Origin of the sequence: Pelistega sp. MC2 (assembly GCF_900099475.1) — a bacterium.
Lineage (GTDB): Bacteria > Pseudomonadota > Gammaproteobacteria > Burkholderiales > Burkholderiaceae_B > Taylorella > Taylorella indica.
Genome location: NZ_LT628274.1, coordinates 115,343 through 173,013, shown reverse-complemented (window position 1 = coordinate 173,013; position 57,671 = coordinate 115,343). Strand labels below are relative to the sequence as shown.

Genomic DNA, 57,671 nt, shown 5'->3' with positions numbered 1-57,671 from the left:
TTGAGTATTGAGGATAAAGTACCTAATCCTGCGTCAGAGAATGATCCTGTGAAGCGTAGTGGTATGGAGCGTGCCTTAGAATATATGGGGTTAACGGTAGATACGCCTATCTCAGAGATTAAAATTGAGCGAGTATTTATCGGTTCATGTACAAATTCTCGTATTGAGGATTTACGAGCAGCAGCTGCTGTTATCAAAGGTCGTAAAGTGGCTGCCAATGTTAAACAAGCGATGGTTGTACCTGGTTCTGGCTTAGTTAAGTTACAAGCAGAGGAAGAAGGACTAGATAAAATCTTTAAAGATGCAGGATTTGAGTGGAGAGAGCCAGGCTGTTCTATGTGTTTAGCGATGAATGCGGATAGACTTGAACCAGGTGAGCGTTGTGCTTCTACCTCTAATCGTAATTTTGAGGGGCGCCAAGGACAAGGAGGGCGTACACATTTAGTCAGCCCAGCTATGGCAGCATCAGCAGCTATCGCTGGTCATTTTGTTGATGTACGTTCATTCTAGGGAGAGTTTTTATGCAAGCATTTACTATACACAAAGGGTTAGTTGCTCCATTAGATCGTGAAAATGTAGATACAGACCTTATTATTCCAAAGCAATTTTTGAAGTCAATTAAACGTACAGGCTTTGGACCTAATTTATTTGACGAGTTACGCTATTTGGATCATGGCGAGCCTGGAATGGATAACACAAAACGTCCATTAAATCCTGATTTTGTCTTAAATAAGCCACGTTACCATGGTGCATCAATTTTATTGGCTAGAAAGAATTTTGGCTGTGGCTCTAGTCGAGAACATGCTCCATGGGCACTAGAACAATATGGTTTTAGAGTGATTATTGCCCCATCTTTTGCCGATATTTTCTTTAATAATAGCTTCAAAAATGGCTTGTTACCTATTCGTTTAGATGAAAATACGGTAGCTAATTTATTTGATGAAGTGAATATGACAGAAGGTTATCAATTGACCGTTAATCTAGAAAAACAAGTGATTGAAACGCCTAGTGGACGTCAAATTTCTTTTGATGTTGAGCCTTTCCGTCGCTACTGTTTATTAAATGGATTCGATGATATCGGCCTAACACTTCGACAATCGGATAAAATAAAAGAATTCGAGAAAAAACGTTTGCAAGCTATGCCATGGCTAGTAGGGCAAGCAATGTGATGAAACAATAGGATAGAGTATGTCAAATTTAGTAGCAGTATTACCAGGTGATGGTATTGGTGAAGAAATCGTAGAACAAGCTGTACGTGTCTTAGCTGCACTTAAGCTTGATTTAGAGCTTGAAAAAGCGGATGTGGGCGGGCGAGCATATGATCTTTATGGACACCCATTACCAAAACATACTCTAGATTTGGCTAAAAAATCCCAAGCTGTATTGTTTGGGGCGGTAGGTGATTGGAAATACGATACATTGCCAAGAGAATTCCGTCCCGAGCAAGCTATTCTAGGTCTACGTAAAAACTTAGGCTTATTTGCGAACTTAAGACCAGCTGTGCTGTACCCTCAATTAGCGGATGTATCTACCTTGAAGCCTGAGGTGGTATCTGGTCTAAATATTTTAATCGTACGTGAACTGACAGGGGATATTTACTTTGGTACACCTCGTGGTATACGTATTGCTACAGATGGCTTATTTGTAGGTGATAAAGAGGGCTATGATACGATGCGCTACGCTGAAAGTGAGGTGCGTCGTATTGCCCATATCGCTTTCCAAGCCGCACAAAAACGCCAGAAAAAATTATGTTCTGTAGACAAGGCAAATGTACTAGAAACATCACAATTTTGGCGTGACATCATGATTGATGTGAGTAAGGAATACCCAGATGTAGCCTTAACACATATGTATATTGATAATGCTGCTATGCAATTGGTTAGAGCGCCTAAAGAGTTTGATGTCGTCGTGACTGGCAATTTATTTGGTGATATTTTGTCTGATGAAGCATCAATGCTAACAGGATCTATCGGTATGTTACCTTCAGCCTCACTCAATGCGACAAACCAAGGATTGTATGAACCAAGTCATGGCTCTGCACCAGATATTGCTGGTAAAAATCTAGCTAACCCTTTAGCGACGATTCTTTCTGCGGCAATGATGCTACGTTATTCATTTGGTAATGAAATAGCGGCACAGCAAATTGAAGCTGCTGTTGGTAAAGTACTAGAGCAAGGCTATCGTACGGTAGATATTTATAAAGAAGGTACTATAAAAGTAGGCACATCACAGATGGGTGATGCCGTAATTGCCGCTTTATAGAGAGCGCTAGTATTGCAGTAAGTTATAAATTCTCTTTGTTAGACAACATTCATTATTTGGAAAATTCAAAATGACACAATCAGTTGGTATTATCGGTTGGCGCGGAATGGTTGGTTCTGTGCTTATGCAAAGAATGCGTGATGAGGGTGATTTTTCTCTCATTAATCCGGTATTTTTTTCTACAAGTAGCGCAGGTGCTAAAGCTCCTTCATGGGCTGATGGAGCTGGTAATTTACAAGATGCTTATGATATTGACGCATTAAAAAAATTACCCATCATTTTAACGGCTCAAGGTGGTGATTATACGACTGAAGTGTATCCAAAACTACGTGAGGCAGGATGGGATGGTCTTTGGATTGATGCGGCAAGTACGCTACGTATGAAAGATGATGCCATTATTGTTCTTGATCCTGTTAATCGTCATGTAATTGATGCGGGTATTAAGAAAGGAATTAAAAACTTTATTGGTGGTAATTGTACTGTTAGTTGTATGTTAATGGGCTTGGCAGGTTTGTTCCGTGAAGATGCCGTTGAATGGATGACCTCAATGACTTACCAAGCGGCTTCTGGTGGTGGTGCTAAGCATATGCGTGAGTTATTAACGCAATTTGGTATCCTGAATCAGTCAGTTGCATCATTGCTAGACGATCCTGCATCAGCTATTTTGGAAATTGATCGCCAAGTATTAGCTAAACAGAAAGATGCAGATTTACCTCGAGATAACTTCGGTGTTCCTCTAGCAGGAAATTTAATTCCTTGGATTGATAAAGATTTAGGCAATGGTCAATCCCGTGAAGAATGGAAAGCTCAAGCTGAGACTAATAAAATTTTAGGACGTGGCGAAGGTTTTGATTTACCACTAATTCCAATAGATGGCTTATGTGTACGTATCGGTGCTATGCGCTCACACAGCCAAGCATTAACATTGAAATTAAAACGTGATATTCCACTTGATGAAATTGAGGATATGATTAAATCAGGCACAGAATGGGCACGTTTTATCCCTAATACCCGTGAAAATTCTATGAATGAATTAAGTCCTGTGGCTATTTCTGGTACGTTAACAATTCCAGTAGGTCGTGTACGTAAAATGAATATGGGACCAGAGTATGTTAGTGCCTTTACAGTAGGTGACCAGTTACTATGGGGAGCTGCTGAGCCGTTGCGCCGTATGCTACGTATTGCTATTGGCGAACTGTAATTTATTCACTATCTTATAATATGGCAGGTTATTGGTAGTTAACTTGCTTTAGGGGCACTTACATAGGTGAGTGCCCTATAAATTTAATACTAACAAGATAATCTATTATGCAAGAAAATATCCCTCTGCTAAAGCGTATGACGTTGGGTATTGCCTATGACGGTCAAGCATTTAATGGTTGGCAGACACAACCTAATGGTAATACTGTGCAAGATTATCTAGAACGAGCATTAACACAATTCACGGATTCACCCGTCGCTACTATTTGTGCAGGCAGGACCGATACAGGCGTACATGGTATAGGACAGGTTGTTCATTTTGACACTTATGCTAATCGCCGACTATATTCTTGGGTGAGGGGGGTTAATGCTTTATTACCTCCTACTATTCGTGTTCGTTGGGCTCAAGAAGTATCAGATGATTTTCATGCGAGATTCAGTGCGACAGCTCGAACCTATGTATATATTTTACGTAATGAAACTCACATTGCACCAAGTTGGGTCGGTAGAGCAGGCTTAGACTTTAATTCCTTAAATATTGAGGCAATGCGGCAAGCTGGGCAGTATTTAGTAGGGCAGCATGATTTTTCCTCTTTTCGATCGTCAATTTGTCAGGCCAAAAGTCCTGTGCGTACCTTAGAGCTGTTAGATATTCAGCAGCAAGGGGTTTTTATTATTTTCACCCTCAAAGCCAATGCTTTTTTACACCATATGGTCAGAAATATCATTGGTGCTTTAGTCTATGTGGGAAAAGGGCGTTATCAGCCTGAATGGATACAAGACTTATTGGCACAAAAAGATAGGAAGTTTTCTGCGCCAACATTTATGCCGGATGGTTTATATTTGGTCGATGTGGAGTATCCAGAAAATTTTCATTTGCCGGCTAGTGCATTTGATCTTAAGCAGCCATTACAAAGTCTGATTCAAGCTTTGTAAGAGAAAAACACGCAAAAATAAGACTTGCTAAATCTATTAGTGATATTTTTAGGGTTTCCGATAATATTGCGAGGCAATAGATTTTTTATACAATACTCCTTACGTTTTGTAATACGTGACAGGAGTCTCAAGATGCAACGTCGTTCATTTCTTAAGAAAGCTTCCTTAGGTATCGCCGCTACAGGTGGTGCTTCTTTAGCTGCCCCAGTTTTTGCACAAGATGCACCAACACTAAATTGGCGTTTAGCATCTAGTTTCCCTACTAGTGCTGATGCTATTTATAATGGTGGCGCAAATTTCGCTAAATTTTTATCTGAGGCAACAGGTGGTAAATTTAATGTTCGAGTGCATCACGCCGGAGAAATTGTTCCCGCTTTACAAGTATTAGATGCGGTGCAAAATGGTACAGTAGAGTGTGGGCACTCAGCGTCTTACTACTATTATGGTAAGGATCCTGTTATTTGTTTTGACTCAGCCGTACCGTTTGGTATGAATACACGCCAAATGATGGCATGGATGCACGAGGGTGATGGTATGGCATTGACTCGTGAGATTTATGATAAATACAATATTGTCAATTTCCCATGTGGTTACACCGGCACTCAGATGGGTGGTTGGTTCCGCAAAGAAATCAATACAGCTGATGATCTAAAAGGTCTAAAATTCCGTTGTAGTGCTTTTGCTGGTGCTGTGTTATCACGTTTAGGTGTAGTGCCTCAACAAGTGGCTGGTGGTGATATTTATCCTTCACTAGAAAAAGGTACTATTGATGCGGCAGAGTGGATTGGTCCTTATGATGATGAAAAATTAGGTTTCCACAAAGTAGCTCCTAACTATTATTTCCCTGGATGGTGGGAAGGTGCTTTACAAGTGTCTTTATACATTAATAAGGACTCTTATAACGCTTTACCCAAAACTTACCAACATGCTATCAATCAAGCATCTAATATGGCAGCTACGCAAATGTTAGCTACTTATGATCACCGTAATCCTCAAGCTTTACGTCGCTTGATTTCTGAAGGTGCTCAACTAAAACGTTTCTCAAAAGAAATTTTAGATGTGTGCTATGCAGAAAGTCAAAAGCTTTATGCTGAATTATCAGCTAAAGATGCGTTGTTCAAGAAAGTTTATGATAATTACACCGCTTTCCGTGAAGAAGTAACACCATGGTTTGGTGTAGGGGAATTTAACTTTGATTCATACATGATTAATCAGGTTCGCCAAAAGAAAAGCTAAGTCCGTTATAATGTGGTGGATTTTAACCGTGTATTTACCAATTCATTCAAAGAATGGCATACGCGGTTATGTTTTTTAAATTAAATTTGAGAATCTTATGAAATTTTTGCTTTCTATTTCCAAAGCAATTGATGCGATTATGTCTCTAGTAGGGAGATCTGTAACATGGGTTACCTTGATTGTCGTATTAATCAGTGCAGGGAATGCTATTGTACGAAAAACTTTTCATGTAAGTTCTAACGCATGGCTTGAAATTCAATGGTATTTGTTTGGGGTTATTTTTCTATTGGCAGCAGGCTATACTTTCCTAAAAAATGAACATGTCCGAGTGGATATCATTAATCAGCGTTTATCACCTCGCACACAAGTGATAATTGATTTAATCGGGGTAATCTTTTTCATGTTACCTGCATGTTTATTGATTGTTTATTTATCTATTCCATTTTTTGAATTATCTTTTGTAACGGGTGAGGAGTCCTCTAACTCAGGTGGTCTTATTCGCTGGCCAGTAAAATTACTAATTCCTGTAGGATTCACTTTATTGTCACTCGCTGGTATTTCACATGCGATTAAATGCATCGCTTTTCTAACAGATAAAGGACCAAACCCATTAAAACATGACGGTCCTACTGCCGAAGAGTTGTTAGCTCAAGATATCGCGGCTCTTAAGAATTAAGGTGACATAAATGGATTTTATTATTGCTAATATGCCGCCGATTATGTTTTTAACATTAATCTGCTTTTTGTTATTGGGCTTTCCAGTGGCATTTTCTCTAGCGGCTAATGGTATTTTATATACTTTACTAGGAATTTACTTTGATGAATTCTCTTTTGCTTTTTTACAAGCACTGCCAGAGCGTGTATTTGGTATTGTTCAAAACGATTCTTTGCTTGCTGTACCTTTCTTTACCTTGATGGGGTTGATTCTTGAACGATCTGGAATGGCCGAAGACTTGCTAGAGACTATTGGGCAGTTGTTTGGCCCTGTTCGTGGTGGTTTAGCCTATGCGGTTATTTTTGTAGGAGCGATGTTAGCAGCGACGACTGGGGTGGTATCCGCCTCGGTTATTTCAATGGGGTTAATTTCGTTGCCGATTATGCTACGTTATGGCTATGATCGCAAACTGGCTACTGGCGTTATTGCTGCATCAGGTACATTATCGCAAATTATTCCGCCATCGCTAGTGCTAATTATTTTGGCAGACCAATTAGGACGTTCAATTGGTGATATGTACCGTGGCGCAATATTACCCGGACTTATTTTGACTGGGGTATATGTGCTCTACGTGTTGACCATGACTATTATCAAGCCTAACTCAGCACCGTCAATCCCAGAGAAGGATAGAGTGTATCGCCAACCTAATGGATCTTCTGGACTTATTTCTTTACTTGTTCTAACGATTGCGGCTAGTGTTGGGGCTTATTTTGTGTCATCTCAAGTACTAACAGAAAAAGCACCGGTTGATGAGAGAGTAGTGGTTAATCTCTTATTGTGGGGGTTATTTGCTTTTATTGTTGCCGTGCTAAATAAGCTGTTGCGCCTTAATCTATTATCTAAAATTGCTGAGCGTGTTGTATTCGTGATGATACCTCCGCTATTCCTGATTTTCTTGGTGTTAGGTACGATCTTTATCGGTGTGGCAACGCCAACAGAAGGTGGTGCGATGGGTGCAGTTGGTGCTATTTTATTAGCTTTATTAAGAGGTCGCCTATCATTAGATCTATTAAAACAAGCAATGGAAACGACGACAAAATTAACGAGTTTTGTTATTTTCATTCTTGTAGGCTCAACCATCTTTACGCTAACCTTTACTGGCTTTGGTGGTCAGCATTGGGTAGAGGGTCTATTCTCATCACTACCAGGCGGGCAAACAGGCTTCTTGATTGTAGTAAGTATTGCTACATTCTTCTTAGCCTTCTTTTTAGACTTCTTTGAATTAGCCTTTATCATTGTTCCTTTATTGGGGCCAGTAGCTGATAAGATGGGCATTGATTTAATCTGGTTCGGTGTGTTGTTAGCTGTTAATATGCAAACATCCTTTATGCACCCACCATTTGGTTTTGCCTTATTTTATTTACGCTCAGTAGCACCTAAAGAGGACTATAAAGATAAAATTACCGGTGAAATTATCCCTCGTGTTAGTACAGGAGATATTTACCGTGGCTCTATCCCATTTATCGTTATCCAGTTGTTAATGGTAATTCTAGTTATGGTTTTCCCTGGCGTAGTGACGCACTACAAAGATCAGGGTTCGGGTGTTGATCCTAAATCGGTTATTATTGATACGGGCGAATCATCTTATGGAGATGACCCTTATTCAGAAAGTAACTCAACTTTCCAATAACGGCATCACTTAACAAATACAATAGGGGAGGAGTGTTATTACTCTTCCCCTATTGTTTTAGAGGTCATATGAGAACAAGAGTAAAAATTTGTGGTTTACGTCAACCAGAAGAAATACTAATGGCAGCAGAATTAGGTGTAGATGCCATTGGATTTGTTATTTACCCTAAAAGTAAGCGCTATGTCTCCTTGGCACAAGCGATTGAGTTAAAAAAACATATCCCAGCATTTATGAATTTGATTGTACTCATGGTTAATCCAAGTGCACATGAGGTTGAAGAGGTGATTAATCATTTACAACCAGATGCGATTCAGTTTCATGGTGATGAGACAGCTGAGTTTTGTCAGCAATTCGATTTTCCATATTGGCGTGCTGTTAGAGTTGGCTCTCCAGAGTTAGATACCACAGAAAAGCTTTTTACCTACCTAAAACAATTTACTTCTGCTCAAGCTTTTTTATTTGATACGTATACACCCCACTATGGTGGTTCAGGAGTGGGTTTTGATTTATCTATTCTTGAGCCCTTAAAAGAATATCTTTCACCATACAAAATGGTTATTGCTGGTGGAATTAAAAAAGATAACGTTGATCTATATAAGGGTAATTATTATGCCATTGATTTAAGTAGTGGGGTTGAGCAAAGTCCTGGCGTGAAATCATTGGCAATGATGCGTGAGTTTATGGAAAAAATGTATTAAGTTAGGGTGAAAATAATGACAGAATTGCTAAATGTCATCATTATGTCATTAGTAACATTTATGCTATTTCAACCCTTTAAATGTTTTTTTGGGTATAATTAAACATTATTTGAAACAAAGTTTAAATTACCTCATGACTACTGAAAATTCGCTTCAGCCAATTGATCCTCAAGCAGAATTACCACATCGTAAAATTATCCGTAGCTGGCTTATTCCTTTATCAGAAAAAGATACTTTTAAGGCGATTACATTATTAACTGTTGACTTTATTATTCTTGGTGCATTACTCATTGGCACGGTTTACTTCCAAGCATGGTGGGTCAAACTATTATGCTCGCTAACAGCAGGATTCTGGATTGGGCGTATTTTTATCATAGGTCATGATGCATGTCATCAAAGTTTGACGCCACATCGTCTGTTGAATAAATGGTTGGGGAGAATTGCTTTTTTACCAGGGGTTTCTCCATATAGCTTATGGGATGTTGGTCATAATGTTGTACATCATGGATATACCAATTTAAAAGGGGTAGATTTTGTATGGCAACCAGCATCTCTAGAAGAGTATCAGCAAATGACACCAATGCGTCAATTCTTAGAGAGAATTTACCGCAGTGGCTGGGCACCCGGTATTTATTATATTAACGAAATTTGGTGGAAAAAAATGATGTTTCCATCAAAATCTGCTATGGGTACCCAAAGAAAATCATTCTTCTGGGATAGCTTATTGTGTGCAAGTTTTGGAATTTTATGGGCTATTGCTGTTATCGTAGCAGCGATAGCAACAGACCAATCCATTTTAAGCCTATTATTTTTTACTTGGTTATTGCCGCTATTTTTCTGGTTTTCTATGATTGGTTTTGTAGTTTATGTACAGCATACTCATACAAAAGTTGTTTGGCATGACAACAAGGCTGAGTGGGCTAAAGCGCAGCCATTTGTATCGACAACAGTACATCTGTTATTCAAATTTCAGTTTGGGGCTTTGTTGCACCATATTATGGAACATACAGCACACCATGTGGATATGTCTATTCCACTATATAAATTAAAAAATGCACAAGCTCAACTTGAGTATATGTTACCAGAACGTATTGTGGTGCAACCTTTCTCTTGGTCTTGGTATTTCAGAACAGCTAAGTCATGCAAATTATATGACTACAAAGAGAAGCATTGGATTGATTTCAAAGGAAATCCCACCCCTCAAGCACTATAGACATTACTTACTAAACCTTAAAAAGTTTATCTATTTGCATAGATAAACTTTTTATTTTCTTCTTTTGGGCTATATTTATTTGATAGTACTAATCGGTTATGATGTGGGGTATATTTAAAGGCTTTGATTAATTATTTTCCCTGCATTATATGAAATTGATAAGTTCTAAAGATAACCCTCTGTACAAAAATATCTGCAAGGTAGCACAACACAAAGTTAAAAATGAACTGTTGCTTGAGGGGGATCATTTATGCGAGATGTGGTTAAGTCATAAAGGGCTTCCTAAGCTAGTTATTTTGAGAGAAAGTAGTCAAGCATCATATTTTCAGCGCTGGCAAACGTTAAAAGAATGTGCTTGTATCGTACTCCCAGACCATTTGTTTAAACAGTTGAATTCGGTAGAAAGTCCTCAAGGAATCTTATTTTGGGTATGTGTTAACCCCTCTACACCAGAAATAACTTATCCACAAAAAACAGCTGTCTTACTGGATAGAGTACAAGACCCCGGTAATGTAGGTACGATTATTAGGACATGTGCGGCACTCAATATTAAATATATTTATTTAACGGTTGGATGTGCTAATCCGTGGTCAAGTAAGGTGCTGAGGAGTGCGCAAGGAGCGCATTTTTCTATGACTATTTATACACAAGTTGATTCTATTGATTTATTAGAAAAAAGTTCTTTGCCTCTGTACATTACGCACCTTAGTCCACGAGCAAAGCATCTTTACGAGTTAGTAATACCAAAAAATGTGTTGTGGGTATTTGGGCATGAAGGACAGGGAGTGAGTGAAGAAATTTTACAATTTACCCATCAAGCCGTATTTATTCCTCAAAGTCAACAGGTTGAGTCGCTTAATGTAGGTATTGCCAGTGCACTTGCTTTATATGAGCAACAGCGTCAATTAGGCTTTGAACTCTAATCAAAAATACCTCTGCATTGATTTGCAGAGGTATTGTAAGCAAGTCTATTAATCTACTAAGACCACTTAGTATTTATGGGTTTCTAGTTTTAAAATCTGTAAAACCGTGGTAGAGATTTCTTCAATTGATTTTGTTGTTGATGATAACCAAGTGATATTTTGCATACGCATCAAGTGTTCAGCTTCTGCTACTTCGTAACGGCATTGTTCTAGTGACGCATACTTACTATTGGGACGGCGCTCGCCACGAATTTCGGATAATCGTTCAGGTTGGATTGATAAACCAAATAGTTTATGTCTAAATGGCTGAATTGTTTTGGGTAGCTGACCACGTTCAAAGTCTTCTGGAATTAAAGGGAAATTGGCAACTTTTAAGGCATATTGCATGGCCAAATATAGACTTGTCGGTGTTTTACCACTACGAGATACCCCAACTAAAATGACATCAGCCTCTTGTAGTCCATGAACGAATTGTCCATCATCGTGAGCAAGCGTGAAATTAATTGCCTCAATGCGTTTATGGTAGGCTTCAGAACTGGCATCTAAGTGCGAACGCCCTACAGTTGGGTTAGAGCGGACTTGTAAGCTTAATTCTAACGTATTCACACAAGCGCCAAAAATATCAAGAAAAATACCTTTAGAGTGGCGCATATAATCGACTAATTCTTGATCCACCATAGTGCTAAAAATAATAGGTGGGCTATCTGTTTCGGCAATTTCATCAATGCGAGCAATAATTTCTTTAATTTTATCAACAGTGGTGACGAAAGGTTCGCGAATTTGTTTAAAAGAATAGTGCTCAGTAAATTGGCTAAGTACTGAATGACTAAAGGTTTCAGCTGTAATTCCTGTACCGTCAGAAATAATAAACACTGTTTTTTGAGGCAATGACATAAATTTTCCTTAAAAAATACCCAAAATTATCGCTAAGGGGTTACAATAACGTATATTAAAGATATTTTCCTGATATAGGCGTATTTATTGAGAAAATTATTAAGAATTTACTGATTTTTTGAATAAATAAGCTTTCTTTTTTATTGGGAGACATCAATGTCTTATGTAATACCTTTTGAAAATCTTCGCATGACCGATGTAGATATCGTCGGGGGTAAAAATGCTTCACTTGGTGAAATGATTAGTCAATTAGCCAACGCTGGAGTACGTGTTCCTGGTGGTTTTGCTACGACGGCTCAAGCGTTTCGTGATTTTTTGAAAGATTCAGGTCTTGATAAACGTATTTCAGAGCGTTTAACCACATTAAATCCAGAAGATGTAAGAGCATTAGCTAATGCCGGTCAAGAAATTCGTCAATGGATTATCGAAGCACCATTTTCTGCTCAATTCGAACAAGAAATTCGTGATTCATTTGCTAAGTTAGATACAGATGGTAAAGGTACTTTTGCTGTGCGTTCTTCAGCAACAGCCGAGGATTTACCTGATGCTTCTTTTGCAGGACAACAAGAGACTTTCTTGAATGTAGCTGGTATTGATGATGTACTAGATAAAATTCGCCATGTATTTGCATCTCTATACAATGACCGTGCTATTTCTTATCGTGTACACAAAGGCTATGCTCATGCTGATGTGGCTTTATCAGCTGGTATCCAACGCATGGTTCGTTCTGATAAGGGTAGTGCAGGGGTAATGTTCACGATTGATACAGAGTCTGGTTTCCCTGATGTTGTTTTCATTACTTCTTCTTATGGTCTTGGTGAAACAGTTGTTCAAGGTGCTGTTAATCCTGACGAGTTTTATGTATTTAAACCAGCGCTAGCAAATAATAAGTATCCAATTATTAGTCGCCGTATCGGTTCAAAACTCATCAAAATGGAATTTAACGAGGATCGCAAACCTGGTGAAAATGCTGTTAAAACTGTTGATGTGCCAGTGACTGATCGTAATCGTTATTCATTAACTGATGATGAAGTAACTGAGCTTGCTCGTTATGCCGTTATTATTGAAAAACACTATCAACGCCCAATGGATGTAGAGTGGGGACGTGACGGTATTGACGGTAAACTTTATATTCTTCAAGCTCGCCCTGAAACAGTTAAGTCTCAAGAAGTTAGCCATGATATTCAACAACGCTACAAACTAAAAGCAACAGGCACAGTGTTAACAACAGGTCGTGCGATTGGTCAAAAAATTGGTGCAGGTAAAGTACGCATTATTCATGATATTGCTCATATGGATCAAGTTCAAGCCGGCGATATCTTAGTTACTGACATGACTGACCCTAACTGGGAACCAGTGATGAAACGTGCAGCAGCAATTGTTACGAATCGTGGTGGTCGTACATGTCATGCAGCGATTATCGCCCGTGAATTAGGTATCCCTGCCGTGGTGGGTACAGGAGACGGTACTGAGGTATTAATTGAAAATGCAGAAGTAACAGTATCATGTGCAGAAGGTGACGAAGGTCGCATTTATGACGGATTCTTAGAAACAGAAGTTGAAGAAGTTCGTCGCGGCGAAATGCCAGAGATTCCTGTCAAAATTATGATGAACGTAGGTAATCCTCAGCTTGCTTTTGACTTTGCTCAAATTCCAAATAAAGGTGTTGGCTTAGCACGTTTAGAGTTTATCATTAATAACAATATTAACGTTCACCCTAAAGCAGTGTTGGATTATCCAAATGTCGCAAGTGATTTGAAAAAAGCGGTGGAGTCTGCTGCACGTGGTTATGCTAGTCCTAGAGCGTTCTTTGTGGAAAAACTAGCGGAAGGTGTTGCTACGATTGCTGCTGCCTTCTATCCGAAACCAGTTATTGTCCGTATGTCTGACTTTAAGTCAAATGAGTACCGTAAACTAGTTGGTGGTTCTCGCTATGAGCCAGAAGAGGAAAATCCAATGTTAGGCTTCCGCGGAGCTTCTCGCTATATCTCTGAGGATTTTGCTGAATGTTTCCGTATGGAGTGTGAGGCATTACGTTTTGTTCGTGAAGAAATGGGACTAACTAATGTGGAAATCATGATTCCATTTGTTCGTACCTTAAGTCAAGCAGAGCGTGTAGTGAACTTGTTAGCAGAAAATGGTTTAAAACGTGGTGAGAATGGCTTGCGTCTAATCATGATGTGTGAAGTTCCTAGTAATGCTATTTTAGCCGATCAATTCCTAGAATACTTTGATGGTTTCTCTATTGGTTCTAATGACATGACTCAATTAAGTTTAGGTCTAGACCGCGATTCAGGTATGGAATTATTAGCAGCAGACTTTGATGAGCGCGATCCAGCTGTATTATTTATGTTAGAGCGTGCTATCAATGCTTGCTTAAAAGCCGGTAAATATGTCGGTATTTGTGGACAAGGCCCTTCAGATCATCCTGATTTGGCTCAATGGCTTAAAGATAAGGGTATCCTTTCTATGTCACTTAACCCTGATACCGTTGTAGATACATGGCAAAAACTAGCTAGTTAAACTCGTTCAACCATGAAAAAACAGAGTTGCAAATATGATTATTATTTGCAACTCTGGCATCGTAGAGATAAACCTATTGTGTTATAACAATGGGTTTTCTATTGGATAAAATAACGTTTTCGGCGAGCAGTCTTTTGGATTTGGTAAAAAGACTGCTCGACAAAATCATTTAACGAAAATAGTTCATTAATTGAATTTATTATAGATTGCATAAAGTCGAGTAGTCGTTTAATTTAAAAAAGACTGCTCGACAAAATCATTTAACGAAAATAGTTCATTAATTGAATTTATTATAGATTGCATAAAGTCGAGTAGTCGTTTAATTTAAAAAAGACTGCTCGACAAAATCATTTAACGAAAATAGCCTAATCGCTAAATTCATTTATCTATTTAGCAAGTCAGCAAATCATCGTCTCATCACAATGGGTTTTGTCATATAACTATACTTATCGTCATAGATTAGTAGTGTTTAGTTGTTATAATCAACAATAAGTATTAATTAATATGTTAAAAAGGTGAGAGCTATGAGTGAATTAATCATTGAAGATATCAAAATAGGTGACGGTGAAGAGGCAAAAAGTGGGAATCTTGTGACTGTTCACTATACGGGTTGGTTATTAGACAATGGACAAAAGTTCGATTCTAGTAAAGATCGCAATGACCCATTTGAATTCCCTTTAGATGCAGGCTATGTTATCAAAGGTTGGGATAAAGGCGTTCAAGGAATGAAAATTGGGGGCGTTCGTAAGTTAACAATTCCTGCTGAATTAGGCTATGGTAGCCGTGGAGCAGGAGGTGTTATACCTCCTAATGCAACATTAGTGTTTGAAGTAGAGCTCTTAGGCGTACGCTAATCATACTAATAGTCATAAGAGAGGTTGCACTAGTAGGGAGAAGGGCAGTAACACTACCATAATCAGCTAGTGCACATATTTTCCTTTATCAAAGCATAAATTTAATGAGGTGTATTTGATGTGGGTTTGGTTTACTTTAGCCATTGTTTTTCTTATTTTAGAAGTGCTCTCTGGGACATTTTATTTAATGTTCCTTGCCATTGCCATGTTTGCAGCAGGACTAGTCGCCTTTTTTGAATTATCAATTTATTGGCAACTAGGTATTTTTGTCCTTATTTTATTGTTGGGTGTTTTTGTTTTTAAATTTTTTGGTATTAAATCTAAATCATCATTAACTACGCCAACAAGTGATGTCAATGTCAATATGGATATTGGTACGGTTATTTATGTGAACAATTGGAATATGCCTCGTTCTACGGTTGTGCACTATAGAGGAACACAGTGGCAAGCTGTTTTAGCCCCTAATTGTACTCAGGATGGTGTAGCTGGGAACTATGTTATTAGCGATATTAATGGAGTTTCATTAATCCTCACACCAAAGCAATAAGAGTGATAGAACTGACAAAGGAGAAGAGAGAATGGCAGATGTATTTGGTAGTTTAGATGGTTTCTGGTTAGTACTAGTAATTTTGGCAATTATTATCATTATTAGAGCAGTGGCTATCGTACCTCAACAACATGCATGGGTTGTTGAGCGTCTAGGAAAATATGATAGGACACTGACACCTGGACCACGCTTTGTGATACCTTTTATTGAAAAAATTACTTATAAACATAGTCTGAAAGAAATTCCTCTAGATGTGCCTAGTCAAGTGTGTATTACTCGAGATAATACGCAATTACAGGTTGATGGTGTACTTTATTTCCAAGTAACCGATCCTATGCGTGCCTCTTATGGCTCTTCTAATTATATTAATGCAATTACACAGTTAGCACAGACGACATTACGTTCTGTCATTGGTAAGTTAGAATTGGATAGAACGTTTGAGGAAAGAGAATTTATTAATAGTAGCGTTGTCTCTTCTTTAGATGAAGCAGCGGCAAATTGGGGCGTAAAAGTATTGCGCTATGAAATTAAAGACTTAACTCCCCCTGCTGAAATTTTACGTGCTATGCAGGCACAAATTACAGCAGAGCGTGAAAAACGGGCATTAATTGCGGCTTCTGAAGGTCGTAGACAAGAGCAAATCAATATTGCTACAGGGGAACGTGAGGCAGCGATTGCTCGTTCTGAAGGTGAAAAACAGGCTCAAATTAATAAGGCTGAGGGTGAGGCTGCTGCAACAGTAGCTATTGCTAATGCAACAGCTGAAGCGATTACAAAGGTATCTCAGGCGATTGGCCAACCAGGTGGCTTAGAAGCAGTTAACTTACAAGTTGCTGACCGCTATGTTGATGCGTTCTCTAAAGTAGCGAAGGAGTCAAACACATTGATCCTACCAGCGAATTTATCTGATATGGCAGGATTGATTTCATCAGCGATGACTGTTATTAAACAACACAAAAATGATGGTATAACAGGGGATTAATATGTTATTGAGGGCACAAGATTGCATTGTGGTGATGATTGACCACCAAGAAAAACTGATGCCTTCAATGATGAATGTCCAACAGGTATTGGCTAATAGTCTAGCTATTCTCAAAGCGACAGACCTATTTAAAATTCCTGTGATTACGACAGAACATTATCCAGATAAAATAGGTAAAACCATATCCGATTTATATGCTTATCGTGGTGAGGTAATAGAAAAAAAGACATTTAGTGCGGCTAAAGAGCACGGTTTTATTCAAAAATTAGTGGAGATTAGCCAACACACTAAACGTACTCATCTATTATTTATTGGGTGTGAGACTCACGTATGTGTATTGCAAAGTCTTTTGGGTATTCATGAGCAAAATCATTATCAGTGTTATTTAGTTGTAGATGCCTGTGGTTCACGTAAAAGTATTGATAAAGAGATGGCACTTAGAAGAGCTAGTCAGGCAGGTGTCACTTTACTAAGTACGGAAATGGTACTATTTGAATGGTTGGAGAGTGGCGACAATCCATTTTTTAAGCCAATTATTCAGGATATTAAACAGCTCACATAAGTGGCTATAAAAATCGTATTAAAAATACAATCAGATTATCAATAAGATTATGCTTTTGATATAAAGATTCCCTGTTGAAAGTGGTATGTCAACATTCAAATAAAGGATTAATAATAATCTGATTTCGCATTCCAAATACAATCCTAATTTATGCTATCTGCTAGCTAAAATGAGTATAATAATCAGCTAACAACAACTATTAAAATATTTTTAAAGATGAGTATTGTAGAAAATAGAAAAGCACGTCATGATTATTTTATCGAAGATCGTTTTGAAGCAGGAATTGCTTTAGAGGGTTGGGAGGTCAAATCAATTCGTGCTGGCAAGGTCCAATTAGGTGAGAGCTATGTTATTGTTCGTGATAACGAATTATATCTATTGAATATGCATGTCAGTCCTCTTGCTACAGCTTCTACACATATTCACCCTCAAGCGACTCGTACACGTAAGTTACTAATGCATCGACAAGAAATTAATCGTTTGATTGGTAAAGTGGAAATTCGAGGTTATACCTTAATACCGCTTAATTTACACTATAAAAGTGGCAAAATTAAATTGGAATTTGGTCTAGGAAAAGGTAAAAAGTTACACGATAAGCGGGATAGTGCCAAAGATCGTGATTGGCAACGCGAAAAAGAGCGTATTATGAAGAACAATCACCTTTAATATAGGTTGAAGATTAAAAGGTTATTTTTTATGCAAACGGTTAAACGCTCTGTATTGCTTCCATATAGCGATGCTCAAATGTTTGAATTAGTCGCTGCCGTCGATAAATACCCCGAATTTATGCCTTGGTGCGGAGGGGCTACGATCAAAGAGCAAACTGCTGACGGTATGATTGCCTCAGTGACTATCAGTTTTGCAAAACTAACACAGACATTTACAACAAAAAATACTCACGATTTTCCTCATAAAATCACCTTGCAATTAGTTGATGGTCCTTTTTCAGCTTTGGTGGGAAGTTGGGAGTTTATTGCTTTGGATGAAAGCGCCTGTAAGGTAGTTTTTTCGCTAGATTACGATTTTAGTAGTCGAGCATTGGCATTGCTCATTGGTCCTGTCTTTAATCGCATTGCCAATAGTTTTATAGATTCTTTTACTCAACGAGCACAAGCTATTTATGGATGATATTCAGATAGAACTTATTTATGCAGAGAGTCCTACGACTATTTGGCATCAAATATTAACTGTTCCCAGTACTTGCTGTGTAGAAGAGGCAATTAAGCAGACAAGCTTTAAGACGGATTTTCCAAACCTAGACTTAACAACCTTAGGTGTAGGAATTTTTGGACAAAAAGCTAGCTTACAGCAACAATTAAAACCTAATGATAGAATCGAATTATGTCGTCAATTAACGTTTGATCCCAAAGAGTCTAGAAAACGTAGGGCTATTCACCGAAAAGCAGGTATTTTAAAGAAAAAACATTTAAAGCCTGATCGAGCAAAAAAAATTGACTACGATGAATATGCATAAAAGTATTAAAAATAAACACGAGGAGACATTATGAGTTCAGTAGTATTATTTGAAACCATCAATGCGTCAAATGGTTTCAAAATCGCGGTAGCAACGTTAAATCAGCCTCAGGTATTGAATGGTTTCTCAGTGGAAATGGCTCAACTACTTCAAGAGAAAATGACGGAATGGGAACAAGACAGCTCTGTTGTTGCCATCATTCTACAAGGTGCAGGGGGTAAAGCGTTTTGTGCTGGCGGTGATTTACATGCACTCTATAAATCCATGCTACAAAACCAAGAGGGTGGTGTATGGCAAAATCAAGTAGCTAGAGACTTTTTCTCACAAGAGTATCGATTAGATTATCACATCCATGTTTATTCTAAGCCAGTCGTCTGTTATGGCGATGGCATAGTCATGGGTGGAGGCATGGGCTTAATGATGGGGGCAAGTCATCGTATTGTTACCGAGACGACTCGTATGGCTATGCCAGAAATTAGTATTGGCTTATTCCCTGATGTGGGGGGGAGTTGGATGCTGAACCGTCTTCCTGGCTTAACAGGACGCTTTTTAGCGGCTACAGGTGCACAAATTGGTGCTAATGATGCCTTATTTACGCATATGGCTAATTTCAATATCAAGCGAGAGAGTTGGGCGCAAATTATCCAAGAACTCACTCAAGCAGAATGGTTTCCTACGACAAAACGCCATCAGAATGATGATTTAATCAGTGCAGTTTTACATAATCATTCATACAGCACAGAGAAAGGTCCATTAGAAACAAATTACGCCTTCATTAATAAGCTATGCCAGACAAATGATTTAGAAAAGCTTTATGGCATGTTAGTAAGTCTTGCTAATCATGAAGACCCTTGGCTGTCTCGTGCCGCTCAAACCTTACAAAAAGGGTCTCCACTATCATTTGTTTTAGCCATGGATTTACTAGAGAAAACTAAGCATTCTTCTTTAGCGGATGTATTTAGGCTTGAGTTTAACGTGGCTATGCATGCCGCACAACTGGGTGAATTCCAAGAAGGTATTCGTGCCTTATTAATTGATAAAGATAAACAACCTGATTGGAAATTCAAATCGGTGGCTGATGTATCTTCTGATGCTATTGATTATTTCTTTGAAGATCCTGTGCCAGAAGGTGAAGAACATCCTTTAGCGAATCTTTAATAGTTTAATAAATAGCGTATTTTCATTAGTGTACTATCGAGAGAATCTATAGTTAGTACACTACTTGATAACAGTAGGATTATTGCTTGTCTATTCCTTATTAGTACCGATAGTAATTTTTCTATATAATACCTTTAAGCGTTGTGTGACGACAGAAAGACGCAGGGCTGTTCGCTGAGAGACTTGTCCGTGGCAAGGATCGCTACATGAGGGATACCCTATAAGGCATTGCCGAGCTAGGAGGCTGCGCCCCTCCACACAACGCGCCTTATAAATCACTTATTATCTATTTTTTAAATTACACTCAAAATTTTTTAATCCACTCTTACTCTGGCTTTTCTAAAGAGTAAGGGATATCAAGAAAGTGCAGGGTATTACCAGATAATTGTGCTAATTCAATAGCAGCATCATCTTCAAGGTTTTTGATAGTTAATTCGATTAGCAGGTAAATTTTATCTTCAACTGTAGTGGCATTCACGACTTGTCCAATTGGATTTCCATCTTGTATTACGTCTGAACCTAATAACTCATCCGCATTTGTGACCGGAAGAGTAATATAAGCAGGAATGCTACGTTTTTTGAGATTGCCCAAATAGTGGCTTCGAGCAATAACTTCTTGTCCGGGGTAACATCCTTTCTTGAAATTGATAGCACCAATAGCATCTAAATTAATGCTTTGAGCGACAAATAGCTCTTTGGTTTTATCCCCAATCCATGGAAGACCTAGCAAAATATCTTGTGCATACCACTCGTTCTCATCTCCAGTAGCCTCTTGAACTGTCCATAAGGGGCTTTCACTTATGATTAATAAACGCTGTGTGGCATCAACGGACGGAAATTTAATAACAGTCACTTGATTATGTGTAATGACTTTAAATTGTGGTTTCTCATTGTTTGATAGAGTCAAAGGTATATTAGTTAATGACTCAATAAATGGATAAGTTGTCGTCAATGCCGCCACATCTTCACCCCATACAGCCCACATAGCAGATGTTAGGATGGAAATACTAACCTTAGCCCTAAGAACAAACATGGTTAAACGTTTTTGTAAAAAAGTAGCAATATCTCTTTGGACTAATGCATAATAAGTATGTGCTTGAGAGGTATCCTGCCAACATAAAAAAGTAGCAAAAACTCTACCTTTAGGGTTTGAATAGCTTGATAGTAGGGCATTATCCGCTTTTACTTGCTGCATATCTTGGCTAAGTTGACCTTGTAAAAACGTTAGGCTGTCCTCACCCTCAACTTTTAATATGGCAAATTGACTCAATGGTGCTTGTTTCATTAAATACTATCCTTTGTTTATAATTTACCTAATACCTATTATTATATAGTACGCTAGTTTTCTAAAGAAACACATTAAAAACCCTATCAAGCCTGATACAATAAGCTTTTAATAATTTTATATAGTTATTTCAAGTCCAACAATAAGTTAATTAAAATCAAGGGCACTAATGATTAAAAAATTAATTATTTTTATTGTTTTTATCATATCAGTCATGGCTGGTATTGGCTATTACCAGCTCAAAGAATGGCAAACAACCCCTCTAAAGCTTACTAAAGAGAGTGTTATGGTGAAAATCCCTAAGGGGTCTTCTATTAAGAACATTGCTGATATTCTGATTAAAAATAATGTTCCTGTTAATAATCTACTATTTACTTACTATGCTCGATATACAGGACAGGTGAGCCAATTAAAGGCTGGTACTTATGAAATTAAACAAGGACAAACGGCACCTGACGTACTAGCTATGATTGCAAATGGCGAGGTTGCTAAGCGCACAATTTTATTTGTTGAGGGATGGACGTATAAACAAATTCGACAAGCTATTACCCAGCATCCAGATATTGAAAAAACACTTAGCAATATTACCGATCAAGAGCTATTGAAAAAGCTCAATGCGCCTGATTCAATGACCAGTATGGAAGGCTTATTATTTCCCAATACTTATGTTTTTACACCGGGTGACTCAGATTTTATGGTTATCCAACAGGCTTATCAAGAAGGACAAAACAACCTAAAGAAAAACTGGGATAATCGTGCTGAAAACTTACCTTTTAAAACACCTTATGAAGCATTAATTTTGGCTTCTATTGTTGAAAAAGAAACAGGTCATGGCGAAGATAGAAAGCGCATAGCAGGTGTTTTTATTAATCGGTTAAAAGCAAATATGTTATTACAGACAGACCCAACAGTGATTTATGGAATGGGTGATAAATATCAGAATAAGATTAGAAAAGTGGATTTGCAAACCGATACACCATGGAATACTTATACTCGAAAAGGGCTTCCCCCGACACCCATTGCGAGTTCAGGAGATTTAGCCTTAAAGGCTGTGTTACACCCTGAAAACCATCATTATTTTTACTTTGTATCAAGGGGAGATGGTACGAGTGAGTTTGCCGAAAACTTGCCTCAACATAACCAAAATGTACAAAAATTTATTCTCAAACAAGGACAAAAATGACAGGATTTTTCCTAACGTTAGAAGGTGTGGATGGTGCAGGTAAAAGCTCGCACACAGAATGGTTGGTTGATTTTTTTAAGCAAAAAAATTATAAGGTAGTGTTAACCCGCGAGCCTGGTGGTACTGTGCTAGGTGAAAAATTACGGGAGTTATTATTATCTCAACAGATGACTCAGACATCTGAAGTATTGTTAATGTTTGCGGCACGCGAAGAAAGTGTTAATCAAGTCATCAAACCCGCACTAAATGAGGGTAAAGTGATTATCAGTGACCGTTTTACGGATTCTACGTTAGCCTATCAAGGTGGAGGTAGGCATTACCCTATAGAGAGAATTCAACAATTGGCTGAATGGGTTCACGGTGATACTCAACCCAATCTGACACTTTTATTTGATGTACCATTGGAAGTGGCTAAACAACGTATGAGCAATACTCGTGTATTAGATCGCTTTGAGAAAGAATCTGAATTATTTTTTACGAATGTTAGGCAAATGTATTTGCGCTTAGCCGAACAATATCCGCAGCGCTTTGTGGTTGTGGACTCGACTCAATCTATCGAAAAAATTAAATTATTTCTGACCTCTATTTTAGAAGAACGGTTAGCTTAAGATGGCGATGAATGAATTTTATCCATGGCAAAAACAAATTGCACAAGAATGGTTATCCTCTAAGGAGAGATTTTCTCATGCATGGCTGATTCATGGACAAGAGGGTATTGGTAAATTAGCTTTTTGTATAGCTGCTGCCAAATCATTGCTATGTGAAAAACCTCAGCATGGACTAGCTTGTGGTCATTGTCAATCATGTCATTGGATGGATTTAGGCAATCACCTAGACTATCGTTTGATTATCCCTGATGCCTTGAAGCAAGAGCTTGGTCTACTTAATGAGGATGAGATAGTTGCTACAGGAGAGAATAAATTATCCACTGAAATTAAGGTTGAGCAAATTAGACAAAATGAGGAGTTCATGACCTTGAGTACATCTAGAGGGGGCTATAGGGTAATTGTCCTAGGACCAGCTGAAAGTCTTAATACTGTATCCGCAAATGCTATTTTAAAAGTATTAGAAGAGCCTGCCAAAGGAACTATTTTTTTATTATTCTCTCACGCGACTCAAAAAGTATTACCGACTATTCTGTCACGTTGCCGACGTTTAGCGTTACCTATTCCAGAGACATCCGTATCACTCCAGTGGTTAAAGGAACAGGGGATTAAAGACGCAGAAATATGGTTGGCAGCTAATTCTGGGGCACCATTAAGTGCACTTAAACAGAGTACCTCTGAAGTTGAGCCATTAACTTATTGGCTAAAAGAATTTACCCATCATCTTGTACAAAAACAAATTCCTAATATGGATACTTTTGTCACAAGGTTAGAAAAAATTCCTGCTTCAGAATGGATTAGAGCTTTACAATGTTTTGTTAGTGATTTAAGTCTAGTAAAAAGTGGATTGTCACCACGTTTTTATCAGTCATTAACCCCAGAACTTACTCAACTAGCTAACAATATTAGCAAAGGTGATGCACTTGTGGCGCTCTATCCTTATTTAGCGAGCCAACAACGAATTGCAAAACATCCTTTGAATGCAAAGTTATTTATCCAATCAACTTTACAAAAAATTAGTTTAGCGTGTATTAAATAAGATTTTGTTATGTATATCGACTCACATTGCCATTTGGACTTTCCAGAACTTAGAGAAAATATAGTGCAGATTTTACTTGATATGAAAAATAATCAGGTCAATCATGCACTATGTGTTAGCGTAAATTTACCCGATTGGACACAGTTATTAACAATGGTTGAACAGTATCCAGTCTTATCAGCGTCAGTTGGCGTACATCCTGACTACGAGGATACGCCTGAGCTAACAGTAGAGCAATTGCTTAAATTTGCTCAACATCCCAAAGTGGTCGCTATTGGTGAGACTGGTTTGGATTATTATCGTTTATCAGAGCCACTTGATTGGCAAAGAAATCGCTTTAGAACACATATACAAGCAGCAATACAAGCACAGCTACCCTTAATCATTCATACCAGAAATGCTAGTGAAGATACTATCCGTCTTATGCGTGAAGAGAGTGCGGAGATATGCAGTGGTGTTATGCATTGTTTTACTGAAACCAAAGAGATTGCTCAAAAAGCATTGGATTTAGGATTTTATATTTCCTTATCAGGCATTGTAACGTTCAAAAATGCTCAGCAAGTCCATGAAGTAGCACAATATGTACCTCTAGACCGATTACTAATAGAAACTGATTCACCTTATTTAGCACCAGTCCCTTATAGAGGTAAACTAAATGATCCCTCTAAGGTTATTCATGTGGCTGAAAAAATTGCTGAGTTACGAGGTGTAACGGTAAAAGAAGTTGCTACGCAGACAACCGAAAACTTTTATCGCTTATTTAGCAAAGTTTCCGTAGCACAATGAAATGTAATCTTTACGAAAGTTAACATAATTTGCAATAAAAATAGTGTATTTATTTAAATAATTGCCTACACTTAGAACTTACTTATTGGATTGGAATTTTTATGAAAAAGCACTTATTTAAAACTGGATTAATGGCAATGGCTTTAACACTGACATCACAGACTGTCTGGGCTGATTGGTGGAATGACGTTAAAAATAACCGTTATGATACGATTGAGAAAGAGCTTGCAAATGGTCAAGATCCTAATGAATTAAATAAAGAAGGGCATCCTGCGATTATTTATGCGGTTAGAGAGGACTCTAAAGATGCCTATATGTTATTAGCTAAAAATCCAAAAACTGACGTCAATTTAGCGAATAAATTTGATGAAACACCACTGATGTATGCTGCCATTATTGGTGATATTGATTTTGCAAAAGCATTAATTCAACGAGGAGCGAAAGTTAATCGCTTAGGTTGGGCACCTCTACACTATGCTGCGGCGAATGGAAAAACAAAAATGGTGGAGTTTTTGCTTTCTCAAGGAGCTTTCCCTAATGCACCTTCTGCTGACGGCACATCACCAATTATGATGGCTGTTTCATCTGGCAAATTGGATACAGTAAAAGTACTATTAGCTGCTGGTGCTGACCCTAAAGCCATAAATCAAGTACATAAGAGTGCGATAGATTTGGCTAGGGATCAGCAAAAAACAAGTATCTTGAAAGTATTAGAGGGGAAATAATGCTATTTAATCGTAAAACCATCTTGGTATTATCGTTAGGAGCGTTACTACAGCCAGCATTTGCCTCAACAGCTGACAGCGCTTTTTGTGATAGTCCTTGGCTTAAATCTGGGCAAGTGCTAAATGGCCGAGTAAGTGAAAATATGGCTGATTTTCAGATTAATGTGATGAGTGTAGATTATAAATCACCTACACAGTGTACAGCCAAACTAAATTTAAGACTTAATCTTCCTAATCAGGTGATGGCACCTAATACACATGGGCTTTTAACATTGTCTGTTAATGATAAAGAGGCTAAATTAAATGGTAATTTGGACTCACCAACAGCGAGTATGCCTTTTTTTAAATCTTCTGTAGCAATTAATTTAAGTGGTTTGTTTTTTAAGCCAGCTCAACAAGTAGAAACAGGCCAAACTATTCCATCTCGACATTACCAAGGTGATGCACAGGCAGAAATGTATTTATCTAAGAATAGTGGGAAAATTGGCGAAGCTACAATTGATAATGCCTCATTTAGAAGTGCTAGTGCTAAAGTAGGTGCATCACGAATGATACAAACTAGTCAAGGTGACAAAAGTTGTATGCCTATTAACTATGCCGCAAAAGTCTCTGAGGGGGCTTTATTTGATACGGTAACACAGCGTAAAAAAGCCCCCAAAGAAAGAGATTTAGGGGTTACTGAATGGTATTGTCCAAGTGAAGGCTTAACAATGCTTACGGAGTATCGATACAAAAATAAAGTGTATACAATGACACTCACTCATTCAAAATAGCTTGTTGAATATCTTTACTTAAGTTGCTTGGTTTAGTCAGTGGTGCATAACGACCGATGACTAAACCATTTTTATTAACCAGAAATTTAGTAAAATTCCACTTTATATGTTCTCCCATAATCCCTGACTTTTGTTTTTTTAACCAGGTAAACAAAGGATGAGCATTATCACCATTTACATCAACCTTTGCCATTAAAGTAAAAGTAACTCCATAATTTAACTCACAAAAATGCTTTATTTCAACGGCATCTCCTGGCTCTTGATGTCCAAATTGATTACAAGGAAAGGCTAAAATCATGAAGTTTTGATTACGGAATGTTTGGTATAGCTTCTCTAGTTCTTTATACTGTGGGGTAAAACCACATTGGGAAGCCGTATTCACAATCAATACTACTTTGCCTTTTAATTGTTCAAAATTAAACGATTGATTATCAATTGTTTGGGCATTAAAGGAGTAGAAATCAGTATCCATCATATTTCCCTTAGTTAAGATGATAATTTACGGTTAGCTGTTAATATACAGCCGATGGAGGCAGAGACAATACAAATAATGGCAAGGATTTGAGATAGGCTGAGAAACTCTTGCAAAATAATACTTGCTGTAATTGCACCAAAAGCAGGTTCTAGACTTAATAAGACCCCAAATGTTTTACGATCTAAGGAACGAAGTGAGATCATCTCTAATGAGTAGGGGAGAGCACTAGATAAAATACCTACTAATAGGCCAAGGCCGAATAGTTGTGGCTGCCAAAATTCTATCCCAAGATGGGATAATGAAAAGGGTAATGTTACACAAGCAGCAATGGTAATACCCACTGTACTAGCTTGACCAGGATGGATCGTTTTTATTTTTTGTCCCACTATGATATAAGATGCCCAAAAAAAAGCACAGCATACAGCATAAAAAATACCAGTAGGATCTAAAGATGCAGTGGTATTTTCAAAGGGGATTAAGAAGGATAAACCAATAATGACTAAACCAATCCAAAGAATATCAATTTTTTGTCTAGAAGAATATAGCGCCAAGCCTAATGGTCCACAGAACTCAATAGCAATAGCTACGCCTAAAGGAATGGTGCGTAATGCCATGTAAAACAATAAGTTCATCAAACCTAATGAAACACCATAAAATAGTAGCAATTTAACTTGGCCAATATTGAGAGAAAAACGCCAAGGACGCCATATACACCAAAGCAATAGCGCAGAAAAAAGTAATCGATAACTTGATGTACCCTGTGCACCTAGCACAGGAAAAAGACCTTTAGCAAAAGAGGTTCCGATACATAAAGAGAGCATCGAAAAAATAAGTGCAATCACACCTACTGAGAAAGGATAAGAAGAAGTTTGTTTGTCCATGAGGTTATAAAAGATTGCAGTTTAATTATTGTTATTACCTATTCTTTCTTCTCGTAAAGTATATGAACGCATTAGGAGCATAGCAGAAATAGGTGAGGTAATGAATAAGAAGATTACTATGACAATTTCGTGAAACATAACTCTGTCACCGACATAGTAGGTCATGATGGCTGAGGCAAGCAATACGAAGATTGTTCCTAAGGTATTTCCCATGGTTGTTGCATGAATACGTCCAGTAAAATCAGGAAAACGTAATAGACCTAAGGTACCAATTAAAGTGACTATACCACCCAAAACTAGCAAGATAGCAATAAATAAGCTGGGAAGAAAAGGAATCATCGTCATCATGGTTCAATTACCTCACCTCTTAGTAGAAATTTTGCTAAAGCCGCTGTTCCAGCAAAGCCAAATAGCGCAATTAGCAAAGCAATATCATAATACCATGAAGATCTAAACAGTATACCCAGGGTGATAATTAATAACATAGCATTCACATACATAGCATCTAACCCCCAAGCACGATCTTGCGGGCTACGCCCTTTAAACAAACGAATAGTACAAATCACAGTCCCTAATGCAAAGCATAAAATAGCAAAATGTGCAGCATACGTTATTAAATTAATATTCATTCAAATATTTCCAAGAGAAGCTTTTCATATCGATATTTAATGATGTTAAACCATTCTGATTCATCATCTAAATCTAATACATGCAAACGTAGAATATAATCATTTTCGGTTAAGCCAGACCATACAGTACCAGGCGTATAAGTCACTATACACGCTAAAACGGCTAATGCATGAGGATCTCGGATTTCCAAGGGGATATAGACATAGCCGGAAGTAAAATCATTACGTTTCCATTGCAAGATTAGTCGTCCAACATCTAGGTTTGATTTAAAAATATCGCTTACTACACGTAAGATGAGTTTAATTATTAACCATAATTTCCGAGGGTAGGCTAAATCGGGACGTAATTTTAAGGAAAGAATAACCAGCGTAAAACTGATTAAAAAACCTAATAAAGCTTGTGCGACATCTATTGTGTTATTCAGTAATAGCCACAATACTGTCAAAAAAATACTCATCGGTACCCAAAAGAATAGATTAAACATCATTAATCTCCTCCTGAGCTAGCTGTGGGAAGAGTATTACTAGATACTGCTTGCATATATTCATAAGGATCATCCAATGAATGTGCAGTGGCATTCATGTATGACATCACATCACTCACCCAGATCGTAATATATAAACAAGCCATTAATAATAAAGCAATTGGTAAGGCTTCTCGAAGACTTAATTTTGGAGGGTTTAAAGTGCCAGAACCCCAAAAAAGTCGGATACCTGTACGTCCAAGGACAATAACAGTTACCATACCAGAAAATAGCATAGAAATTACTAATAACCAGGCGTTATATGACGTCTCTCCCATTTCCGTGTAAGTCAATCTAACAGCTTGTGATAATAAGGCGAATTTTGCTAAAAAGCCGGAGAATGGAGGTAACCCAGCAATAATTAAAATACATGTAAAAAAAGCTAATCCTAAGAATGCCATTGAAGAGGGAATAGCTACGCCAACTACCTCACCAGAATAATCGGATGTTTTGTCTTGGTCTAGACCAAACGCCTCTAAAGAGACGGATAAAACACTGCGTGGTACCGCCTCAGTACGCCGGATAATTTCAACCAATAAGAAAGCAACGCCTAAGGCTAGAACTGAACTTACTAAATAATAAAGAGAAGGGCCTGTTAATGCCACTCCAGGCATTCCTAAAGCGGTTAATAAGGTGCCAGAAGAAATGACTATACAGAAAGAAATCATACGGCTGAGATTTTTTTCTGCTAAGAGACCAATAGCGCCATAACCAAGAGTAAATAAGCCGATGTAGTACATCCATTCCCCCCCAAAGCCTGCTGGGGCACCACTTGGTAAAAGAATAGAGCCTACTCTTAATAAAGCATAAATACCTACTTTGGTCATGATGGAGAAAATTGCTGCAACAGGTGCTACCGCAGAAGAGTAAGCATTGATTAGCCAGAAACTAAGGGGCCAAGCAGCCGCTTTAATTAGAAATGCCGTAGCCAAAAAAGCGCAAGCTGTTTCAAATAGGATACGTTCATCAAGGCTTAAATTACCGGCCTTCATGCCTAAATCAGCTAGATTTAACGTGCCTGTAATCGAGTAAATCATGGAAATACCAATGAGCATTAAAAAACCACCCATTAAATTCACAATAATATAGTGAAATCCTGAGCTTACTCTATTTTGTCCTGACCCATGCAACAGCAGACCATAGGAAGCTGCTAAAAATATCTCAAAAAAGACGAATAAATTAAATAAATCCCCTGTAACAAACGCACCATTTACTCCCATCAGAATAAACTGAAATAAAGAGTGAAAATGTACACCGGCTCTATCCCATAAGGAAGTCGAATAGATCAAGCACATAAGTCCTAAGCCGGCGGATAAAGTTAGCATTAAGGCAGCTAACCTATCTACTACGAGTACAATGCCAAAAGGCGCAGCCCAATTTCCCAAATGATAAACAGCAATATTATTTACCCAATGTACCGAGGAAAGGCTTCCGGATACAGCTAGCATTAATGTGATGCCTATGATTAACTGAGCAACAGAAGAGAATAATGCTATTAATTTATTGATTTTTCGTCTTTTTTCTTTTAAAAAGACAATTAATGCCCCAGCAGACATGGGTATAGCAATACTTAAGAGAGGGAAATGGTCAATTATCGTCACTCAGTATCTCCCTCATCATCCACATGGTCTGAACCGGATAAACCTCGTTTAGCCATAATGACGACTAAAATCAATGCTGTCATAGCAAAGCCAATCACAATCGCTGTTAATACAAGCGCTTGTGGAACAGGATCAGCATATAGAAGCGTATCTACAGGTGCCGTTTTATTAATGATAGCTGGAGCCCCTACAAACAAACGTCCTGTTCCAAATATAAATAAGTTAATCGCATAAGAGAGCAGGGAGATACCGATAATAGTCTGAAAGGTTCTAGGCCGTAAAATTAACCATACGCCTGAGCCAGCAAGTAGTCCAATCGCTAATGCATAAATAATTTCCATTACTGTCTTCCTTGTTGGCGTTGTTGAGAGCGTAAAGATTGGTGGGCAAGCGCCACTAGCATATAAGTAGAAGCCCCAACAACCAAAGCAAATACCCCTAAATCAAATAACATGACGCTAGATAAGTGTATGTCTCCCAGTAAGGGTAGATGCAAATCAAGAGTTAATGCCGTTAAAAATGGTTTATGCATGAAGACTGGTAATAACCCTGCCAATAGAGATAATAATAAACCAGCAGATAACCAAATTTGGGGTCGAATTCTCGAGTGCATTTCTACCCAATGAATGCCACTAATCATGTATTGGATAATAATTCCTATCGTAAAAATGACTCCTGCAACAAATCCACCACCTGGTAAGTTATGTCCTCTAAGGAAAAAGAAAATAGCGATTAAATTAATAACAGGGATAAGGAAACGAGCCAATACATTAGGAACTAAAAATGTCCCTCGAGGGAGTGCTTCATTTTCCTTGATTTTAGTTAAATCATTGGTTGTAATAGTTAATCTTTTTTCAAGAGCATATAAGCTTTCTTCAGGAGGACGGAAACGGCGTAGTAGGGCATAAACAGTTAAAGCGACTATCCCTAGTACAGTAATTTCACCATAGGTATCAAAGGCCCTGAAGTCTACAATGATTACATTGACTACATTTGTGCCTCCTCCCTGTGGCAAGGCATTCTCATTAAAAAATTTACCAATTGTGGGAATAGTATTTCTGGTAATCATTACATAGCTTAACAGGGCAATTCCCAGTCCTACTGACACAGCCATGATAGCATCACGAGAATGGCGTAAGCGAATGACGAGTTCATCTTCTAGGAGAATATTCTTTTGATTTTGCCTAGGTAACCAGCGTAATCCGAGTAATAGCAATACAACTGTTACAGTCTCTATGACGAGTTGAGTTAGTGCTAGGTCTGGCGCTGATAACCAGGCAAAGGTTAGGGTAGTGACAATACCAGCACCTCCAGTGAAAATAACCGCTCTAAATCTATTGAATTTAGCTTGATAAGCAGCACCTAAGGCACATAGCGCACCTACAGCCCAAAGTAAAGCAAAAGCTATGCTAAATTTAGTACGAGGTAGCCGGAACCAGTAATCGTAGTGCCAAATAGAAAAAACAGTAACGAATAACGTTATTGCCACCACCCAAAATATTTGTGTCTGAATACGATTAGAGTGAATATAACTGAACACGGTATCAGCCATATTATCAAGCTGATTCATAATACTATCAAATATCGTTCGACCATCAATTTTATGCAGGCCAAGAGTTCTTCCTGGGAGAATCTGTAGATAGGGGCGTAGCGTAAAATAGACAGCTATTCCCCCCATCAAAGCGATAATACTCATTAACAAGGGTAAGTTGATTCCATGAAAGATTGCCAAATCAATCTCAGGTGTCTGATCGGCTAGGATAGAATGTGCAGCGATATCTAGGATTGGTCCAACAATATAATGTGGCAAAATACCAATTAAAATGCATAGGCAGACTAAGACAGCACTAGGAAATAGCATCCATTTGGGTGGTTCATGTGGTTGTCGTGGTAATTCTGTGCTCAGAGAGCCAAAAAATACTCTAGTAATAAAACGTAGAGAATAGGCAACACTAAAAATACTCGCTACTACTGCGATCACAGGTAAAAAATAACTTTTAACATCATTAACTACTAGTGTTTGCGAAAAAAACATTTCTTTTGAAATAAAACCATTTAACAATGGTACGCCAGCCATTGCAGCGGCGGCTACCGTTGCTAACGTTGTAGTTAGTGGCATTACATGTCTTAATCCTGACAGTTTTTCTAAATCTCGTGTTCCTGTTTCATGATCAACAATACCTGTCGCCATAAATAAAGAGGCTTTAAACGTTGCATGATTAATCATATGAAAGATGGCTGCTACTAAGGCAAGATGGCTATTAAGTCCTAATAGCAGCGTGATGAGTCCTAAATGACTAATAGTCGAATAGGCTAGAATACCTTTCATATCTTTTTGAAAGGTTGCAATATATGCACCCAGCGTCAAAGAGCATAAGCCAGGTATGGCGATTAACCAAAACCATTGTTCTGTATTGGCTAACACTGGCCAGAAACGTGCTAGCAAGAAAACTCCGGCCTTGACTAATGTCGCTGAATGTAAATAAGCGGAAACAGGAGTAGGGGCTGCCATTGCATTTGGTAGCCAAAAATGAAAAGGAAACTGAGCACTCTTGGTCAATGCGCCTATAGCAAATAGCACAACGATAAGAGTGTAGTTTGGGCTACCTTGAAGAAGATAACCTGAAGCTAGAATATCGCTTAATTCATAGGAACCTACTACTTGACCTATTAACAGCATGGCAGCTAGCAAACAGAACCCACCAGCAACAGTAATAGTTAGAGAAATCCTAGCTCCTCGCCGTGCTTCAGGACGATGATGCCAGTAAGCAATTAGCATAAAAGAAGAGAGGGAGGTTAATTCCCAAAAAATCACTAACTGGATAACATTACCTGATAGTACTACACCTAGCATTGCCCCCATAAAAGCCAAAAAGAAAGCAAAAAAACGAGGCACAGGATCAGCGGGATCCATATAATATCGGGCGTATATAACGACCAAAACACCCATTAATGATACTAATAAAGCGAATAGCCAGGCAAAACCATCTAAGCGAAAAATAATGTTTAAATCAAGAAAGGGGAGCCATTCTATCTGGTGCTCAATTATTTTTCCTGCAAAAATATCAGGAGCATAACTGATAACAATGGTTGAACAGGCAAGAGCGACTAAAGCAGAAAGAATAGCTTCTCTATTTCGTGCGTTTTGGGGGAGTAATCCAGCGAGGATACTCCCTAAAAAAGGAAATAGTACAAGTAAAGCAAGAGCCATGTCTGAGTCGTTCTAAGTAAAGTTAAATATTGTTAATTTTACTAATTTTTTGCGTCAAAATGTTATTTTTCCGAGCTAACAATCAAATGATAAAATACGGTGAAAACTACTGAAACAGTTAAAACTTTACGACAAAACCTTCATAAAGAATTTGTCCAGTAATACTCTCCGGTTTTTGAATATTTGCAGGCTCTACACTGATTAATAATGTATCCCCTTGATTTAACTCAACGTCGCTTGGTAACAACGTTTCTTTATTGCCATCAATAGGAGCAATGGCTTTGGTAAGCCCTTGTGAATCACGCTGCCATAGCTGTAAACGTAATGTTTCTCCTAAATCTTGTTTAATGATAGGAATAATATGTGCTTTGCTTTGTCCTCTAAGCAAAAAGGCTGCTTGATTTGGAGGTGTGGTAGATGTTAATGTCGCTGTATAACGAATAGGGTTTTCAAATGGATGAAACACTAATAGGGCAGCAACTAATCCCAATAGACAAAAGCTAAATGTACGCCAAAAATTGCGACTAATCCAGAATTTTTTCAACCTAAATAAAAACTTATTAGACTGATCTGCATTTTCGGTTAGCGCTAATTCATCATCTAATTCATTGGTATCAATACTTGAATCTTTTTCTGGAAGAGTAGCTTGCTTAATCCTCACCCATAAATTATCTGGTGCTTTTTCTAAAATTAACTGATTTAAAAAGTGTAAAAACTCTTCTTCCCATACAAAAGTTAATTTTTCAGCAATTGGATCTTCATTCAACAGGGCATGCGCTTTGTTTTGCTCTGCTTCAGTAAGACCACCCAAGACAAATTCACCAATGAAGACAGTATGATCATGCTTGATATCTTGGAAGGTTGATCTTTTTTGAGTTAAATAGCGTAACCCCATTTGGATATTTTCTTTCAAGCGACCTAAAGGCATTGATAATAATGTCGCTGTATCAGCTAAGCTACGCCCACTAAAATAGGTAGTAATTAGTGTCTTTTGAGTCTCTTCAGGTAATTCTTCAAAAACTTGATAAAAAGACCCAGGCTCTACAAATTGATTAACCCCTGCATATAAGTTTGTACAAATTTCGCTCATGAGATTATCAGGTTCTTTTTTACTTTCTTTAATAGTCTGATAGTTTTTACGAATAGTGTTTTGCAGGTGAAATCTAAAAATTGTATAAATCCATCCACGAGGGTGGTTCAGGCTTTCCTCATAATATTGAGCATTATTCCAAATGATTTTAAAGGTTTCAACAACAGCATCTTCAGCAAGTTTATAATTGCGAAGTACTTTAAAAGCAAAAGTCAGCATCCAAGATACTTCTTGGTTGTATAGCGTCTGAAATGATTTTTTATTACCTTTGGCTATTGCTTTTAGTTCTTTTGCATATTGAAAATTATTTTTGTCCTGATCCATAATCTCAATCTCAACCTTAATGTTTTTTGAATTTTAGCCTAAATATTATCATTTATGAATGAGTTTACTAGTTTATCAACGACTTCTTTTTTAAAACATTTTAATCTTACAGGGAAAACAGTCTTTATATCTGCCTCTGTCAAAGGATTAGGTTTTTCTATGGCAATAGCATTAGCGTCTAGTGGTGCTACTGTATATATCAATGGTCGCAATCAAGAGGCACTTAACTATGCAGTGAAACAGGCACAAGCACAAGGTGTCTTCTTAAATGCTTATTGTGGCGACATGTCTACTCAACAAGCAATTGATGAATTAATGGATTTTTTCAGGCGACATAATAGACGCTGTGATGTACTTATTAATAATTTAGGCTTGCGATTAAGGAAAGATTGGCAACAAACAGAGTTTGCTGATATGCAATCATTACTAGATGCGAATTTACTTGCACCTATGTATTTATCACAGAAAATGATTCAACAAATGCCATCTGGTGGGCGAGTTATCTCTATGAGCTCAGTAGCAGGGAATATCGCACGAGTAGGAGATGCAATATACCCTATCACGAAATTGGGTATCGTCGCCATGACAAAATCACTAGCCGTTGAATACGCCCCAAAGAATATTACCGTCAATGCAATTGCGCCAGGGGCTTTTTTAACAGAATCAAATCAACAGCTAGCTGAGGATCCAATCAAGGGACAGCATATGCTAAATAGAATACCGATGCAGCGCTGGGGAAATCCGGATGAACTTAGTGGGATAGTCGTATTTTTAGCTAGTGAGCTTAGTAGTTATATGACAGGGCAGGTGATTACTATTGATGGTGGATTAACTGCATTATTCTAGCTGTTTTTATTAGAATAATTAATAATCTATAGCAGTTAAGACTCTTATCGCTCACAGTTAATAAGTATTAAAAAGGTGTATGACTTCTGATGAGCATACACCTTATAGGAAGTTATAAATTAACGGTCAAGCGGTTTTATTAATCGTTTAACTCATAATTTACTATTTACTTTTTCTTCAGATTTAAGCTTTCAATGATTGGCTGCCAAACCTCTTTTTCTTTCTTCATGAATGCTTTAAATTCTTCCTGTGTACTTGGAATGGCTTCCATATATTGTGCTTTAAATTTCTCCTGTATTTCAGGCTGTTTTAGGGCATCATAAAGAGCTTTATGTAATTTAGCTTGAATAGCAGGATCTACTTTGCTAGAAATAACAAAACCATTCCATGCTTGACTCACAATATTTGCCACCTTAGTTTCTTTTACTGTAGGTAGATCAGGCAAGCTTGAGCTTCTGGTTTCAGAGGCTTGAGCTAGAACGTTTAGTTTACCTTCTTTACCTAATGCAATAACAGCACCTGGTGCTAGTGTCGCAAATTGAGTGTCCCCCGCTAAAAGAGAAGTCACAGCATCTGGAGAGCCTTTATATTGAACCGTTGTCGCTGTAGTCCCTGTTTCTTTGAGTAATAGTTCACTCGTGAGGTGTGAGCCAGAGCCCACCCCAACCGTTGCAACATTATATTTGCCAGGATTCTCTTTTAGTTTTTCTACTAATTCTTTCAGTGTTGTTGCACCAGTTGCTTTGCTAGAAACTAAAATATTAGGTTGAGTCGCTGCTAATGTAAGAGGGGCTAAGTCTTTTTCCGGATCATACCCCAAATTATCAACGATGAATTGGTTATAAACTAGAGGTCCATTGATACTTAAACCAAAGGTATAGCCATCAGGATTGGCTTTAGCAATTTGTGCTGTAGCGATATTTCCACCTGCACCAGGTTTGTTTTCTACTACAATAGTTTTTCCTAATGTCTTACTTGCTTCTTGCGCAACAAGGCGAGCTACTAAATCTGGATTAGAGCCTGCACCAAAAGGAACGAGTAGTTTTAGTTCATGTTCGGGCCAATTTTCAACAGGAGTAGCCGCAATACTCATTGAACTAAAACCAATAAGTCCAACAGCTAATAAGGTGTTTTTTAAAAAATTTTTATTCATTTTGCTTCCTCAAAATATTATTAATTTTTCTCATTCATTTTTTTATCTAACTCCGCATTTGGATACCCAAATAAGGCGTCATAGTATAGATTCCCCGTACTATTCTCCGTTATCTTATCATTAAGAGATTCTGCCTTAGCATGAATAAACTCATCATGTGTCAAACTTCTTGAAAGAACATTGAAGCGTTGCTCGCAAAGGGGGAAAAAATCTTCATCTGTAGGCATTTCTTGATAGTTTTTAACATAAATCTGCTGCATACAAGTAATAACAGCTTTATGTTTATCATAATCAGTATAACCTGGTTCCAAATACTCTGCTGCATAAGATGGCGTAGTGAAGTAAGTTATCACGGCTAGTGAACCTATTATGCCAAGGCATCGTTCAAAGTAAGATTTATTGTTCATTTTTTGGCTCTAATCCTAATATGATGACGGCAATTGCTGTATTCACTCGCTTATCGTCAGGAGATAATGTGTCATAGATATCTTTTAGAACATATTTATTCGCAAAAGCATTTTTAAAATTGTCATAAATATGCTTATTCAGTGCTAAGTAATCTTCAAGACTAACTTCTTTCATAAATTCACTCAACCTAAATTGACATAATTTATCAATTTCTTTTGGCGTCATAGGTGACGTTTTTCCATTTCGAACAACGGTTAGACCAGATTCAATACCATCCTTACAATAACTTAGCAGTTCATTTTGAATATCGGTAGGATAGGGGGTTGAGTAACAGCCTGAAAGAAAAGAAATCAAAAAAATGGTGCATAGCACAGTTTTTTTTAGGGTGAATCTTAATTTGGAGGTCATAAGCAATAATTACATAGTAAAATTTATTGGCTAGGTATTATAGTCATAAATAATACATATTGACTATAGTACTTTGTTTTTTATTAACTAGGATTTAGCGTGCAAAAACTCATTCTAACTATATTGCTTACTTTTGTAGGTCATTCTGCATTCGCTCAAACCAGCTTCGATGAACCACAATTAAATTTAGACGCTTTAGACAATGATGTAAGTGTAACTTGTACTGATAAATGTGCTTCTGATTTAAAACTTGAGATGGTTACTTTTGAAAGTATCCTCAAAAAACCTGTGGGAAATGCTCGGATTACATCTGGCTATGGTTGGCGTATTCACCCAGTCTTAAAACGTAAAAAATTTCATCAAGGCGTAGATTATAGCGTTCCTATCGGTACACCAGTCCATGCTGCTCAATCAGGGACTATCGTCTATTTAGGCTGGATGTCAGGCTATGGTAATTTAGTGGTTATTAAACATGACAATGTTTATAGTACAGTGTATGGTCATTTAAATAGCTTTACCAAAGGACTGAAAGTAGGGTCAAAAGTAGAAAAAGGGCAGGTTTTTGCTAAGAGTGGTAATACAGGTCAATCAACAGGGCCTCATTTGCACTATGAAATCCGTGCACGAGGTTTGGCTGTTAATCACCAAACCGGCAAAGCATACTCAAATCAACTGCTAGTATTAGGTGAGCCTGGTACCGCACCAGAAAGTAAGGGTAATATTGCTATGGGTGCTGCTGGTGTCAAAGCCATTCGTAAGTCTAATGGCAGGATTAGGACTGTCTTGCGTTAATTATCTATCCATCCTTTTGTATTCTCAATTAAGCGTTTAATTAATCTTTTATGGTTAATTACACGCTTATTGTTCTTTATTCTCTAGCGCATATAGCCAATATACACATAATCCTTTGTTTTATGACTATATTTATGAATTATTTTAATAAATATTTTTTTATGTTTATAATAATATTCATAGTTTAGAGGCAAACCTATGGATACTTTTTTAGAGCTGAAACATTTAAAAACCTTATTAGCACTAGCAGAAACTGGGACTGTATCCACGGCTGCTCAACGTCTATTTGTGACTCAATCAGCGCTGTCACATCAAATCCGTTCTATTGAAGAACACTTCAATGTCTCTTTGTTTGAGCGTAAATCATCTCCTTTACGTTTTACAATTGCAGGAGAGCGTTTGTTGCGGTTAGCTCAAGAAATTACGCCCTTAATCAGCGAGGCTGAGCGTGATATTGTTCAGATTGTAGAGGGAGAAGCAGGGGAGTTAAGAATTGCTGTCGAGTGTCATACCTGTTTCGACTGGCTAATGCCTGCAATGGATTTATTCCGATCATTATGGCCTAAAGTAGAGTTAGATATCGTTTCTGGTTTTCACTCAGATCCTGTCGGGTTATTGCTCACTCATAGAGCAGATATTGCTATTGTCTCTGATATGGAGTCACAAGCAGGGGTTAGTTATAAACCATTGTTTTCATATGAAATGGTGGGAATTTGTGCGGCTGATCATCCATTAGCCCAAAAAGCTATTTGGGAGGCCTCTGACTTCAAAGAAGAAACGCTCATTACATATCCAGTGCCTGATGATATGCTGGATTTGATACGGAAAGTACTGAGACCTGCCAATATAGAGCCCAAAAAAAGACTTAGTGAACTGACAATTGCCATTATTCAATTAGTAGCTAGTCGTCGTGGCATCGCTGCTTTACCTTATTGGACGGTACTGCCGTATTTACAAAAAGGGTATGTTGTGGCAAAGCAAATTGGACAAACTCCATTGCGAAGTAATCTATATGCTGCTATACGTGAAAATCAAAAAAATATTGCCTATTTAAATGACTTTATTAAGATTGTTCAAGACCAGAGCTTTATGCGTTTACCAGGACTTATTCCATTGACCAACTAGCAATAGTGATCGTATTAATTTAATAAAACAAATAGTAAGTTTAATAGTTCTGACATTTTTTTGGAGTAAAAATAAAAATCATTATTATTATTGTTTTATGGTAGAATTCATTTTTTAATTTATCATTGAATAATTTTATGAAAAAAATTTTATTGGCTTCATTGCTTGCATTGGCATCATTAGGGCAGGTTGCTACAGCAGAAGTAAAAACCATTACTGATGTATTAGGCAGAGAGGTTAAAATTGATGTTCCTGTGAAACGGCCTATTATTTCATTCTACTATCCTGATTATGTCGCAGCAGTAGGGGTTGATAATTTCAAAAAGGTTGTTGGTATTTCACGAGAATTTTGGGAAAAATTTAATCCGGGTAGTTGGGCTTTATTTGCCGATAAGATCCCTTCTTTAAGCAATATTGCAGATGTTGGCTATGTGCCTAGTAATACTTTTGCCGTTGAAAAAGTTTTAACGCTAAAGCCTGATGTACTAATTATGCCAGCAATTCAATTTAACTCATTATCTAATGAAATTAAGCAATTAGAAGAGGCAGGCATCCCGATTGTTGTGGTTGATTTTAATGATCAAACCATAGAGAATCATACCAAGAGTATCCATTTATTTGGTGAACTAAACGGGGTCGAAGAACGCACGAATAAAATAGCAGATGAGTACGTGGCTGGGATGAACGATATTCAAACACGTGTTGCCAATGCACATCTGCCTAAGCCTAAAATTTATATTGAGTTCGGTAATAAAGGCCCAGCTGAGTATAGCTTTACATTTGGAAAAAATATGTGGGGAGCTATTGCTGAGCACGTGGGTGGAGACAATATTAGTAAACCGTTTGTTGAAAACTGGGGAAATATTAATCCTGAGCAATTTTTGACATCAAAACCTGATGTAGTGATTATTACGGGGACCGAAGCAGGAAACAAGACCAATCCTGATATCATGTCTATGGGTATAGATATCAGTGAAGAGGATGCTCAACATCGCTTGGCTAAGTTTATTACTAGAGCAGGGTGGAGTGATATTCCGGCTGTTAAAAATCATCGAATCTTCGGTATGTATCATACAGCATCTCGCTCAATTACCGACTTAGCTAGTGCGCAATTTATGGCAAAAGCATTGTATCCAGAACAATTTAAAGATATAGACCCTAACAAAACCTATATTGATTTCCATAAAAATTATTTACCTTTTGTTCCTAAAGGCACTTTTTTTATCCAGCTAGCACAGTAAAGTAGGGAAGAGAGTTTTGAGTTACCCGAAGAGAAAGTATCCATATACTTTCTCTTTTCTTTTATTTACAATACTAACTAATAGCACTGGATCTCATTTTTCACCGTTATGAAAACTTCGCAGCCTGTCGTTGGCTTTATCCTCACGCTTATTGTTATATTGTTGTGGGGAACATTACCGATTATTTTGCAGCCAATTTTAGCTTATATGGATACTCAAACGGTTATTTGGTATCGTTTCTTAGTAGCTGCCGTTGGTTTATTTTTATTATTGTCATTTTCTCATAGGCTACCACGGAAAAATCAATTTTTTAAAGAAGATATCAAATGGATTATTTTGGCAATAATTGGATTAGCGGCTAATTTTTATCTATTTAATCATTCACTTAACTATGTACCAGCCTCTGCTAGCCAAGTTATTAGCCCATTGACATCATTTTTTATGATTATTGTGGGTATTTTTGTATTTAAAGAATCAATGTCTTTATATCAAAAAATAGGTTTAGTCTTTGTCTTAATAGGATTACCTATCTTTTTTAATGATAAGTTAGCGACATTTACGCATCTAGATAAATATTCTTTTGGTATTTTATTATCCACAATGGCAAGCTTGATTTGGGTGCTATATGGGATAGCACAACGAATTTTGCTGCGACATTTTACCGCCCAACAAATCCTGTTATTTATCTATATAGGATGTTTTATCGCTTACACGCCATTCACATCGCCAGCAGAGATTTTTAATGTGCCTATGTTTGCGATGATAGCTTTAGGATATGCTTGCGTAAACACAATATTGGCCTATGGCTGCTATGCAGAAGCATTAAATCGTTGGGATATTTCCAAGGTAAGTATGTTGATGCCATTGATCCCAATCGTCACAATTATTTGTGCATATTTGTTTTCTGGGATGTTTCCAGATTATTTTAAATCTCCACAATTAAATAGTTTAAGTGTATTAGGTGCAATTATTGTCGTAATGGGATCGTTCATATCAGCTCTTGGAAATATTTTATTTAGTCAGCGTAGTAAAAGACAACCGCATATAAAAACGTAATCATATATTCTTTGTGTAGATAGTCTTGTGAGAAATCAACAAATCAGATTTAGGAAGTAGATAGGTAATCTAGAGAATTATAGATATAAATTCACCATATAATATTCGCATAATATATATTATGTAAAGTTAAGTATTTAGTATTATTAAACCTTACTTAAGTTTTATCCCCTATAAGTAATAAATACTCTGATTTTTCATTTTCACGTCCAATCATGCGTGAACTAATGGCTATAGTATATGTAGTTATAGCTTTATGGTTTCATTATCGGTGCATAAACTATATAATAAGCTCTCCAATCGTAATTCTATGGCAAGCACAAGCTAGATTTCTTACTTTTGTCAGCAAAAGTTGTGCTAGAAGGAAAAAATAATGCAGTTAAAAGATAGTTCTTTATTAAAGCATCAATGCTATATCGGTGGTAAATGGCTAGATGCGCAAACTGGTGATGTGATTGCTGTGATGAACCCTGCTACTGGTGAGCAAATTGCAACGGTACCTAATATGGGTATTACTGAAGCTCGACTAGCAATTGAGGCAGCTAATAGCGCTTTTAAACAATGGAAATCACTAGTATCCACTGAAAGATCTATTATTTTAAAAAAATGGCATGACTTACTGATTGAAAATAAAGAAGATTTAGGTTTAATACTTTGCTCTGAGCAAGGAAAACCACTGCCAGAGGCGATCAAAGAGGTGGTTCATGGTGCAGCCTACATAGGCTGGTATGCGGAAGAAACTAAGCGAATTGTTGGGGATATCATCCCTACCCCTGCTCCAGGCAAAAAAGCATTAATTTTAAAAGAGCCTATTGGCGTATGTGCTGCTATTACACCATGGAATTTCCCAAATTCCATGATTACACGCAAAGCATCGCCAGCACTAGCCGCTGGGTGTACATTTGTGATCCGACCTGCATCTAAAACCCCTCTTTCTGCGTTGGCTATTGCAGAGCTGGCTCATAGAGCAGGTATTCCAGCAGGCGTTTTTAATGTTATCACCGGCAGTCGTCAAATTGGAGATGAATTAACGACAAATCCAATTGTACGAAAATTCAGCTTCACAGGTTCAACAGCTGTTGGTGCTAAATTAATGGAACAATGCGCTAGTACGATTAAAAAAGTTTCTCTAGAGCTAGGCGGAAATGCACCGTTTATTGTCTTTGATGATGCCGATATTGATGAAGCCATCAGAGGGGCGATTGCCAGTAAATATCGTAATGCTGGTCAAACCTGCGTATGTGCCAATCGTATCTATGTCCAATCAGGTATTTATGATGAATTTGTAGCAAGATTCTCTGCTGTCGTTGATCAGCTTATTGTTGGAAATGGTCTTGAGAAAAACGTGACTGTCGGCCCTTTAATTGATAAAGAGGCGATCATCAAAGTGCAGCACCAGATACAAGATGCATTAGATAATGGCGCAACCTTAGTAAGAGGTGGACATATTCATTCTAAAGGAGAATTATTTTTTGAACCCACTATTTTAGCCAACGTTACTCAAGATATGATTGTATCCAAAGAAGAAACGTTTGGACCTCTTGCGCCTATTTTTAAGTTCGATACCGAAGAAGAAGTTATTCGGTATGCAAATGACACTATCTATGGTTTAGCCGCTTATTTCTTTTCGCGTGATCTTGGTAGAATTTTCAGAGTAACTGAAGCACTGGAATATGGTATGGTGGGTGCTAATACAGGGACACTGTCTAATGAAATGGCCCCTTTTGGTGGTATCAAACAATCAGGTATTGGGCGTGAAGGATCTAAATATGGGATGGATGATTACCTTGAATTAAAATATACGCTTATAGCCGGACTTAATAACTAAGAACACTCCTTACCAAGTCCTTACCAAGTCGCATCATAGCTTTTTAACTAATAAAAAGGACAAAATGGACTATTCTAAAGTATTGAATAGTCCATTTTCAGCATTTTAAGCAAAGGAATAGTTAATTAAGCGCTCTAAAGAGGTGTAGACCACTCTTCTACAAAATTATGGTAATCCCCTCTTTCTTTTTGTGGAATTGACATTTTAGGCGTTCCCACCGCTAAAAAACCTAAGAAACGGTAATCTAACGGGTCAAAACCTAAACCTGTTTGAAACTCTTCAATATAGGTTGCTATTCCTGTGCTCCAGAATACACCATATCCCATCATTTGTAGGGAATTGATTAGGTTCATTGTGGCACAACCTGTGGCTAAGACTCTTTCTTGTTCAGGAATTTGAGAGCCATAGTCAATATGGCAAGCAATTGCAATGAATAAAGGAACATCCTCAATCCATTGACGAACAGCAGCAAGCTTTTCATCCTTTAACGGTTTATCGCTATGTTGACGAAGATTAATGGCATAATCAACAAAGGTTTTAGTATTCTCTTGTCGAATTACTTTGAATCGCCAAGGTCTAAGTTTGCCATGATCTGGAGCTGACATTGCCGCCGTAAATGCTAGAGATAATTCCTCATCACTAGGTGCGGGTGCAGTGAGCAGTTTCATTGAATTACGGTTAATGATTAATTCAATAGCATCTTTATATTGCATATAATCCCCTCTTCTCGTTAAACCAATAAGGCTTTCATATCACGCACAGCTTTTTCCCAACCATCAAAAACAGCTTGCGCCACAATAGCATGACCAATATTTAATTCACTAATGCCACCCAAAGCAACAATCGCTTGCACATTTTGATAGTGTAAACCATGTCCTGCATTGACTTTGAGTCCATTGGCTAGACCAACGCTAATCGCCTTTTTGAGCCGTTGAACTTCAGCCTCAATCTGGTCTGATTGCTTCGCTTCGGCATAAGCACCTGTATGCAACTCAATAACTCCTGCTCCACATTTTACTGCTGCTTCAATTTGTGACTCTTCAGGATCAATGAATAGAGAGACACGAATACCATTATCATGCAATAGGGAGACAGCATCTTTGGTTTGATTGAAAAATCTGACAACATCAAGACCACCTTCTGTTGTCAATTCTTCGCGACGTTCTGGCACGAGACATACATCTTGAGGCTTAACATCACAAGCAATTCTCAGCATTTCTTCTGTAATCGCACATTCAAGGTTCATTCTAGTCATTAGCTGAGGACGCATAGCATAAACATCTTTATCTTGAATATGTCTTCTGTCTTCTCTTAGATGCAAGGTAATCGCATCAGCACCGGCTTGCTCTGCTAATAAAGCTGCTTTAATAGGATCTGGATAGTCGCAATGACGTTGCTGGCGCAGTGTTGCGACATGATCAATATTTACACCTAATTCAATCATTTTGTTTTTACAATATCTGTAGCTGACCAACCACCACCGAGTGCTTTATACAAAGCAATTTTGTTCTGTAAAGACTCAAGTCCTACAGATAAAAAATTTTGCTTAACATTAAGTACGGTGACCTGTGCAGATTGTACCTGTAAAAAGCTATCAATACCACTTTTATAACGCATAGTAGAAAGTTTTAATGACTGCTCTGCTGCATTAGTTTGAGAACGCAAAGCATTCAATTGATCTTTATAGGTTCGAACACCAATCAACGCATCATTCACTTCTTGGAAAGCTGTCTGGATATCTTTTTCATAGGTAGCCACTTGAATATCTTTACGAATTTTCGCTAAATCTAAGCTTCCCTGTAAAGAACCTGCCGTGAATAAAGGCATGGATACAGTAGGTGTAAAAGACCACATTTCTTGCCCTGAATTAAATAGATGACCTAATTGGGCACTTGCCACTCCAAACATGGCTGTTAAGCTAATAGAAGGAAAAAATGCTGCTCTTGCGGCACCAATATTCGCATTAGCTGCTTTTAAGTTATGCTCATCGGCCATAATATCTGGGCGACGCGTCAATAAATCAGAAGGCAAGCCTGCTGGTATAGTATCTAGCATGACATCACTGCCAAAAGGAGCTGCCTTCGGTAAAGACATGGGCATTTCTTGGCCTAATATAACTTCTAGAGCATTTTTAGTTTGCTCTTTGGAACGTTGCAATTGAGCCAAACTCGCTTTTGCTGCTTCTAATGACGATTTCGCTTGATTGACATCTAGCATTGAAGCGACTCCTGCTTTAAAACGAGCATTAGTTAACTGATAGCTAGCTTGATAAGAAGAAATCGTATCGTTATAAAGCAATTCCATTTCTTCTAAAGCACGAAGCGAAAAATATGTATTTGCCAATGTTGTGATAACACTAATTTGTGCTGTTCGTTGGGCTTGCGCTGTTGCATAGAAAGACTCTAAAGCAGCTTCATTTTGATTACGAATTTTGCCAAAAAAATCTAACTCAAAACTGTTCAAGCCAATACCCGCTTTATATGAACGAGACAAGTAACGACTACCTGTTTGACTTAAATCTGCAGGCAATTTTTGAGCGCTCTCAGAACCACTTAAACCTATGTTAGGGAAAAGACTACTTTGCGTAATCCCATATTGTGCTTTTGCTGCCTCTACATTTTTAATGGCAATGCGTAAATCACGATTATTCTCTAACGCAATAGGTATTAATGCTTTTAGACGTTGGTCATAGAAAAAGTTTTCCCATCCAATATCAGCGGCAGTTCTTCCACTTTCATGAGCATATTTATAACTATCTTGTGCAATAGGACTTACTGGTGTTTCATACTTAGGTGCCAAATTACATGCAGCCAAGAACACACTACTAGTTAATAAAGAAATACGTCCAAATTTAGTCATTATTTTTCTCCATATCTCTTGACGATGTATATTCATTCATGTCTGCATAAATCTGATCTTTATACTGACGCTCTTGCAAGGCCATATCCTCTAACTCTTGTTGTTCGCCCAGTAATTTAGGTTTTGTCTTGAATAAACGCAAGATAAATACAAAGAATACAGGTACAAAAATCAAGGAAAAAGGTGTTACTGCCAGCATCCCACCCAATACCGCTAAACCAACTGCTTTTTGACCAGCTGCCCCTGCTCCTGTTGCGAACACTAGAGGAATGACACCCATAATAAAAGCAAAGGATGTCATCAAAATTGGACGGAAACGTAAGTGTGCTGCTTCAATAGCGGACTCAACTAGACTTGTACCTTTAGCATAGGCATCTTTAGCAAATTCCACAATTAAAATAGCATTTTTAGCTGAAAGCCCCATCACCGTAATCATACCTACTTGGAAATAAATATCGTTAGACTTATTCAATAGATAAGTTAATCCTGCAGTACCTAACATACCTAATGGCACAATTAACATAGCAGAAAATGGGATTGACCAACTTTCATATAAAGCGGCTAATACTAAGAATACCACTAGCATCGCTAATGCCATCATGATAGGCGCTTGATTACCTGCTTGAACTTCTTGGAACGATAGTCCTGACCACTCATAACCAACGCCCGCTGGTAACTCTTCTTTAATAATTTTCTCAACTATTGCCATAACCTCACCGTTAGCGTGCCCTGGAGCTGCACCACCGGAAATATTTAAAGCATCATAGCTATTAAAGCGTTTTACTTGTGACGGACCATTTGTCCATTTGGCATCGACTACAGAGCCTAAATCAACAAGATTACCACTAGTATTTTTAACTTTAAGTGCCAAGATTTTATCTAAGTCAGAGCGATAATCAGTATCTGCTTGTACCCATACGTTCTGCATGCGGCCATTATTCGGGAATTTACCAATAAAGTTTGTTCCTACTGAGGTACCTAATACTGAACGAATTTCTGAGATATTAACCCCTAATGCAGCAGCTTTATCACGATTAATATTGATTTGTAACTGTGGGCCAGGGCCTAATCCTGAAATACGAGGATTGGTCACAATACCTGTGGCTGTTGCCTTAGCAATCAATGTTTGTGCTGCCGCTCTTAATGCCTCTTGCCCTATCCCTCCACGGTCTTGTAACTGCAAATCAAAACCAGACGAGTTACCTAATGAAGAAATTGCCGGTGGGATCAAGCTAAATACAGTGGCATCAGGAATACCATACAGTAGCGCACCTGTTGCTTTACCAGCAATAACGCTTGCCGCACTCTGTGGGGATGTTCGTTCGGAAAAATCTTTTAAAGTAGCAAATGCAATACCTGCATTCAACCCACTACCATTAAAGCTAAATCCTTGTACAGCAATAATATTGTTAAGCTCAGGCTGTTTTAAATAAAACCCTTCGATTTGCTTAATCACATCAACAGTCCGATTGGCAGATACACCCGCAGGTAACTCAATATTAGTAATGGTATATCCCTGATCTTCCTCAGGCATAAATGAGCTCGGTAATTGCATAAACAGATATACAGCACTACCTACTAAAATGAGATATATAATCATCATTCTTACGCTACGCTTAATAAGCCCTGCAACACCTGCTGAATAACGATGTGTTAATTTATCAAATCCACGGTTAAACCAACCAAAGAACCCTTTCTTCTCTAAATGGTGTCCTTTAGGAATAGGCTTTAATATCGTTGCACAAAGTGCTGGGGTAAACGTTAATGCTAAAAACCCTGAAAATGCAATGGATACTGCCATCGCTACCGCAAATTGACGATAAATAACACCTGACGATCCTGACATGAATAACAATGGGAAAAACACCGTTACTAAGACCAAGGTAATCCCTACAATAGCCCCTGAAATCTGTGGCATGGCTTTTAACGTGGCTTGCATAGGGGGTAGGCCTTCAGTCGCCATGATACGCTCCACATTTTCAACCACCACAATGGCATCGTCCACCAGAATACCAATAGCCAGCACCATAGCAAACATGGTCAGAATATTAATAGAGTATCCTAAAAATAACAATGCAGCTACCGTTCCTAATAACGCTACTGGTACTACTAGAGAAGGAATTAATGTATAGCGAATGTTTTGTAAAAACACAAACATAACGACAAATACTAATAAGATTGCCTCAATTAATGTATGGAAAACTTTATTGATTGAAGCATCAATATAGGGTGCCGTATTATAAGGAATTGTATAGGTCACACCAGCTGGGAAATATTGAGAGAGTTTATCTAACTCTTGTTTAATAAGTCCTTCTGTTTCTAAAGCATTAGCACCAGGTGCAAGTGAGATGGCAAACACCGCTGTTGGTTTACCATTGAGACGCGCGGAGTTAGAATAAGATGTCAATCCAATTTCAACACGAGCAACATCCTTTAATCGTACAATCGCACCATTTGTATCTGCTCTCAAGACTACATTTTCAAAATCTTGTACAGTAGTTAACTCACCATTTGAGCGAACAACAGCACTAATTGTTTGTGACTCTTCATTAGGCGGTGCACCCATTACACCCGATGAAATATTTACGTGTTGTGCAGATAAAGCAGTATTTACATCTGACATACTCATGCCATAGCTCGTCAGTTTTGCAGGATTTACCCAAATACGCATTGCACGTTCGGCACTAAATAATTGGAAATTCCCTACCCCTTTCACACGAGAAATGCTATTTTTAACATTTCTCGTGATATAGTCCGCAATATCCGCCGCTGATTGTGAACCATCTTTGGAGCTCAACGCTACAATTAAAAGGAAGTTGGAATTTTGTTTACTGTAACGTAAACCTTGTTGAATAACTGATGTTGGCAAACTAGACGTAATATTCCCCACTGCATTTTGCACATCAATCTGGGCTTGGTTTGCACTCGTCCCTGGATTAAAAGTGATTTCGATTTGGGCATTACCGTTAGTATCACTGGTGGAAGAATAATATAAAAGATTATCCACACCATTTAATTCATCCTCAATCAAGCTGGTTACAGATCGAGAAACTTCTTCTGGAGAAGCACCTGGGTATGTTGCTGTCACTCTAACTGTAGGAGGAGCCACATCGGGATATTGTGCAATAGGCATATTTGGTAATGCCAATAAGCCCATTAATAAAATAAGAAGCGCAATTACCCAAGCAAAAATGGGGCGATGAATAAAAAATTTAGACATAATTGACTACCTTACTTAGTCGTTTTTTCTTGGGCAGGTGCTGTTGCTGGCTGTGCTGCTTTATTATCTTTTGACCAAGGGATTGCTTTTACAGGTACACCAGGACCAATCTTAGTAAAGCCCTCTACAATTAATTGTTCACCTGCAGTTAAGCCTGAGGAAATTACTGTTTTTTGTCCTATTTGACTGCCTAGCGTCACGGGTTTAAGGGCAACTTTTCCGCCATCAACAACGTAGACCATATTAGAACCATCAGATTTTCGCTGAATCGCTTGTGTTGGCACAACAATGGCATTTTTGTTAATACCACGTTCTAGTTTCACTTGAACATACATACCGGGCAATAATAAGTGTTGCGCATTAGGAAATGTTGCTCTTAGATTAACTTTTCCTGTCGAAGGATCTACCGTAACACCACTAAATAATAATTTGCCTTTTTGCTCATATTCTGTACCATCTTCGAGAATAAGAGATACAGCCGCTGCATCAGCATCAACTTTTTCTAGCTCACCATTTAGAAATGCTTTGCGTAATTGCGTCATTTCGTTAGTGGATTGGGTAAAGTCTGCATACACTTCATCTAATTGCTGTACCTTAGCTAATTCAGTCGCACTGGTCGCCGATACCAGTGCACCTTCTGTCACTAAAGCTTCACCAATAATCCCATCTATTGGCGATGTTACATTCGTATAGGATAAATTAATTTTTGCTGTCTGAACGGCGGCCTTGGCAGCCTCAATAGAAGCCACAGATTGCTGAGCAGAAGCGATAGCATTGTCATAGTCTTGTCTACTAATTGCATTGGCTTTAATAAGTTCTTGATAACGTTTCGCTAATGAATTAGCACTTGCTGCTGATGCTCTAGCTTGGTTCAAATTAGCTTGTGCTTGATTTAAGGCTGCTTGATAAGTAGCAGGGTCGATTTTAAATAATAAATCCCCCTCTTTCACTGTACTGCCCTGTTTGAAATTAATGCTTTGCACAATACCAGTAACTCGTGCACGTACTTCAGCATCTTTGGTCGCATTAATACGACCAGGTAACGTCGTATAAATATGTGCTTCTTCAGGCTGTAATGTTATTGTGGCAACATTCATTGGAGGACGTTGTTGTGCTGCTGCATTATTAGAAGAAGGTTTACATGCTGTTAAAACAAAGATAGAGGCTAGTGCTGTAACAAGCAAGCCTTTATTAAAAGTAATTTTTGTCATCATAAATCGGAATAAAATAGTCATTGCTGATGGTGATAGAGCACCATTCTAAGCATAGCAAGAGGATATTTACAGTATTTTATTGCAATTTATTTGCTTAGGCAAGTATTTTTACTATTGATAATAAAAATCTCTTACGTTCCGACTAGAAAATAAGAGATTTTATAAACATGAACTAGTAATTAACCAAGTAAGAGAGCATCGTCTTCAATAATTTCACCACGTACTTTTTCGAACATTTGCAATAACTCGTGCACTGTCATATGCTCACGTTCTTGACCACTTACGTCCAATACGACATTGCCTTGATGCAGCATAATGGTGCGTGTACCAATTTCTAAGGCTTGTTTCATACTATGCGTTACCATCATGGTGGTTAATTTTTTCTCTGCCACAATTTTTTCTGTGAGTTCTAGAACAAAATTTGCAGTGCGAGGGTCAAGGGCGGCCGTATGCTCATCTAATAGTAAAATTTTGCTCGGCTGCAGCGCCGCCATTAAAAGACTGACTGCTTGACGCTGCCCACCTGATAATAGCCCTATCCTATCTGTAAGACGATTTTCCAACCCCAAACCTAAAATACTCAGTCTCTCTTTAAAGACTTCGCGCATACTATTGGTAACTGCACTTGATAAGCCTCTTTTCTTACCCCGTTGATAAGCTAGTGCCATATTTTCTTCAATGGTTAAATCTTCACAAGTCCCTGCCATTGGGTCTTGGAAAACTCGAGCAACATTAGGAGCACGCTGCCAACTGTATTTTTTTGTGACTTCTTCATCATCAACAAAAATACTGCCTGAATCAACGATTAACTCCCCTGCTACAGCATTTAAGAAAGTTGACTTGCCTGCACCATTTGATCCAATCACTGTCACAAATTCGCCTTCAGGAATTGTCAAAGACAATCCCTGTAATGCACGTGTCTCGATAGGCGTATTTTTATTAAATGTAATTCGTAACTCTTTCGCCACTAACATGATATTACCTTTTGAATTTCTGCTTTAGCTTAGGCAAGATTAACGCAATCGTTACCAATACAGCGGTGATTAAATTTAGGTCTTGTGCTTTTAACCCAATAAAGTCACTATTGAGTGCTAAGGCAATAAAGAAACGATATAAGATGGCACCTACTATCACCGCTAGTGTTGCATAGATAAAACGCCTTGAGGTGATAATACTTTGACCCACAATAACAGCTGCCAAACCAATCACAATAGTTCCAATCCCCATAGAGATATCGGCACCACCCTGTGACTGAGCAAACATAGCACCTCCTAAGCCTACCAACGCATTAGAAATAGCCATACCTAGTAAGACCATTCTATTAGTAGGAATCCCCTGTGCTCTCGCCATACGTAAATTTGATCCTGTTGAACGCATACCCAGACCTATCTCCGTCGAGAAGAACCAGTCCATAAAAAGTTTTGCAACGACGACCATAAGTCCTAATAAAACAGGTCGCCACTCATAATCGGTTAGAAAGCCTAACTGGGTAACAGTAAAGACAGTATCATTAGTGATTAATGGAATATTAGGACCGTCCATAATGCGAAGATTAATGGAATACAATGCTGTCATCATCAAAATTGATGCTAACAAATCCATGATGCCTAACTTAACATTTAACCAAGCTGTAATCATCCCTGCAAAAGCACAGACCAGCATAGCAACAATAGAAGCACTAAAAGGGTCAATACCATTACTAATGAGTAATGCCGTTACAGCACCACCAGTAGCAAAAGTACCATCAACTGTTAAATCAGGGAAACGTAAAATTTTAAAGGAGATAAACACTCCTAGGGCAACAAGACTATAGATAAATCCAAGCTCTAGTGCCCCTAAGGATGCAAAAAATGACATAAGATGTTAGGTAACCTTTAAAAATTACTCAATTACTTTAGCTGCCGATTTTACTAAATCGTCACTTAAGGTTACCCCTTGTTCGGCTGCTGCTTTTTTATTGATATGAAGTGCTAAATTTTTAGATGTTTCGTAAGCAATCATACCCGGTTTTTCACCTTTAAGAATACGTGTTACTACAGTTCCTGTTTGTTCGCCTAAATTGAAGTAATTTAAGCCTAACGCTGCAATTGCACCACGAGGAACGCTATCCGTATCAGAGGCAATTAGCGGAATATTTGCTTCATTACCTACTTTCACTAAGGCTTCATAAGAAGAAACAACGTTATTGTCTGTCGTTGTATAAATAGCATCTACTTTACCAACTAAACTACGTGCAGCTGGACTAACATCGACAGAGCGAGGAGCAGCTGCCTCTATTAACTCTAAGCCTTCAGAAGAAAGGATTTCTTTAAGTTTTTTAACTACAACTGCTGAGTTAGCCTCACCGGGGTTATAAACAACACCAATTTTCTTAACCTTTGGCACTACTTTTTTGATAAGGTCAATTTGTGGACCAAGCTCTAATACATCAGAAACACCTGTTACGTTAGTATTAGAAGGCTCTGCTGATTTAACTAACTGAGCAGCGATAGGATCTGTAATCGCTGAGAATACGACAGGAATATCTTTAGTTGCCGCTACCATTGCTTGAGCAGAAGGTGTTGCAATAGCAACAATAACATCAGGTTTTTCACCAATAAATTGACGAGCAATTTGTGCTGCTGTACCTGTATTACCTTGAGCACTTTGATATTTGATTTTAATATTCTTATCTTTTACAAAGCCATCTTTTTCAAGTTGCTTGATTACTCCATCACGTACAGCATCTAAGGCAGGATGCTCAACAATTGCTGTAATAGCTACAAATTTATCTTGAGCTAACGCTGTACTAGCTACGCTTGCCCCTAATAAAACAGCCAATGCTGAAAATTTAAATTTATTAAGCATCATTTACATATACTCCTGAACTGTATTAATTATGAATAGATTGTTATCCGAAAAATAATTAAGTGTAAGGGTAACCGAATTTAAACGTATAACACATTAGGGGAAACCTTAATTTTCTTACTTTGTTTTTCCCACTCTTTTATAAGCTCTTTAGCCATTTGTACCCCTTCTAAATCCGTGTATCGCTGAACCACTTTAGCGCGTTGAATAAGGTCTTCTTTTGATATTTGTATCGCTGGTCCTTTGAACGCCAATACGATACGATTACCATCCTCAGTTTCATCAAAAATCAGTACCCTATCTGAAAAAGCCGCTTTAATATTGTTAATATTTTTTTTGTAGCTCGGATGATGTCCAAATAGATTAACTACCATAATACCAATATTACTTAGTACCTTATAGCAGTCTTGGTAAAAGGCTAATGAGTCTGCAACAGGCCCTTGAGCTGTATAATCATATAAATCCACTAGTAATACTTGAGATTTATCATGATGTGATACACTATTTACCCAGCGTTGAGCATCTTCATGAGCTATCGTTAATCGTGCTTGACGGCGTGGCAGTTTAAAATAGTGATAACAAAACTCGGTTACAACAGGGTTCCATTCAACACAGTCAATATTTGCCCTAGTCAATTTTAGGCATGATCTCACTAAGGATCCAGCACCAAGTCCTAAAATTGAAATATGCTTAACATCCCTACTTTGCAAAAACAATAACCATGCCATCATCTGACGTGTATATAGAAATACTAAATTTGCAGGATTACTGATTTGCATAGCCCCCTGAATCCAAGGGCTATTAAAGTGTAAACAACGGACGCCATCCATCTCAGAAAGGGTTGGCATATCATTCAATTCATCAGGAGCTATTTTAGGCATAGTTGGTGGTTCTAAAGCATTTTTTTGTAAAGAATCAGCGGTTTGTAAGAATTTCTCAAACCAGTGCATAGTAGATAAAAACCAGTCAATGGTCATTGTATATGGATATCCTTAATAACAAGATTAAGTTAACGATAAAGTATACTGTAGATGACGACCTCCCTACACTAATCCTTGTGTGCAGCGTATATTTTCATATTAATACACTCTAGCATTAGTTGAACTTAAAGATGCAATTTTTATACTGTGCATAAGAATAATATTTATCCTATCACTCCAGAGGTAAATATGCGTTACAATATCTTCTTTTATTTGTTAAGTGACATTATCCACTTATACATTATATCTCTGCCCTGGAAAGACAACGTTTTACGGCATAGTGCTGATAAAAAAGCAATTGCCATCCGTGCACTAGCACGCTGATAATTTTTCTGAAAATCAACAATTGGAGTGTTAAATGGCACGACCTTCTTTCTCTCTCGCATGGGACGCATCACAACGAATTTATGATCCTACTAATTCTGGAGAAAAAGTTGCTAAAACAATTGGTGGACTAGTTGAAAAAAATATAAATAATCCAGACACAAAACAAAAATGGAATAACACATGTGCCGTACGCATGAGCTACATCTTAAACCAGGCCGGAATGGTTATTCCAAGAATTCCAGGACAAACCGTATCTGGCGCAGATAAAAAGCAGTATTTTTTTCGCGTCAGAAATCTTATCACTTTTCTAGAACAAAGATGGGGAAAGGCTGAAATCGTCAAATACCCACCATCTGGTGGAGGTGATCTAACTGGAAAAAAAGGATTAATCCTTTTTGAGCTATCTGGCTGGTCAGATGCTCAAGGTCATGCGACACTGTTTAATGGCAGTATTTGTTATGACCGTTGCTACTTCAATGAGCCAGGGGCAAGATATCTTACTGCGCGTGCAAATTTTTGGAGTTTACCATGATAGACGCACTTTTTAGATACCTATTATTTCTGGGACTTGTCCTTATGTCCTCTTTAGTCTACGCAAAGAACGATATAGATACTTCACCACAAGCTGGTACACGAACCTATGCCCAAAATTACAAAGATATGGTCTTAGCCTCTTGTATAGCGAACGCCTATACAAAAGAGAAAAATGCAGCAATTGATGCTGGAAGCAGTGTCAGTGCACTGAGAGATTGGACTTACTTCGATTTAGAAAAGAGTCCCGATGCAATTAAAACTCTTGTGGATACTTATTTGAAACGAGATTATCACAATCCACTTGTCGAGTCAGAAGTCAAGGATGTCCAATTCGATTTTTTGAAATGCTTGGATTTGTACCATAGCAAGGAACTAGAATTGCTTGTCAAGCGTGTTGTCATTAACCCAAAGCGTACTTATCGTCAAGATAACCCGAAGCAGTAAAAACTCAAGAGAAGACTCTTAGAAAAGATGAAAATGTCTCAATCCCTAAGTCAATAGTGAGAGTAATGTTGTATGAAAATTGCTAGTTGGAATGTAAATTCTTTGTCTGTCCGAATTGAACAAGTCATTGGCTGGCTAAAAAACACCTCTGTGGATGTACTATGTTTACAAGAACTAAAAATGGAATCGAGCAAATTCCCAGCACAACTTTTTCATGAACTTGGCTACCAAGCGATTTGGTCTGGACAAAAAACCTATAATGGTGTCGCTATTATCAGTAAAACCCCTCTTACTGTTGAGCAATATAATAACCCTTATTATGCGGATGCACAGCAACGCTTAATTGCAGCTAATATACAAATTAATGATCAAACTATTCGTCTAATTTGTGTCTATTGTCCAAATGGTAGTGAACTAGGTAGTGATAAATTTACCTACAAAATGCAATGGTTTGATGCGCTTAATGTATACCTAAAAGAGCAATTAAATACCTATCCAAACCTTGTACTAACGGGGGATTTTAATATCGCTCCTGATGATAGAGATGTGCATGCAAAATACCAAAGCGATATCCTCGTCTCTCCTGAAGAACGGCAACAGTTTTCTAATCTATTAGCATTAGGGTTGCATGATTCATTTCGTTTATTTGAACAAGAAGAAAAAAGTTTTAGTTGGTGGGATTACCGGCAATTTGCTTTTAAACGAAATGCGGGCCTACGGATTGATCATTTACTTATTTCGAATGCCTTAACGAAGAAATGCACTGCAAGTAGTATTGACAAAGCACCTAGGGGGAATGAAAGACCGTCAGATCATACGCCTGTGATTGTAACCTTAGATATGACGGCTTAATGAGTCGTCAACAACCACAAATTTTATACCCCTAAAAATAGCCATATAAGACAATTTCTAGGGGTATAGTTTACCGCTTGGATTATAAATAGTGACCGAGACTAAAATACTTAGTGCTTGGGCATGCTCTTTTATTAAGAACTAAACTATTCACCATCTAAAATACGTTGTTCAATAATCTGTGCATCTTTAGCGCTTTGCATAGGAATATGTAACGTACCAGATGTGTTTCTAGCATCAATATCAAAAATAGAAATTAACTCATTTTTAAGTGTAAAAATAATATTCTTACCAATATTTTTACCTGTTAGATTGGCTAATTTTTGCGTACCTTGTGGAGAAAAAACCAAATCTAAATAAGGTTGATTTCTTTCATCAACAGCGGCAATCGCATTACTCAAATCACTATAAGTGAGTGTTTGTGTTGGGTCAACATAGACAGTACGACCTTTCTGAGTAACTTTTGTATAACCATCAATAGGAGATGTTGCTCCAATAAACAACACTAATGATGAATTTACTTTGGCTTGTTCAGGTTTGTTAGCTTTACTTGGTGGTGGCGTTGTAGGAATATTGGATGGCAAACTAGAGCTTGAAGA

The 57,671-nt window shown here is 37.9% G+C and carries 59 protein-coding genes (2 of these 59 running past the window's edge); 35 read left to right on the top strand and 24 right to left on the bottom strand.

Features of this window, described 5'->3' with window-relative positions; genetic code table 11:
* From leuC to BQ4443_RS02540, 11 genes are all read left to right on the top strand, one after another.
* A protein-coding gene (gene leuC, locus BQ4443_RS02590) for a 3-isopropylmalate dehydratase large subunit (RefSeq protein WP_071057957.1) crosses the window boundary here: on the top strand, window positions 1–510 show its final stretch. It extends 891 nt beyond the left edge of the window; 510 of the gene's 1,401 nt are visible here — the last part of the coding sequence; its start codon lies beyond the left edge, outside the window; it ends in the stop codon at window positions 508–510.
* 11 nt (window positions 511–521) lie between these two features.
* On the top strand, window positions 522–1,169 hold the full coding sequence (gene leuD / locus BQ4443_RS02585) for a 3-isopropylmalate dehydratase small subunit (protein WP_071057956.1): 648 nt from the start codon (window positions 522–524) through the stop codon (window positions 1,167–1,169).
* A 19-nt stretch (window positions 1,170–1,188) separates the two neighbouring features.
* Window positions 1,189–2,262 (top strand): 3-isopropylmalate dehydrogenase, encoded by a 1,074-nt coding sequence (gene leuB / locus BQ4443_RS02580; protein ID WP_023950859.1) that lies wholly within the window; start codon window positions 1,189–1,191, stop codon window positions 2,260–2,262.
* A gap of 70 nt (window positions 2,263–2,332) precedes the next feature.
* Window positions 2,333–3,463, top strand: coding sequence for an aspartate-semialdehyde dehydrogenase (gene asd, locus BQ4443_RS02575; protein WP_071057955.1), 1,131 nt, complete (start codon window positions 2,333–2,335; stop codon window positions 3,461–3,463).
* Between the two features lie 107 nt (window positions 3,464–3,570).
* Window positions 3,571–4,398, top strand: a complete 828-nt coding sequence (gene truA, locus BQ4443_RS02570) for a tRNA pseudouridine(38-40) synthase TruA (protein ID WP_071057954.1) — start codon at window positions 3,571–3,573, stop codon at window positions 4,396–4,398.
* 132 nt (window positions 4,399–4,530) lie between these two features.
* Window positions 4,531–5,634: a TRAP transporter substrate-binding protein gene (locus BQ4443_RS02565; protein WP_071057953.1), complete on the top strand. Its 1,104-nt coding sequence runs from the start codon at window positions 4,531–4,533 to the stop codon at window positions 5,632–5,634.
* Between the two features lie 97 nt (window positions 5,635–5,731).
* Window positions 5,732–6,310 (top strand): TRAP transporter small permease subunit, encoded by a 579-nt coding sequence (locus BQ4443_RS02560; protein ID WP_071057952.1) that lies wholly within the window; start codon window positions 5,732–5,734, stop codon window positions 6,308–6,310.
* Window positions 6,311–6,320: 10 nt separating this feature from the next.
* Window positions 6,321–7,979 carry a TRAP transporter large permease gene (locus tag BQ4443_RS02555; protein WP_071057951.1) on the top strand — a complete coding sequence of 553 codons (1,659 nt, stop codon included), beginning with the start codon at window positions 6,321–6,323 and terminating at the stop codon, window positions 7,977–7,979.
* Between the two features lie 68 nt (window positions 7,980–8,047).
* Entirely contained in the window at window positions 8,048–8,677 is a 630-nt protein-coding gene (locus BQ4443_RS02550; protein ID WP_023950868.1) for a phosphoribosylanthranilate isomerase, read from the top strand.
* Window positions 8,678–8,810: 133 nt separating this feature from the next.
* Complete coding sequence (locus BQ4443_RS02545) at window positions 8,811–9,890, top strand: fatty acid desaturase (protein WP_071057950.1); 1,080 nt, start codon at window positions 8,811–8,813, stop codon at window positions 9,888–9,890.
* A gap of 149 nt (window positions 9,891–10,039) precedes the next feature.
* Window positions 10,040–10,813, top strand: a complete 774-nt coding sequence (locus BQ4443_RS02540; RefSeq protein ID WP_023950872.1) for a TrmH family RNA methyltransferase — start codon at window positions 10,040–10,042, stop codon at window positions 10,811–10,813.
* Between the two features lie 66 nt (window positions 10,814–10,879).
* Here BQ4443_RS02540 and BQ4443_RS02535 read toward each other — a convergent pair whose 3' ends face one another.
* Window positions 10,880–11,707 (bottom strand): posphoenolpyruvate synthetase regulatory kinase/phosphorylase PpsR, encoded by an 828-nt coding sequence (locus BQ4443_RS02535; RefSeq protein WP_023950874.1) that lies wholly within the window; start codon window positions 11,705–11,707, stop codon window positions 10,880–10,882.
* A 156-nt stretch (window positions 11,708–11,863) separates the two neighbouring features.
* Here BQ4443_RS02535 and ppsA point away from each other — a divergent pair, with 156 nt between their 5' ends.
* From ppsA to BQ4443_RS02490, 9 genes are all read left to right on the top strand, one after another.
* Window positions 11,864–14,230 carry a phosphoenolpyruvate synthase gene (ppsA, locus tag BQ4443_RS02530; protein WP_023950876.1) on the top strand — a complete coding sequence of 789 codons (2,367 nt, stop codon included), beginning with the start codon at window positions 11,864–11,866 and terminating at the stop codon, window positions 14,228–14,230.
* A 524-nt stretch (window positions 14,231–14,754) separates the two neighbouring features.
* The gene (locus tag BQ4443_RS02525) at window positions 14,755–15,084 is read left to right on the top strand and encodes an FKBP-type peptidyl-prolyl cis-trans isomerase (RefSeq protein WP_023950878.1); all 330 of its coding nucleotides are present in this window, start codon (window positions 14,755–14,757) and stop codon (window positions 15,082–15,084) included.
* Between the two features lie 118 nt (window positions 15,085–15,202).
* Window positions 15,203–15,631: an NfeD family protein gene (locus BQ4443_RS02520; protein ID WP_023950880.1), complete on the top strand. Its 429-nt coding sequence runs from the start codon at window positions 15,203–15,205 to the stop codon at window positions 15,629–15,631.
* Between the two features lie 31 nt (window positions 15,632–15,662).
* Window positions 15,663–16,613 (top strand): SPFH domain-containing protein, encoded by a 951-nt coding sequence (locus BQ4443_RS02515; RefSeq protein ID WP_023950882.1) that lies wholly within the window; start codon window positions 15,663–15,665, stop codon window positions 16,611–16,613.
* Window position 16,614: 1 nt separating this feature from the next.
* A complete protein-coding gene (locus BQ4443_RS02510) occupies window positions 16,615–17,175 on the top strand; it encodes an isochorismatase family protein (RefSeq protein ID WP_023950884.1) in 561 nt (186 codons plus the stop codon).
* A gap of 216 nt (window positions 17,176–17,391) precedes the next feature.
* Entirely contained in the window at window positions 17,392–17,841 is a 450-nt protein-coding gene (gene smpB / locus BQ4443_RS02505; RefSeq protein WP_023950886.1) for an SsrA-binding protein SmpB, read from the top strand.
* Between the two features lie 30 nt (window positions 17,842–17,871).
* The gene (locus BQ4443_RS02500; protein ID WP_023950888.1) at window positions 17,872–18,303 is read left to right on the top strand and encodes a type II toxin-antitoxin system RatA family toxin; all 432 of its coding nucleotides are present in this window, start codon (window positions 17,872–17,874) and stop codon (window positions 18,301–18,303) included.
* Complete coding sequence (locus BQ4443_RS02495) at window positions 18,296–18,649, top strand: RnfH family protein (RefSeq protein WP_023950890.1); 354 nt, start codon at window positions 18,296–18,298, stop codon at window positions 18,647–18,649. The genes BQ4443_RS02500 and BQ4443_RS02495 overlap by 8 nt, the downstream gene beginning before the upstream one ends.
* A 30-nt stretch (window positions 18,650–18,679) precedes the next feature.
* Window positions 18,680–19,807 (top strand): enoyl-CoA hydratase/isomerase family protein, encoded by a 1,128-nt coding sequence (locus BQ4443_RS02490; protein ID WP_023950892.1) that lies wholly within the window; start codon window positions 18,680–18,682, stop codon window positions 19,805–19,807.
* 325 nt (window positions 19,808–20,132) lie between these two features.
* Here BQ4443_RS02490 and BQ4443_RS02485 read toward each other — a convergent pair whose 3' ends face one another.
* Window positions 20,133–21,092, bottom strand: coding sequence for a CAF17-like 4Fe-4S cluster assembly/insertion protein YgfZ (locus BQ4443_RS02485; RefSeq protein ID WP_071057949.1), 960 nt, complete (start codon window positions 21,090–21,092; stop codon window positions 20,133–20,135).
* A gap of 169 nt (window positions 21,093–21,261) precedes the next feature.
* Between BQ4443_RS02485 and mltG the strand changes: the two genes are divergently transcribed.
* The 6 genes from mltG to BQ4443_RS02455 all read left to right on the top strand — a co-directional run bounded on the left by mltG (window position 21,262) and on the right by BQ4443_RS02455 (window position 26,203).
* Window positions 21,262–22,275, top strand: coding sequence for an endolytic transglycosylase MltG (gene mltG, locus BQ4443_RS02480; RefSeq protein ID WP_023950895.1), 1,014 nt, complete (start codon window positions 21,262–21,264; stop codon window positions 22,273–22,275).
* Window positions 22,272–22,883 carry a dTMP kinase gene (gene tmk / locus BQ4443_RS02475; protein WP_023950897.1) on the top strand — a complete coding sequence of 204 codons (612 nt, stop codon included), beginning with the start codon at window positions 22,272–22,274 and terminating at the stop codon, window positions 22,881–22,883. The genes mltG and tmk overlap by 4 nt, the downstream gene beginning before the upstream one ends.
* Window positions 22,884–22,890: 7 nt before the next feature.
* Window positions 22,891–23,919 (top strand): DNA polymerase III subunit delta', encoded by a 1,029-nt coding sequence (holB, locus tag BQ4443_RS02470; RefSeq protein ID WP_256330848.1) that lies wholly within the window; start codon window positions 22,891–22,893, stop codon window positions 23,917–23,919.
* A 9-nt stretch (window positions 23,920–23,928) separates the two neighbouring features.
* Window positions 23,929–24,705 (top strand): TatD family hydrolase, encoded by a 777-nt coding sequence (locus BQ4443_RS02465; protein WP_023950899.1) that lies wholly within the window; start codon window positions 23,929–23,931, stop codon window positions 24,703–24,705.
* A 101-nt stretch (window positions 24,706–24,806) separates the two neighbouring features.
* A complete protein-coding gene (locus BQ4443_RS02460; protein WP_023950901.1) occupies window positions 24,807–25,430 on the top strand; it encodes an ankyrin repeat domain-containing protein in 624 nt (207 codons plus the stop codon).
* Window positions 25,430–26,203: a hypothetical protein gene (locus BQ4443_RS02455; RefSeq protein ID WP_071057947.1), complete on the top strand. Its 774-nt coding sequence runs from the start codon at window positions 25,430–25,432 to the stop codon at window positions 26,201–26,203. Before BQ4443_RS02460 ends, BQ4443_RS02455 begins: the two co-directional genes overlap by 1 nt.
* Here the strand turns inward: BQ4443_RS02455 and BQ4443_RS02450 are convergent.
* The 9 genes from BQ4443_RS02450 to BQ4443_RS02410 form a co-directional block, all read right to left on the bottom strand.
* Entirely contained in the window at window positions 26,187–26,678 is a 492-nt protein-coding gene (locus BQ4443_RS02450; RefSeq protein ID WP_218118013.1) for a glutathione peroxidase, read from the bottom strand. The two genes, BQ4443_RS02455 and BQ4443_RS02450, sit on opposite strands and share 17 nt — an antisense overlap.
* Window positions 26,679–26,689: 11 nt before the next feature.
* Window positions 26,690–27,559, bottom strand: coding sequence for an EamA family transporter (locus tag BQ4443_RS02445; protein ID WP_071057946.1), 870 nt, complete (start codon window positions 27,557–27,559; stop codon window positions 26,690–26,692).
* Between the two features lie 21 nt (window positions 27,560–27,580).
* Window positions 27,581–27,907: a monovalent cation/H(+) antiporter subunit G gene (gene mnhG / locus BQ4443_RS02440; protein ID WP_023950911.1), complete on the bottom strand. Its 327-nt coding sequence runs from the start codon at window positions 27,905–27,907 to the stop codon at window positions 27,581–27,583.
* Window positions 27,904–28,188, bottom strand: a complete 285-nt coding sequence (locus BQ4443_RS02435; RefSeq protein WP_071057945.1) for a K+/H+ antiporter subunit F — start codon at window positions 28,186–28,188, stop codon at window positions 27,904–27,906. Before BQ4443_RS02435 ends, mnhG begins: the two co-directional genes overlap by 4 nt.
* Window positions 28,185–28,676, bottom strand: coding sequence for a Na+/H+ antiporter subunit E (locus BQ4443_RS02430; protein WP_023950913.1), 492 nt, complete (start codon window positions 28,674–28,676; stop codon window positions 28,185–28,187). Before BQ4443_RS02430 ends, BQ4443_RS02435 begins: the two co-directional genes overlap by 4 nt.
* A complete protein-coding gene (locus tag BQ4443_RS02425) occupies window positions 28,676–30,313 on the bottom strand; it encodes a monovalent cation/H+ antiporter subunit D (protein WP_371128772.1) in 1,638 nt (545 codons plus the stop codon). Before BQ4443_RS02425 ends, BQ4443_RS02430 begins: the two co-directional genes overlap by 1 nt.
* Window positions 30,310–30,654 (bottom strand): Na+/H+ antiporter subunit C, encoded by a 345-nt coding sequence (locus tag BQ4443_RS02420; RefSeq protein ID WP_023950915.1) that lies wholly within the window; start codon window positions 30,652–30,654, stop codon window positions 30,310–30,312. Before BQ4443_RS02420 ends, BQ4443_RS02425 begins: the two co-directional genes overlap by 4 nt.
* On the bottom strand, window positions 30,654–33,524 hold the full coding sequence (locus BQ4443_RS02415) for a monovalent cation/H+ antiporter subunit A (RefSeq protein WP_071057944.1): 2,871 nt from the start codon (window positions 33,522–33,524) through the stop codon (window positions 30,654–30,656). The genes BQ4443_RS02420 and BQ4443_RS02415 overlap by 1 nt, the downstream gene beginning before the upstream one ends.
* Before the next feature lie 118 nt (window positions 33,525–33,642).
* Entirely contained in the window at window positions 33,643–34,938 is a 1,296-nt protein-coding gene (locus tag BQ4443_RS02410) for a sigma factor (RefSeq protein ID WP_071057943.1), read from the bottom strand.
* 54 nt (window positions 34,939–34,992) lie between these two features.
* Between BQ4443_RS02410 and BQ4443_RS02405 the strand changes: the two genes are divergently transcribed.
* Complete coding sequence (locus tag BQ4443_RS02405; protein ID WP_071057942.1) at window positions 34,993–35,784, top strand: SDR family oxidoreductase; 792 nt, start codon at window positions 34,993–34,995, stop codon at window positions 35,782–35,784.
* A gap of 166 nt (window positions 35,785–35,950) precedes the next feature.
* Here BQ4443_RS02405 and BQ4443_RS02400 read toward each other — a convergent pair whose 3' ends face one another.
* From BQ4443_RS02400 to BQ4443_RS12295, 3 genes are read right to left on the bottom strand one after another with little or no spacing between them, the layout of a single operon-like run.
* Complete coding sequence (locus BQ4443_RS02400) at window positions 35,951–36,937, bottom strand: Bug family tripartite tricarboxylate transporter substrate binding protein (RefSeq protein ID WP_071057941.1); 987 nt, start codon at window positions 36,935–36,937, stop codon at window positions 35,951–35,953.
* A 20-nt stretch (window positions 36,938–36,957) separates the two neighbouring features.
* The gene (locus BQ4443_RS02395) at window positions 36,958–37,344 is read right to left on the bottom strand and encodes a hypothetical protein (RefSeq protein WP_023948746.1); all 387 of its coding nucleotides are present in this window, start codon (window positions 37,342–37,344) and stop codon (window positions 36,958–36,960) included.
* On the bottom strand, window positions 37,334–37,753 hold the full coding sequence (locus tag BQ4443_RS12295; protein ID WP_023948745.1) for a hypothetical protein: 420 nt from the start codon (window positions 37,751–37,753) through the stop codon (window positions 37,334–37,336). The genes BQ4443_RS02395 and BQ4443_RS12295 overlap by 11 nt, the downstream gene beginning before the upstream one ends.
* Before the next feature lie 99 nt (window positions 37,754–37,852).
* Between BQ4443_RS12295 and BQ4443_RS02385 the strand changes: the two genes are divergently transcribed.
* The 5 genes from BQ4443_RS02385 to BQ4443_RS02365 all read left to right on the top strand — a co-directional run bounded on the left by BQ4443_RS02385 (window position 37,853) and on the right by BQ4443_RS02365 (window position 43,795).
* Window positions 37,853–38,545: a M23 family metallopeptidase gene (locus BQ4443_RS02385; RefSeq protein WP_023948744.1), complete on the top strand. Its 693-nt coding sequence runs from the start codon at window positions 37,853–37,855 to the stop codon at window positions 38,543–38,545.
* 198 nt (window positions 38,546–38,743) lie between these two features.
* Window positions 38,744–39,670, top strand: a complete 927-nt coding sequence (locus BQ4443_RS02380) for a LysR family transcriptional regulator (protein WP_023948742.1) — start codon at window positions 38,744–38,746, stop codon at window positions 39,668–39,670.
* Between the two features lie 137 nt (window positions 39,671–39,807).
* Window positions 39,808–40,911, top strand: a complete 1,104-nt coding sequence (locus BQ4443_RS02375; RefSeq protein ID WP_023948740.1) for an ABC transporter substrate-binding protein — start codon at window positions 39,808–39,810, stop codon at window positions 40,909–40,911.
* A gap of 108 nt (window positions 40,912–41,019) precedes the next feature.
* Entirely contained in the window at window positions 41,020–41,967 is a 948-nt protein-coding gene (locus BQ4443_RS02370) for a DMT family transporter (RefSeq protein WP_071057940.1), read from the top strand.
* Window positions 41,968–42,337: 370 nt separating this feature from the next.
* The gene (locus tag BQ4443_RS02365) at window positions 42,338–43,795 is read left to right on the top strand and encodes an NAD-dependent succinate-semialdehyde dehydrogenase (protein WP_071057939.1); all 1,458 of its coding nucleotides are present in this window, start codon (window positions 42,338–42,340) and stop codon (window positions 43,793–43,795) included.
* A 134-nt stretch (window positions 43,796–43,929) separates the two neighbouring features.
* On the opposite strand, the gene BQ4443_RS02360 is transcribed toward BQ4443_RS02365, so the two are convergent.
* The 9 genes from BQ4443_RS02360 to BQ4443_RS02320 all read right to left on the bottom strand — a co-directional run bounded on the left by BQ4443_RS02360 (window position 43,930) and on the right by BQ4443_RS02320 (window position 54,912).
* Window positions 43,930–44,508, bottom strand: coding sequence for a nitroreductase family protein (locus tag BQ4443_RS02360; protein WP_083331830.1), 579 nt, complete (start codon window positions 44,506–44,508; stop codon window positions 43,930–43,932).
* A 17-nt stretch (window positions 44,509–44,525) separates the two neighbouring features.
* Window positions 44,526–45,239: a pyridoxine 5'-phosphate synthase gene (gene pdxJ, locus BQ4443_RS02355; protein WP_071057938.1), complete on the bottom strand. Its 714-nt coding sequence runs from the start codon at window positions 45,237–45,239 to the stop codon at window positions 44,526–44,528.
* Window positions 45,236–46,654 carry an efflux transporter outer membrane subunit gene (locus BQ4443_RS02350; protein WP_071057937.1) on the bottom strand — a complete coding sequence of 473 codons (1,419 nt, stop codon included), beginning with the start codon at window positions 46,652–46,654 and terminating at the stop codon, window positions 45,236–45,238. Before BQ4443_RS02350 ends, pdxJ begins: the two co-directional genes overlap by 4 nt.
* A complete protein-coding gene (locus BQ4443_RS02345; protein ID WP_023948728.1) occupies window positions 46,647–49,874 on the bottom strand; it encodes a multidrug efflux RND transporter permease subunit in 3,228 nt (1,075 codons plus the stop codon). The genes BQ4443_RS02350 and BQ4443_RS02345 overlap by 8 nt, the downstream gene beginning before the upstream one ends.
* Window positions 49,875–49,885: 11 nt before the next feature.
* Complete coding sequence (locus BQ4443_RS02340) at window positions 49,886–51,109, bottom strand: efflux RND transporter periplasmic adaptor subunit (RefSeq protein WP_071057936.1); 1,224 nt, start codon at window positions 51,107–51,109, stop codon at window positions 49,886–49,888.
* 158 nt (window positions 51,110–51,267) lie between these two features.
* A complete protein-coding gene (locus BQ4443_RS02335) occupies window positions 51,268–52,062 on the bottom strand; it encodes an ABC transporter ATP-binding protein (protein ID WP_023948726.1) in 795 nt (264 codons plus the stop codon).
* 4 nt (window positions 52,063–52,066) lie between these two features.
* Entirely contained in the window at window positions 52,067–52,945 is an 879-nt protein-coding gene (locus BQ4443_RS02330) for an ABC transporter permease (protein ID WP_023948724.1), read from the bottom strand.
* A gap of 24 nt (window positions 52,946–52,969) precedes the next feature.
* A complete protein-coding gene (locus BQ4443_RS02325; RefSeq protein ID WP_371128778.1) occupies window positions 52,970–53,935 on the bottom strand; it encodes an ABC transporter substrate-binding protein in 966 nt (321 codons plus the stop codon).
* 80 nt (window positions 53,936–54,015) lie between these two features.
* On the bottom strand, window positions 54,016–54,912 hold the full coding sequence (locus BQ4443_RS02320) for a spermidine synthase (protein WP_023948722.1): 897 nt from the start codon (window positions 54,910–54,912) through the stop codon (window positions 54,016–54,018).
* 361 nt (window positions 54,913–55,273) lie between these two features.
* Between BQ4443_RS02320 and BQ4443_RS02315 the strand changes: the two genes are divergently transcribed.
* The 3 genes from BQ4443_RS02315 (at window position 55,274) to xth (ending at window position 57,072) form a co-directional block, all read left to right on the top strand.
* Window positions 55,274–55,774, top strand: coding sequence for a type VI secretion system amidase effector protein Tae4 (locus tag BQ4443_RS02315; RefSeq protein ID WP_023948721.1), 501 nt, complete (start codon window positions 55,274–55,276; stop codon window positions 55,772–55,774).
* Window positions 55,771–56,220, top strand: coding sequence for a type VI secretion system amidase immunity protein Tai4 (locus tag BQ4443_RS02310; RefSeq protein ID WP_023948718.1), 450 nt, complete (start codon window positions 55,771–55,773; stop codon window positions 56,218–56,220). The genes BQ4443_RS02315 and BQ4443_RS02310 overlap by 4 nt, the downstream gene beginning before the upstream one ends.
* A 72-nt stretch (window positions 56,221–56,292) precedes the next feature.
* A complete protein-coding gene (gene xth, locus BQ4443_RS02305) occupies window positions 56,293–57,072 on the top strand; it encodes an exodeoxyribonuclease III (RefSeq protein WP_071057934.1) in 780 nt (259 codons plus the stop codon).
* 146 nt (window positions 57,073–57,218) lie between these two features.
* Here xth and BQ4443_RS02300 read toward each other — a convergent pair whose 3' ends face one another.
* A protein-coding gene (locus BQ4443_RS02300) for a SecDF P1 head subdomain-containing protein (protein ID WP_023948714.1) crosses the window boundary here: on the bottom strand, window positions 57,219–57,671 show its 3' portion. 93 nt of this gene lie beyond the right edge of the window; the window shows 453 of its 546 coding nt (coding positions 94–546); the start codon falls outside the window, past its right edge — the gene reads right to left on this strand; its stop codon occupies window positions 57,219–57,221.

Coding starts and splice junctions, on each gene's coding strand:
- BQ4443_RS02330 (WP_023948724.1), bottom strand. CDS start 52,945: ATGTCATTTTTTGCATCCTTAGGGGCACTAGAGCTTGGATTTATCTAT.
- BQ4443_RS02340 (WP_071057936.1), bottom strand. CDS start 51,109: ATGACTATTTTATTCCGATTTATGATGACAAAAATTACTTTTAATAAA.
- xth (WP_071057934.1), top strand. CDS start 56,293: ATGAAAATTGCTAGTTGGAATGTAAATTCTTTGTCTGTCCGAATTGAA.
- BQ4443_RS02515 (WP_023950882.1), top strand. CDS start 15,663: ATGGCAGATGTATTTGGTAGTTTAGATGGTTTCTGGTTAGTACTAGTA.
- BQ4443_RS02485 (WP_071057949.1), bottom strand. CDS start 21,092: ATGAAACAAGCACCATTGAGTCAATTTGCCATATTAAAAGTTGAGGGT.
- BQ4443_RS02565 (WP_071057953.1), top strand. CDS start 4,531: ATGCAACGTCGTTCATTTCTTAAGAAAGCTTCCTTAGGTATCGCCGCT.
- mltG (WP_023950895.1), top strand. CDS start 21,262: ATGATTAAAAAATTAATTATTTTTATTGTTTTTATCATATCAGTCATG.
- ppsA (WP_023950876.1), top strand. CDS start 11,864: ATGTCTTATGTAATACCTTTTGAAAATCTTCGCATGACCGATGTAGAT.
- BQ4443_RS02540 (WP_023950872.1), top strand. CDS start 10,040: ATGAAATTGATAAGTTCTAAAGATAACCCTCTGTACAAAAATATCTGC.
- BQ4443_RS02535 (WP_023950874.1), bottom strand. CDS start 11,707: ATGTCATTGCCTCAAAAAACAGTGTTTATTATTTCTGACGGTACAGGA.
- tmk (WP_023950897.1), top strand. CDS start 22,272: ATGACAGGATTTTTCCTAACGTTAGAAGGTGTGGATGGTGCAGGTAAA.
- BQ4443_RS02380 (WP_023948742.1), top strand. CDS start 38,744: ATGGATACTTTTTTAGAGCTGAAACATTTAAAAACCTTATTAGCACTA.
- BQ4443_RS02495 (WP_023950890.1), top strand. CDS start 18,296: ATGGATGATATTCAGATAGAACTTATTTATGCAGAGAGTCCTACGACT.
- BQ4443_RS02310 (WP_023948718.1), top strand. CDS start 55,771: ATGATAGACGCACTTTTTAGATACCTATTATTTCTGGGACTTGTCCTT.
- leuD (WP_071057956.1), top strand. CDS start 522: ATGCAAGCATTTACTATACACAAAGGGTTAGTTGCTCCATTAGATCGT.
- BQ4443_RS02405 (WP_071057942.1), top strand. CDS start 34,993: ATGAATGAGTTTACTAGTTTATCAACGACTTCTTTTTTAAAACATTTT.
- BQ4443_RS02550 (WP_023950868.1), top strand. CDS start 8,048: ATGAGAACAAGAGTAAAAATTTGTGGTTTACGTCAACCAGAAGAAATA.
- BQ4443_RS02510 (WP_023950884.1), top strand. CDS start 16,615: ATGTTATTGAGGGCACAAGATTGCATTGTGGTGATGATTGACCACCAA.
- BQ4443_RS02315 (WP_023948721.1), top strand. CDS start 55,274: ATGGCACGACCTTCTTTCTCTCTCGCATGGGACGCATCACAACGAATT.
- BQ4443_RS02335 (WP_023948726.1), bottom strand. CDS start 52,062: ATGTTAGTGGCGAAAGAGTTACGAATTACATTTAATAAAAATACGCCT.
- mnhG (WP_023950911.1), bottom strand. CDS start 27,907: ATGATGACGATGATTCCTTTTCTTCCCAGCTTATTTATTGCTATCTTG.
- BQ4443_RS02560 (WP_071057952.1), top strand. CDS start 5,732: ATGAAATTTTTGCTTTCTATTTCCAAAGCAATTGATGCGATTATGTCT.
- BQ4443_RS02350 (WP_071057937.1), bottom strand. CDS start 46,654: ATGACTAAATTTGGACGTATTTCTTTATTAACTAGTAGTGTGTTCTTG.
- BQ4443_RS02375 (WP_023948740.1), top strand. CDS start 39,808: ATGAAAAAAATTTTATTGGCTTCATTGCTTGCATTGGCATCATTAGGG.
- BQ4443_RS02500 (WP_023950888.1), top strand. CDS start 17,872: ATGCAAACGGTTAAACGCTCTGTATTGCTTCCATATAGCGATGCTCAA.
- BQ4443_RS02520 (WP_023950880.1), top strand. CDS start 15,203: ATGTGGGTTTGGTTTACTTTAGCCATTGTTTTTCTTATTTTAGAAGTG.
- BQ4443_RS02555 (WP_071057951.1), top strand. CDS start 6,321: ATGGATTTTATTATTGCTAATATGCCGCCGATTATGTTTTTAACATTA.
- BQ4443_RS02420 (WP_023950915.1), bottom strand. CDS start 30,654: ATGGAAATTATTTATGCATTAGCGATTGGACTACTTGCTGGCTCAGGC.
- pdxJ (WP_071057938.1), bottom strand. CDS start 45,239: ATGATTGAATTAGGTGTAAATATTGATCATGTCGCAACACTGCGCCAG.
- BQ4443_RS02320 (WP_023948722.1), bottom strand. CDS start 54,912: ATGACCATTGACTGGTTTTTATCTACTATGCACTGGTTTGAGAAATTC.
- BQ4443_RS02415 (WP_071057944.1), bottom strand. CDS start 33,524: ATGGCTCTTGCTTTACTTGTACTATTTCCTTTTTTAGGGAGTATCCTC.
- BQ4443_RS02445 (WP_071057946.1), bottom strand. CDS start 27,559: ATGGACAAACAAACTTCTTCTTATCCTTTCTCAGTAGGTGTGATTGCA.
- BQ4443_RS02400 (WP_071057941.1), bottom strand. CDS start 36,937: ATGAATAAAAATTTTTTAAAAAACACCTTATTAGCTGTTGGACTTATT.
- asd (WP_071057955.1), top strand. CDS start 2,333: ATGACACAATCAGTTGGTATTATCGGTTGGCGCGGAATGGTTGGTTCT.
- BQ4443_RS02370 (WP_071057940.1), top strand. CDS start 41,020: ATGAAAACTTCGCAGCCTGTCGTTGGCTTTATCCTCACGCTTATTGTT.
- BQ4443_RS02435 (WP_071057945.1), bottom strand. CDS start 28,188: ATGAATATTAATTTAATAACGTATGCTGCACATTTTGCTATTTTATGC.
- BQ4443_RS02430 (WP_023950913.1), bottom strand. CDS start 28,676: ATGATGTTTAATCTATTCTTTTGGGTACCGATGAGTATTTTTTTGACA.
- BQ4443_RS02450 (WP_218118013.1), bottom strand. CDS start 26,678: ATGATGGATACTGATTTCTACTCCTTTAATGCCCAAACAATTGATAAT.
- BQ4443_RS02545 (WP_071057950.1), top strand. CDS start 8,811: ATGACTACTGAAAATTCGCTTCAGCCAATTGATCCTCAAGCAGAATTA.
- BQ4443_RS02395 (WP_023948746.1), bottom strand. CDS start 37,344: ATGAACAATAAATCTTACTTTGAACGATGCCTTGGCATAATAGGTTCA.
- BQ4443_RS02525 (WP_023950878.1), top strand. CDS start 14,755: ATGAGTGAATTAATCATTGAAGATATCAAAATAGGTGACGGTGAAGAG.
- BQ4443_RS02455 (WP_071057947.1), top strand. CDS start 25,430: ATGCTATTTAATCGTAAAACCATCTTGGTATTATCGTTAGGAGCGTTA.
- smpB (WP_023950886.1), top strand. CDS start 17,392: ATGAGTATTGTAGAAAATAGAAAAGCACGTCATGATTATTTTATCGAA.
- BQ4443_RS02410 (WP_071057943.1), bottom strand. CDS start 34,938: ATGGATCAGGACAAAAATAATTTTCAATATGCAAAAGAACTAAAAGCA.
- leuB (WP_023950859.1), top strand. CDS start 1,189: ATGTCAAATTTAGTAGCAGTATTACCAGGTGATGGTATTGGTGAAGAA.
- BQ4443_RS02360 (WP_083331830.1), bottom strand. CDS start 44,508: ATGCAATATAAAGATGCTATTGAATTAATCATTAACCGTAATTCAATG.
- BQ4443_RS12295 (WP_023948745.1), bottom strand. CDS start 37,753: ATGACCTCCAAATTAAGATTCACCCTAAAAAAAACTGTGCTATGCACC.
- BQ4443_RS02325 (WP_371128778.1), bottom strand. CDS start 53,935: ATGCTTAATAAATTTAAATTTTCAGCATTGGCTGTTTTATTAGGGGCA.
- BQ4443_RS02465 (WP_023950899.1), top strand. CDS start 23,929: ATGTATATCGACTCACATTGCCATTTGGACTTTCCAGAACTTAGAGAA.
- BQ4443_RS02345 (WP_023948728.1), bottom strand. CDS start 49,874: ATGTCTAAATTTTTTATTCATCGCCCCATTTTTGCTTGGGTAATTGCG.
- BQ4443_RS02490 (WP_023950892.1), top strand. CDS start 18,680: ATGAGTTCAGTAGTATTATTTGAAACCATCAATGCGTCAAATGGTTTC.
- truA (WP_071057954.1), top strand. CDS start 3,571: ATGCAAGAAAATATCCCTCTGCTAAAGCGTATGACGTTGGGTATTGCC.
- holB (WP_256330848.1), top strand. CDS start 22,891: ATGAATGAATTTTATCCATGGCAAAAACAAATTGCACAAGAATGGTTA.
- BQ4443_RS02460 (WP_023950901.1), top strand. CDS start 24,807: ATGAAAAAGCACTTATTTAAAACTGGATTAATGGCAATGGCTTTAACA.